The 56,573-nt window shown below is 40.8% G+C and carries 60 protein-coding genes and 1 other RNA gene (2 of these 61 only partly in view); 28 read left to right on the top strand and 33 right to left on the bottom strand.

Annotated features, from left to right (window positions below; genetic code table 11):
* Positions 1–213, bottom strand: the beginning of a protein-coding gene (locus tag PSPO_RS13295) for a GNAT family N-acetyltransferase (protein ID WP_010561550.1). Its footprint begins 369 nt before the window's first position; 213 of the gene's 582 nt are visible here — the first part of the coding sequence; its start codon is at positions 211–213; the stop codon falls past the left edge of the window.
* Positions 214–318: 105 nt separating this feature from the next.
* On the opposite strand from PSPO_RS13295, the gene pdxR reads away from it, so the two are divergent.
* On the top strand, positions 319–1,782 hold the full coding sequence (gene pdxR, locus PSPO_RS13290; RefSeq protein WP_010561551.1) for a MocR-like pyridoxine biosynthesis transcription factor PdxR: 1,464 nt from the start codon (positions 319–321) through the stop codon (positions 1,780–1,782).
* Here the strand turns inward: pdxR and PSPO_RS13285 are convergent.
* A complete protein-coding gene (locus tag PSPO_RS13285) occupies positions 1,759–2,154 on the bottom strand; it encodes a hypothetical protein (protein WP_010561552.1) in 396 nt (131 codons plus the stop codon). The genes pdxR and PSPO_RS13285 overlap by 24 nt on opposite strands.
* A gap of 71 nt (positions 2,155–2,225) precedes the next feature.
* Here PSPO_RS13285 and PSPO_RS13280 point away from each other — a divergent pair, with 71 nt between their 5' ends.
* The gene (locus PSPO_RS13280) at positions 2,226–3,263 is read left to right on the top strand and encodes a flavin-containing monooxygenase (protein ID WP_010561553.1); all 1,038 of its coding nucleotides are present in this window, start codon (positions 2,226–2,228) and stop codon (positions 3,261–3,263) included.
* On the opposite strand, the gene PSPO_RS13275 is transcribed toward PSPO_RS13280, so the two are convergent.
* Both PSPO_RS13275 and PSPO_RS13270 read right to left on the bottom strand, forming a co-directional pair.
* Positions 3,243–3,992, bottom strand: coding sequence for a helix-turn-helix domain-containing protein (locus PSPO_RS13275; RefSeq protein ID WP_010561554.1), 750 nt, complete (start codon positions 3,990–3,992; stop codon positions 3,243–3,245). The genes PSPO_RS13280 and PSPO_RS13275 overlap by 21 nt on opposite strands.
* Positions 3,989–5,344, bottom strand: coding sequence for an MBL fold metallo-hydrolase RNA specificity domain-containing protein (locus tag PSPO_RS13270; RefSeq protein ID WP_010561555.1), 1,356 nt, complete (start codon positions 5,342–5,344; stop codon positions 3,989–3,991). The genes PSPO_RS13275 and PSPO_RS13270 overlap by 4 nt, the downstream gene beginning before the upstream one ends.
* A 165-nt stretch (positions 5,345–5,509) precedes the next feature.
* Here PSPO_RS13270 and PSPO_RS13265 point away from each other — a divergent pair, with 165 nt between their 5' ends.
* The 3 genes from PSPO_RS13265 to PSPO_RS13255 all read left to right on the top strand — a co-directional run bounded on the left by PSPO_RS13265 (position 5,510) and on the right by PSPO_RS13255 (position 11,297).
* Positions 5,510–5,743 carry a hypothetical protein gene (locus PSPO_RS13265; protein ID WP_010561556.1) on the top strand — a complete coding sequence of 78 codons (234 nt, stop codon included), beginning with the start codon at positions 5,510–5,512 and terminating at the stop codon, positions 5,741–5,743.
* 410 nt (positions 5,744–6,153) lie between these two features.
* Positions 6,154–9,321, top strand: a complete 3,168-nt coding sequence (locus PSPO_RS13260; RefSeq protein WP_010561557.1) for a TonB-dependent receptor domain-containing protein — start codon at positions 6,154–6,156, stop codon at positions 9,319–9,321.
* 62 nt (positions 9,322–9,383) lie between these two features.
* Positions 9,384–11,297, top strand: coding sequence for an alpha/beta hydrolase family protein (locus PSPO_RS13255; RefSeq protein WP_010561558.1), 1,914 nt, complete (start codon positions 9,384–9,386; stop codon positions 11,295–11,297).
* Between the two features lie 85 nt (positions 11,298–11,382).
* Here PSPO_RS13255 and PSPO_RS13250 read toward each other — a convergent pair whose 3' ends face one another.
* Positions 11,383–11,850 carry a hypothetical protein gene (locus PSPO_RS13250; RefSeq protein ID WP_010561559.1) on the bottom strand — a complete coding sequence of 156 codons (468 nt, stop codon included), beginning with the start codon at positions 11,848–11,850 and terminating at the stop codon, positions 11,383–11,385.
* Positions 11,851–12,117: 267 nt separating this feature from the next.
* Positions 12,118–12,762 carry a DUF2959 domain-containing protein gene (locus PSPO_RS13245; protein ID WP_010561560.1) on the bottom strand — a complete coding sequence of 215 codons (645 nt, stop codon included), beginning with the start codon at positions 12,760–12,762 and terminating at the stop codon, positions 12,118–12,120.
* 76 nt (positions 12,763–12,838) lie between these two features.
* Between PSPO_RS13245 and PSPO_RS13240 the strand changes: the two genes are divergently transcribed.
* Positions 12,839–13,732 (top strand): virulence factor BrkB family protein, encoded by an 894-nt coding sequence (locus tag PSPO_RS13240; protein ID WP_051320887.1) that lies wholly within the window; start codon positions 12,839–12,841, stop codon positions 13,730–13,732.
* A 1-nt stretch (position 13,733) separates the two neighbouring features.
* Entirely contained in the window at positions 13,734–14,171 is a 438-nt protein-coding gene (gene dtd / locus PSPO_RS13235; protein WP_010561562.1) for a D-aminoacyl-tRNA deacylase, read from the top strand.
* On the opposite strand, the gene PSPO_RS13230 is transcribed toward dtd, so the two are convergent.
* Complete coding sequence (locus PSPO_RS13230; RefSeq protein ID WP_010561563.1) at positions 14,160–14,825, bottom strand: polyamine aminopropyltransferase; 666 nt, start codon at positions 14,823–14,825, stop codon at positions 14,160–14,162. The genes dtd and PSPO_RS13230 overlap by 12 nt on opposite strands.
* 125 nt (positions 14,826–14,950) lie before the next feature.
* On the opposite strand from PSPO_RS13230, the gene PSPO_RS13225 reads away from it, so the two are divergent.
* A complete protein-coding gene (locus PSPO_RS13225; RefSeq protein ID WP_010561564.1) occupies positions 14,951–15,850 on the top strand; it encodes a bifunctional GNAT family N-acetyltransferase/hotdog fold thioesterase in 900 nt (299 codons plus the stop codon).
* 31 nt (positions 15,851–15,881) lie between these two features.
* Here PSPO_RS13225 and mgtE read toward each other — a convergent pair whose 3' ends face one another.
* The 12 genes from mgtE to PSPO_RS13165 all read right to left on the bottom strand — a co-directional run bounded on the left by mgtE (position 15,882) and on the right by PSPO_RS13165 (position 25,178).
* Positions 15,882–17,243 carry a magnesium transporter gene (gene mgtE / locus PSPO_RS13220; RefSeq protein WP_010561565.1) on the bottom strand — a complete coding sequence of 454 codons (1,362 nt, stop codon included), beginning with the start codon at positions 17,241–17,243 and terminating at the stop codon, positions 15,882–15,884.
* Between the two features lie 123 nt (positions 17,244–17,366).
* On the bottom strand, positions 17,367–17,639 hold the full coding sequence (locus PSPO_RS13215) for an HPr family phosphocarrier protein (protein WP_010561566.1): 273 nt from the start codon (positions 17,637–17,639) through the stop codon (positions 17,367–17,369).
* A gap of 15 nt (positions 17,640–17,654) precedes the next feature.
* Positions 17,655–18,503, bottom strand: a complete 849-nt coding sequence (rapZ, locus tag PSPO_RS13210) for an RNase adapter RapZ (protein WP_010561567.1) — start codon at positions 18,501–18,503, stop codon at positions 17,655–17,657.
* A 15-nt stretch (positions 18,504–18,518) separates the two neighbouring features.
* Complete coding sequence (gene ptsN, locus PSPO_RS13205) at positions 18,519–18,974, bottom strand: PTS IIA-like nitrogen regulatory protein PtsN (protein WP_010561568.1); 456 nt, start codon at positions 18,972–18,974, stop codon at positions 18,519–18,521.
* A 1-nt stretch (position 18,975) separates the two neighbouring features.
* Complete coding sequence (gene hpf, locus PSPO_RS13200) at positions 18,976–19,263, bottom strand: ribosome hibernation promoting factor (RefSeq protein WP_010561569.1); 288 nt, start codon at positions 19,261–19,263, stop codon at positions 18,976–18,978.
* Positions 19,264–19,285: 22 nt separating this feature from the next.
* Entirely contained in the window at positions 19,286–20,782 is a 1,497-nt protein-coding gene (locus PSPO_RS13195) for an RNA polymerase factor sigma-54 (RefSeq protein WP_010561570.1), read from the bottom strand.
* 78 nt (positions 20,783–20,860) lie between these two features.
* Positions 20,861–21,586: an LPS export ABC transporter ATP-binding protein gene (gene lptB / locus PSPO_RS13190; RefSeq protein ID WP_010561571.1), complete on the bottom strand. Its 726-nt coding sequence runs from the start codon at positions 21,584–21,586 to the stop codon at positions 20,861–20,863.
* Positions 21,583–22,101 (bottom strand): lipopolysaccharide transport periplasmic protein LptA, encoded by a 519-nt coding sequence (gene lptA / locus PSPO_RS13185; protein WP_158523448.1) that lies wholly within the window; start codon positions 22,099–22,101, stop codon positions 21,583–21,585. The genes lptB and lptA overlap by 4 nt, the downstream gene beginning before the upstream one ends.
* A 1-nt stretch (position 22,102) precedes the next feature.
* Positions 22,103–22,654: an LPS export ABC transporter periplasmic protein LptC gene (gene lptC, locus PSPO_RS13180; protein ID WP_010561573.1), complete on the bottom strand. Its 552-nt coding sequence runs from the start codon at positions 22,652–22,654 to the stop codon at positions 22,103–22,105.
* A complete protein-coding gene (kdsC, locus tag PSPO_RS13175) occupies positions 22,654–23,226 on the bottom strand; it encodes a 3-deoxy-manno-octulosonate-8-phosphatase KdsC (protein WP_010561574.1) in 573 nt (190 codons plus the stop codon). Before kdsC ends, lptC begins: the two co-directional genes overlap by 1 nt.
* A complete protein-coding gene (locus PSPO_RS13170) occupies positions 23,223–24,185 on the bottom strand; it encodes a KpsF/GutQ family sugar-phosphate isomerase (RefSeq protein ID WP_010561575.1) in 963 nt (320 codons plus the stop codon). Before PSPO_RS13170 ends, kdsC begins: the two co-directional genes overlap by 4 nt.
* A 9-nt stretch (positions 24,186–24,194) precedes the next feature.
* A complete protein-coding gene (locus PSPO_RS13165) occupies positions 24,195–25,178 on the bottom strand; it encodes a calcium/sodium antiporter (RefSeq protein ID WP_010561576.1) in 984 nt (327 codons plus the stop codon).
* 162 nt (positions 25,179–25,340) lie between these two features.
* Here PSPO_RS13165 and mlaF point away from each other — a divergent pair, with 162 nt between their 5' ends.
* Genes mlaF through murA form a run of 7 tightly spaced genes read left to right on the top strand, consistent with a single transcriptional unit; the run spans position 25,341 to position 29,945 of the window.
* On the top strand, positions 25,341–26,150 hold the full coding sequence (gene mlaF, locus PSPO_RS13160; RefSeq protein ID WP_010561577.1) for a phospholipid ABC transporter ATP-binding protein MlaF: 810 nt from the start codon (positions 25,341–25,343) through the stop codon (positions 26,148–26,150).
* Positions 26,143–26,922 (top strand): lipid asymmetry maintenance ABC transporter permease subunit MlaE, encoded by a 780-nt coding sequence (mlaE, locus tag PSPO_RS13155; protein WP_010561578.1) that lies wholly within the window; start codon positions 26,143–26,145, stop codon positions 26,920–26,922. Before mlaF ends, mlaE begins: the two co-directional genes overlap by 8 nt.
* A gap of 10 nt (positions 26,923–26,932) precedes the next feature.
* Positions 26,933–27,448 (top strand): outer membrane lipid asymmetry maintenance protein MlaD, encoded by a 516-nt coding sequence (gene mlaD / locus PSPO_RS13150; RefSeq protein WP_010561579.1) that lies wholly within the window; start codon positions 26,933–26,935, stop codon positions 27,446–27,448.
* Positions 27,449–27,468: 20 nt separating this feature from the next.
* The gene (locus PSPO_RS13145; protein ID WP_021032995.1) at positions 27,469–28,128 is read left to right on the top strand and encodes an MlaC/ttg2D family ABC transporter substrate-binding protein; all 660 of its coding nucleotides are present in this window, start codon (positions 27,469–27,471) and stop codon (positions 28,126–28,128) included.
* A 3-nt stretch (positions 28,129–28,131) separates the two neighbouring features.
* Entirely contained in the window at positions 28,132–28,416 is a 285-nt protein-coding gene (locus tag PSPO_RS13140) for an STAS domain-containing protein (RefSeq protein ID WP_010561581.1), read from the top strand.
* Positions 28,417–28,421: 5 nt separating this feature from the next.
* Positions 28,422–28,676: a BolA family protein gene (locus tag PSPO_RS13135; RefSeq protein WP_010561582.1), complete on the top strand. Its 255-nt coding sequence runs from the start codon at positions 28,422–28,424 to the stop codon at positions 28,674–28,676.
* Between the two features lie 9 nt (positions 28,677–28,685).
* Complete coding sequence (gene murA, locus PSPO_RS13130; protein ID WP_010561583.1) at positions 28,686–29,945, top strand: UDP-N-acetylglucosamine 1-carboxyvinyltransferase; 1,260 nt, start codon at positions 28,686–28,688, stop codon at positions 29,943–29,945.
* Positions 29,946–30,281: 336 nt separating this feature from the next.
* Here the strand turns inward: murA and PSPO_RS13125 are convergent, their stop codons facing one another.
* The 3 genes from PSPO_RS13125 to PSPO_RS13115 all read right to left on the bottom strand — a co-directional run bounded on the left by PSPO_RS13125 (position 30,282) and on the right by PSPO_RS13115 (position 33,456).
* On the bottom strand, positions 30,282–31,358 hold the full coding sequence (locus tag PSPO_RS13125; RefSeq protein ID WP_010561584.1) for a trypsin-like peptidase domain-containing protein: 1,077 nt from the start codon (positions 31,356–31,358) through the stop codon (positions 30,282–30,284).
* Between the two features lie 156 nt (positions 31,359–31,514).
* A complete protein-coding gene (locus PSPO_RS13120; RefSeq protein WP_010561585.1) occupies positions 31,515–32,879 on the bottom strand; it encodes a DegQ family serine endoprotease in 1,365 nt (454 codons plus the stop codon).
* A gap of 118 nt (positions 32,880–32,997) precedes the next feature.
* Complete coding sequence (locus PSPO_RS13115; protein ID WP_010561586.1) at positions 32,998–33,456, bottom strand: ZapG family protein; 459 nt, start codon at positions 33,454–33,456, stop codon at positions 32,998–33,000.
* Positions 33,457–33,562: 106 nt separating this feature from the next.
* Here PSPO_RS13115 and zapE point away from each other — a divergent pair, with 106 nt between their 5' ends.
* Entirely contained in the window at positions 33,563–34,657 is a 1,095-nt protein-coding gene (zapE, locus tag PSPO_RS13110; RefSeq protein ID WP_010561587.1) for a cell division protein ZapE, read from the top strand.
* Positions 34,658–34,703: 46 nt separating this feature from the next.
* Here zapE and PSPO_RS13105 read toward each other — a convergent pair whose 3' ends face one another.
* Entirely contained in the window at positions 34,704–35,261 is a 558-nt protein-coding gene (locus PSPO_RS13105; RefSeq protein WP_010561588.1) for a hypothetical protein, read from the bottom strand.
* Positions 35,262–35,772: 511 nt separating this feature from the next.
* Here PSPO_RS13105 and PSPO_RS13100 point away from each other — a divergent pair.
* The 9 genes from PSPO_RS13100 to PSPO_RS13060 all read left to right on the top strand — a co-directional run bounded on the left by PSPO_RS13100 (position 35,773) and on the right by PSPO_RS13060 (position 44,300).
* Entirely contained in the window at positions 35,773–36,315 is a 543-nt protein-coding gene (locus PSPO_RS13100; protein WP_010561589.1) for an SEL1-like repeat protein, read from the top strand.
* A 727-nt stretch (positions 36,316–37,042) separates the two neighbouring features.
* Complete coding sequence (gene rplM, locus PSPO_RS13095) at positions 37,043–37,471, top strand: 50S ribosomal protein L13 (protein ID WP_010561590.1); 429 nt, start codon at positions 37,043–37,045, stop codon at positions 37,469–37,471.
* A 12-nt stretch (positions 37,472–37,483) separates the two neighbouring features.
* Positions 37,484–37,873, top strand: a complete 390-nt coding sequence (rpsI, locus tag PSPO_RS13090) for a 30S ribosomal protein S9 (protein ID WP_010561591.1) — start codon at positions 37,484–37,486, stop codon at positions 37,871–37,873.
* A gap of 224 nt (positions 37,874–38,097) precedes the next feature.
* Positions 38,098–40,173, top strand: a complete 2,076-nt coding sequence (locus PSPO_RS13085; protein ID WP_010561592.1) for a TonB-dependent receptor plug domain-containing protein — start codon at positions 38,098–38,100, stop codon at positions 40,171–40,173.
* 414 nt (positions 40,174–40,587) lie between these two features.
* Complete coding sequence (gene petA / locus PSPO_RS13080) at positions 40,588–41,178, top strand: ubiquinol-cytochrome c reductase iron-sulfur subunit (protein WP_010561593.1); 591 nt, start codon at positions 40,588–40,590, stop codon at positions 41,176–41,178.
* The gene (locus PSPO_RS13075) at positions 41,178–42,443 is read left to right on the top strand and encodes a cytochrome b (protein WP_010561594.1); all 1,266 of its coding nucleotides are present in this window, start codon (positions 41,178–41,180) and stop codon (positions 42,441–42,443) included. The genes petA and PSPO_RS13075 overlap by 1 nt, the downstream gene beginning before the upstream one ends.
* Positions 42,440–43,177, top strand: a complete 738-nt coding sequence (locus PSPO_RS13070; RefSeq protein ID WP_040641442.1) for a cytochrome c1 — start codon at positions 42,440–42,442, stop codon at positions 43,175–43,177. The genes PSPO_RS13075 and PSPO_RS13070 overlap by 4 nt, the downstream gene beginning before the upstream one ends.
* Before the next feature lie 77 nt (positions 43,178–43,254).
* Positions 43,255–43,878: a stringent starvation protein SspA gene (gene sspA, locus PSPO_RS13065; RefSeq protein ID WP_010561596.1), complete on the top strand. Its 624-nt coding sequence runs from the start codon at positions 43,255–43,257 to the stop codon at positions 43,876–43,878.
* The gene (locus PSPO_RS13060) at positions 43,878–44,300 is read left to right on the top strand and encodes a ClpXP protease specificity-enhancing factor (RefSeq protein ID WP_010561597.1); all 423 of its coding nucleotides are present in this window, start codon (positions 43,878–43,880) and stop codon (positions 44,298–44,300) included. The genes sspA and PSPO_RS13060 overlap by 1 nt, the downstream gene beginning before the upstream one ends.
* Before the next feature lie 62 nt (positions 44,301–44,362).
* Here PSPO_RS13060 and PSPO_RS13055 read toward each other — a convergent pair whose 3' ends face one another.
* Genes PSPO_RS13055 through PSPO_RS13025 form a run of 7 tightly spaced genes read right to left on the bottom strand, consistent with a single transcriptional unit; the run spans position 44,363 to position 50,492 of the window.
* The gene (locus PSPO_RS13055) at positions 44,363–45,625 is read right to left on the bottom strand and encodes a TRAP transporter large permease (protein ID WP_010561598.1); all 1,263 of its coding nucleotides are present in this window, start codon (positions 45,623–45,625) and stop codon (positions 44,363–44,365) included.
* On the bottom strand, positions 45,612–46,076 hold the full coding sequence (locus PSPO_RS13050) for a TRAP transporter small permease (RefSeq protein WP_010561599.1): 465 nt from the start codon (positions 46,074–46,076) through the stop codon (positions 45,612–45,614). The genes PSPO_RS13055 and PSPO_RS13050 overlap by 14 nt, the downstream gene beginning before the upstream one ends.
* Entirely contained in the window at positions 46,066–47,031 is a 966-nt protein-coding gene (gene dctP, locus PSPO_RS13045) for a TRAP transporter substrate-binding protein DctP (protein WP_010561600.1), read from the bottom strand. The genes PSPO_RS13050 and dctP overlap by 11 nt, the downstream gene beginning before the upstream one ends.
* Before the next feature lie 44 nt (positions 47,032–47,075).
* Entirely contained in the window at positions 47,076–47,639 is a 564-nt protein-coding gene (dolP, locus tag PSPO_RS13040) for a division/outer membrane stress-associated lipid-binding lipoprotein (RefSeq protein WP_010561601.1), read from the bottom strand.
* The gene (locus PSPO_RS13035; protein ID WP_010561602.1) at positions 47,639–48,226 is read right to left on the bottom strand and encodes an SIS domain-containing protein; all 588 of its coding nucleotides are present in this window, start codon (positions 48,224–48,226) and stop codon (positions 47,639–47,641) included. The genes dolP and PSPO_RS13035 overlap by 1 nt, the downstream gene beginning before the upstream one ends.
* Position 48,227: 1 nt before the next feature.
* Positions 48,228–48,599 (bottom strand): YraN family protein, encoded by a 372-nt coding sequence (locus PSPO_RS13030; protein WP_010561603.1) that lies wholly within the window; start codon positions 48,597–48,599, stop codon positions 48,228–48,230.
* Between the two features lie 15 nt (positions 48,600–48,614).
* Positions 48,615–50,492: a penicillin-binding protein activator gene (locus tag PSPO_RS13025; protein WP_040641443.1), complete on the bottom strand. Its 1,878-nt coding sequence runs from the start codon at positions 50,490–50,492 to the stop codon at positions 48,615–48,617.
* A gap of 63 nt (positions 50,493–50,555) precedes the next feature.
* Here PSPO_RS13025 and rsmI point away from each other — a divergent pair, with 63 nt between their 5' ends.
* The 3 genes from rsmI to rnpB all read left to right on the top strand — a co-directional run bounded on the left by rsmI (position 50,556) and on the right by rnpB (position 53,450).
* Positions 50,556–51,437 (top strand): 16S rRNA (cytidine(1402)-2'-O)-methyltransferase, encoded by an 882-nt coding sequence (rsmI, locus tag PSPO_RS13020; protein WP_010561605.1) that lies wholly within the window; start codon positions 50,556–50,558, stop codon positions 51,435–51,437.
* 77 nt (positions 51,438–51,514) lie between these two features.
* On the top strand, positions 51,515–53,014 hold the full coding sequence (locus PSPO_RS13015; protein ID WP_010561606.1) for an OmpA family protein: 1,500 nt from the start codon (positions 51,515–51,517) through the stop codon (positions 53,012–53,014).
* A 72-nt stretch (positions 53,015–53,086) separates the two neighbouring features.
* Positions 53,087–53,450, top strand: an RNA gene (gene rnpB, locus PSPO_RS13010) — RNase P RNA component class A.
* Positions 53,451–53,508: 58 nt separating this feature from the next.
* On the opposite strand, the gene PSPO_RS13005 is transcribed toward rnpB, so the two are convergent.
* The 3 genes in view from PSPO_RS13005 to PSPO_RS12995 are tightly spaced (each overlapping or abutting the next) and all read right to left on the bottom strand, a layout consistent with a single transcriptional unit that may run on beyond the window.
* A complete protein-coding gene (locus tag PSPO_RS13005; RefSeq protein WP_010561607.1) occupies positions 53,509–53,931 on the bottom strand; it encodes a group I truncated hemoglobin in 423 nt (140 codons plus the stop codon).
* Positions 53,931–54,752, bottom strand: coding sequence for a DUF3034 family protein (locus PSPO_RS13000; protein ID WP_010561608.1), 822 nt, complete (start codon positions 54,750–54,752; stop codon positions 53,931–53,933). The genes PSPO_RS13005 and PSPO_RS13000 overlap by 1 nt, the downstream gene beginning before the upstream one ends.
* Positions 54,736–56,573, bottom strand: the 3' portion of a protein-coding gene (locus PSPO_RS12995; protein ID WP_010561609.1) for a bifunctional diguanylate cyclase/phosphodiesterase. Its footprint extends 493 nt past the window's final position; the window shows 1,838 of its 2,331 coding nt (coding positions 494–2,331); its start codon lies beyond the right edge, outside the window; the stop codon is at positions 54,736–54,738. The genes PSPO_RS13000 and PSPO_RS12995 overlap by 17 nt, the downstream gene beginning before the upstream one ends.

Genomic DNA, 56,573 nt, shown 5'->3' with positions numbered 1-56,573 from the left:
AATCACTAACGGCAACTGCTTATCAGCATGGTACTGTGCTGTTTCATTAAACCAATGCTCAAGCGTATCTTTGTCTTTGCAGTAATTGCTAAGTACATATTGCCAAATCTTCGGGTTTTTCCCTGCTTGTAATAAATCATCTAAATGGTGGTGTTGCAGCTTTTGTAAAATGACTTTGTTAGTTTCAAATTGTGTTTGTGTTAATTGTTGCATGGTAGCCTCATTCCAAATTTTTCATGCTTTATGAGGTGTATTAAAAAAGAAATCTGGTATAACGTTAACAACCAGTTTTTAATATTTATATAGACCAGAAATTAAATGCGCTTACTGACCATTTCATTTAATCCACATGAAAAGAAATACCTCGCCATTGCTGCGAGTATTCGAGAGGCCATTTTATCGGGTCAGTTAAAACCACAAGACCGATTGCCGGCAAGCAGAGATTTAGCAAATCAGCTCAATGTGAATCGTCATACTATTATGGCGGCTTGCGATGAGTTAGTGGCGCAGGGGTATTTAGAAAGTTTACCGCGGATTGGTTATCAAGTGGTTTCGGTCTTACCGGTAGAAGGCTGTATACCAAACGAATTGACCGAAACTCAGCAATTTAATTTGGCTCACTTATTTAAATCGCCAAAAACGAGTCTTTCTAACGCTGATTTAAATGTGCGCTTTAATTTTGCTGGTGGATTACCAGATATAACGCAATTTTCAATGAAGGTATTTAAAAGCCATTTAAATACTGCGTTAAAACAGTTAGACCTGGGCAGCTTGCATTATCAGGGCACGCTCGGGAATGAAACATTACGTGAACAAATAAAAAAATACTTAGTAAGAGCCCGCGGTCTTTCATCTGGCGAAATATTAATAACCAATGGATCGCAAGAAGCATTGTTTATTGTCGCGCAAGCGGTGTTACAGGGCGGTGACAATGTGGCGGTTGAGAAACTGAGTTATCCGCCTGCATGTGCTGCGCTCAGCTCAAATGGTGCAAACTTGATTACCATTGAACAAGATGAGTTTGGTATAAAGCCTGACAGCTTAAAGCGCGTATTAGCGCATACTAAAATAAAGCTTTTGTATTTAACGCCGCTACACCAGTACCCAACAACAGTGACCTTATCGCCACAACGTCGCAGCCAAATATACCAATTAGCTCAGCAGCATGATTTTTTAATTTTAGAAGATGATTATGATCATGAGTTTCATTATCGCTGTTCACCGTTAGTACCAATGGCGGCAAATGACCCTGACGGTCGAGTCATTTATATCTCAACTTTTTCAAAAATTATGTTTGCAGGCGCGCGACTAGGTTATGTTTCGGCTCACCCTCAAGTTATTGAGTATTTGGCTAATAGTAAAAAAATCATCAACCACAAAACCGAATGTGTGTTACAGCAAGCAGTAGCTAATTGGATGAGCGAAGGGGACTTTGAAAGACATCTTCGCAAAATGACACAATTGTATTTAGCGCGCAGAGATCACCTTGTGGTGTTGCTAGAAGATTACAAACAAGCGGGTTACCCGATCACTTTTGCTGTTCCCGATGGCGGCATGGCTATTTGGCTTGGCTGTAAGCGTGATTTAACAGGTTTTACTGAGTTGGCACAGGCGCATGGAATATATATTCAATGTCAGCATGACTTTAACCCACAAGTAACCAATTGTGACGAGCAAGGTTTTCAGTATCTGCGTTTAGGGTTTGCCAGTATGCAAGAGCAAACCCGTTTAGAGGCGGTTAATGCGTTATTGGCGTTATTATTCCCCGCTTTGCGTACTTAGCCAATTGAGCGCTTGCGCTTTATTGTTGAAACACTGATGTGTTAGTCCTGCTGTAGGGTAAACATAGTCACACACTTGTTGTGTCATCGACCTTGTTACACAATGTTCAAGATTTACTGCGACAGCTTTGGCATTGGAGGCTTTTAAAAACTCAATGTGTGCATTTTGTGCGTCTGGCGTTGGCAGTGCCTCGCCATGAATGTTAAGTAATACATCAAAATCAGTAATTTGCTGGTTACGCACCATATCAATTAATTGCTCATGTAAATGCATAAAAAACTCAGCATTCCATGGCCCGGTTGTGTTTATTTCTAGCGTTTTTCCTTGCCAATTAAGGCTGACATCGCCATGCATTTTAAATTTTTCAAACATATAGCGTTTAAATTCAATTTTTAGTTTTGCTGTACCTTTATTCTAGCTGAGAGTTTTCAGTTGGAGTAGTTATGAAACAAGCTATTATTGTTGGTGCAGGTCATGCTGGTTTAGCAACCGCCTATTTATTGAGGCAAAAGGGCTATCACAAAGTGGTTATTTTAGAAGCATCAAATGCTGTAGGCAGTGCGTGGCGAAATCGTTATGAAGGGTTAACTTTGTTTACTTCTCGGCGCTATAGTCAGTTGCCAGGGTTGAATATTTCTGGCAACGCAAGCGAGTACCCGTCAAAACAGGAATTTGTTGAATATCTTGAACAATATGCTGCTGCATTGTCATTAGATATTAGATTTGGCCGTAAAGTAGTTGATGTGCGAAATGACACCGATGGCTTCACAGTAAACTGCAGTAATGGTGAAACCTACCACAGCAAAATGCTGTTTGTATGTACTGGTGCATTTCAAATTCCTCATAAGCATCAGCTGGATAGTAACTCTTTTTATCACGGTAAAGTGTTTACGCCAGAATCTATTGGTGATCGACACTTAACATGTGAAAACGAAAACTGGTTAGTGATTGGTGATGGTGCCAGTGGCCGGCAACTGGCAAAAATGTTGGTTAAAAAGAATCAAGTCTTTTTATCTATGGGTAAGGCGCGTTCATTTTTGCCACAACGTTTATTGGGTAAGGATATTTTCTTTTGGCTAGATAAGCTTGGCCTGATTCGTTTGGAAAAGCAGCATTGGTTAGCGAAAAAAATGCGAAAGAAAGACCCGTTTCCTGCAACTGGTAGTCGTAATCATCAGTTAGCTAAGGCTGGAATAACACTTTGTAAGCGCTTTAATTTGAATAAGTTAAATAGCGAAAAGCCAATAACACTTAAAGGGCAAGTGATAGATAAGGTGATAATTGCCACAGGCTATAACAATGATTTTTATTGGCTTGAAAGCTGTTTAGCACAGCAAGCTAGCAATAAAGATTTTTTTGATAAAGTATCCGACATATCGGGATTATATATCCTGTCTCAACCTTGGCTGAGCTCGCGTGGTTCGGGCTTGATTATGGGCATAGAGCACGATTTTAAATTATTAGATTTGCTCGAATGTTAGCGTTCCTTTTAATTGCTTTGGCTGTATGCCAAATAACTTTTTACATTCGCGGCTTAAATGTGCGGCATCACTAAACCCTACTTGATGGGCTGCTTTTGTTAAATCAAAGCCATTTGCGAGTAATGGTATTAAGTGTTTGAATCGTAAGTAACGTTGGTAACTTTTAAATGGCATGCCAATTTGCTCACTAAATAAATGTGATAACCGACTTTGCGATAAATTAACTATTTTTGCTAATTGTGAAAGATTTAGCTGGGCGCTGTCACACTGTTGTAAGTGATTAAGTATTTTTGCAATACGCGGATCCGTGGGGGGCTTTGCTTGGGCATGGTGGCATAAAATACTATTTAAAAATTCAGTCAGCGCATAATCAAAGCTGCCTGTTTTATCTATAAAATATTGCCAAAGGTATTGCGATTTTGCCTGTTCAAAGCAGGTGTAAACATTGTTTTCATTTTTTTGGCAGTTAATAAGGTGCGTTAGTTTTTTGCCGAGTACACTAAAGTTATCAATCAATATGGTGATCACCGGTTGATCACTTTTTAAAGTATGGTTTACTTTACTTGCAATTATTAAACAGGTTGTGGAAAGCGTTTTTTGGTCAACAGTAATACTGGCTTGTGGCGACAATAAGTTAATTTGAATAAATTGATGGCTATGTTCATTTGCCATCAATTTATCATTAAATGCGATATAAATACCTTGGTAGGCTAAAAATTGGGTTTTCAAAGTGCCACTTGTTCCAAATACTCAGCCACTTTGGCGTCGATGCCAAGCTGCTCCTTAATGTGGCAGCGCATTGCGTCACATGCACTGACTTCACCATGGTTAATATAAATTTGCTTTGGAAATGCTTCGCCTTGCTGCAACCAATTTAGAATATCTTGATAATCACCATGGGCCGAAAGTGAATCTAGGTTTAGAACGTTTGCTTTTACATCAATATATTCGCCATGAATTTTTATTCTTTCGGCGCCATTAATAAGCGCTTCACCGCGTGTGCCTGCTGCTTGAAAGCCTAAAAATGCGACTGTGTGTTTATCATCTGGCAATAAACTTTTTAAGTGATGTAATACCCGTCCACCGCTAGCCATGCCGCTTGCTGATACAATAATACAGGGTAGATTGCGGCTATTGAGCATTTCCGACTCTTCTTGCGTTTTAACAAACTCTGTCATGTCATCAATGGCTTGGCATTGTTCTTTGGTTAGTTTGTGGTGCTTGTGGGCTTTTTCATAAAGATCGGTGACCTTTATTGCCATCGGGCTATTGAGATAAACCGGTACATTCGGAATTCGCTGCTCTCTTTTTAGCTCAGCGATTAAATGTAAAATTAACTGTGCGCGGCCAACGGCAAAAGAGGGCATAAGAAATATACCGCCACGCTTAAACGTATCATTTATGGCACCGGCGAGAATTTGCTTGGTGTCGGTTGCAGTATGACGTCTGTCACCATACGTTGCCTCTACAACTAGTAAGTCACAGGGTGAAATCGGCTCTGGCGAGTACATAATTGGGTCGTCTTGCCTACCAACATCTCCGCTGAAAACTAACGTTTTACTGTTTGCGTTTAATTCAATACTTGAAGAGCCGAGAATGTGCCCATTTGGTTTTAAGTTAATTGTTATATTTGGCAAAATTTCGACATTGTGTTGAAAATCGAGCGGCACAAAAAGGGATAGCGACTTTTTAGCATCACTTAATGTATACAGTGGTTCAGCTGGAGAGTGCTTAGAGAAGCGCTTTTTATTTGCATATTTTGCGTCTTCTTCTTGTAAAAAGCCTGCGTCAGGCAGTAATACTTCACACAGTTTAAGTGTTTCGTGAGAGCAAAAAATAGGGCCTCTAAATCCTTGCTTGTATAAAAGCGGAATATAACCCGAATGGTCGATATGCGCGTGGGTTAATAAAACGGCATCTAACTTAGTTACATCAAACGGAAGAGCTTGCCAGTTGCGAGTACGATAGTTTTTTATGCCTTGGTAAAGGCCGCAATCAATTAAGATCTTTAGGTTATCTACTTCCAGTAGGTGTTTTGAACCTGTAACTGTACTTGCTGCCCCGATAAATGTTAATTTCATGGCAAGCTCCATATTTAGTGTAATTAGCTCTATTTTAGTCAATCTTACTAATAATGAATTGTTAGCAAGATACGAAATTAAGCTAACACACTGAAAGTTATATTAATATATATTTGGCACAGAGTTTGATTTAAATTAAATAAATTGGAAATTTGAGAGGTTTATATGGCAGAACAAGGATCAGCAGGCAATGTAATCGCTGCTATTTGTAACGTGTTTTTCCCAGGTCTTGGGCAGTTGGTACAAGGGCGCATTGGCGCGGCACTGATATTTGCGATTGTTGTATTTGGTGGCTACGCTTTATGGTTTTTTGTCGTTCCAGCAATCATTGGCGGTATTTTCCACTTATGGGCAATAATCGATGCGGCTAAGTTTCGTAAAGTTGAAATATATCGTTGATGTTAATTAAAGTTTAAATTTTTGCATTTTAGTAAGGTGACGTTTTAGTTACCTTGCTAAAATTACGTTTATCCAGCTCAAAACTAACGATCTTAACCTTTAACACGCCCATCCCCTCCTCTTGTAACATCAACAACTTCAGATGCAGTGTAAATGATTGTAAACAATTAAATTGTGTGTAAATTAAATTTTACTATCGATATTTTTGTAGTTTGTTGTTTTTTCTGTGTTTTTCTGTGTTTTTCTTTTTGGCTTAGCTTAGATGTAAATAATGTTATTTGTCGAATAGTACTCATGTTTTGTAATTTTTATGTTAAAACTGTGTTGTTCGGATTACATTTTTAAACAAAGAGAAACATTTGTGTAATTTGTGACAATTAACATTTAGAAAACTTCAGGGAAATCTCATTTTGAAAAAATTAAACTTATTAGCACTTAGCGTTAAGTCTGCGCTATTTGCAGGTGCAATAACCAGCTTTGCAGGTGTTGCCGCAGAAGAAGAAAAAAATAATGCGGAAGACGAGGAAATTGAAAAGGTTGTAGTGACTGGCTCTCGAATTCGTAAAGCTGAATTTTCGAACGCATCACCAATTCAAGTCATTAGCGGCGACCTTTCTCGAGAGATGGGCTTATTCGAAGCTGGTGAAATGCTTCAATCAACCAACCAAGCAGCTGGTGTTCAGATTGATAACACGTTTGGTGGTTATGTATTAGATAACGGACCAGGAGCGGCGACAATTGGTTTCCGTGGTTTAGGTGCTGAGCGTACACTTGTTGTCATTAATGGTCGTCGTATGGCTCCTGCAGGGGTTGGAGGCGCGCCTACTTCACCAGATCTCAATTTGATTCCAGGCGTAATGATTGATCGTGTAGAGAATTTATTTGATGGCGCTTCAACGGTTTATGGTTCTGACGCAGTAGCTGGCGTAGCGAACGTAGTATTAAAGTCAGATATTGAAGGTTTTGAAGTTCAAGGTTCTTATCAAGCGCCGCAAAGTGGTGGCGGTGAACAATCAAATCTTTCTGTTATGTGGGGTGACACTTACGACAATGGTTTCATTACTGTTGGTCTAGAATACGCTGATTCAAAAGCACAATCATACTCAGAAACTGCTTTTGCAAAAGGTTGTGAAGAGCGTATTTTTGAATCTGAAGAAGGTGATATCATTACACGATTTAGCGGTATTGGTCCTACAGCTGGTGGTGAAGATACCTGTGATATTTTTCCGCTAACAAACCGTGTTTTCGTTCCAGCTTTCTGGGGTAGTCTATATGTAACTCCTGGATATACTAACACAGGCATTCCAAATTTAAGTGAAACGACAGTTCCTTCACAATATGCTGGTTTATTCCCTGAGTGGGTTTTAGCAGACTTCAATGGCGATGGTATTATTGACGACCTTGACGGCGCTATTGTAGACGGTAATGGAGATGGTTTGCGTGATGTTGACTTCCAAGATCCATTATATGCATTCCAGCAGTCTGATTATTATAAGAGTGGTGATTACCGCAGCCGCAATGAACGTCTTTCATTCATGGTAAATGGTGAGCATAACTTTGCCGATGACAATGATACAACTTTTTATTACGAAGGTTTGTATGCGCAACGTAACTCTCCAGTATTCAGTCCTGGTGCTCAGTTATTTGAAACTGTTCCGGCTTCAAACCCATATAATCCATGTGGTGTAAATGGTGAGGTAGATTGTTTTGGTGTACTAGGCTTTGGTGATGCTGGTCCATTAGATGTTGATCCTATTATTAATATTCGTGGTGACCGTGATCGTTTTGAAGTTGATGTTGCCCAATACCGATTAGTAACAGGTGTTACAGGTAATTTACCAGGCCTAGAGTCGATTAACTTAAATAATTGGTATTATGATGCGTATGTTTCTTACAGTGCATCAAAAGGTACTGATGTCCGTAATGGTTTTAACGAACAACGACTACTACATTCATTGAACACGTCTGTTCTAAATGCTGATGGTACTGTAACGTGTGGTGATGGCACTGATGGCTGTGTTCCAGTTAACCTGTTTGCGGATAATATTTATCAACCAGGTGGTGGTACGTTGACAGACGCAGAATACAATTATCTGTTCGATCAACGTAAAATTGAAACGAAAGTTAATCAATTAGTTGTTAATGGATTCTTAGGTGGCGATCTGTATACTTTGCCTTGGAACAATGAAACAGTATCAGGTATTTTTGGTGCTGAATATCGTCGTGACGAGATTGAATCAGATCCTAACGCAGTAGCTGCACAAGGCTTGCTATGGGGTTATTTCTCAGACCAAGGTGCGGATGGCTCTCGTAGTCTTCGTGAAGTATTTACTGAAATTGACCTACCACTTGTTAAAGGTGTAACAGGTGTTGAAGAGTTTACATTGACTGTATCTGGTCGTATTTCTGACGAAAGCTACTATGACCCAGAAAGTACATACTCTGTAAAAGCTGTTTATCGTCCGGTTGAATGGATTACGCTTCGTGGTACTCAAGGTACATCATTCCGCGCACCTAACTTACGTGAGCGTTTCTTAAACGGTACTTCAGGCTTCTTGACTGTGAGTGACCCGTGTGTTGTTCCAAGTGATGCTCGTATCTCAGATCCAATCAACCCAGATGCAATTCCAACATATGATGCAGCTAATGACCCGCGTGATGATGTAACTCTAGCTCGTTGTGTTTCTGATGGTTTAGATCCAACTTCATTAGGTTTGGATCCTACCTTCACTGAATCAACAAGTACTGAAGTTATCAGCGGCGGTACAACAGAGTTGAGCCCTGAAACGTCACTAGCTAAGACATATGGCTTTGTTATTGAGCAGCCATTTATTGAAGACGTAGATATAACGCTTTCTGTAACTCGATTCGATATTGAAGTAACTAATAGTATTGCTGAACCATCAGCTTTCTATAGCATTAACCAATGTTATGGTGCAGATGGTAATGCAGCTTTCTGTAGCCGTATTAGTCGTGATGAAGGCGGTCAAATTAGTCTAGTTGACCAATCATTCATCAACGTAGGTTTATTAACGTCTCAAGGTTATGACTATAATATTTACTATAATCAAGATTTTGTTATTTCAGAACAAAACTTGGGTGTAACAGTTGACCTTCAAGCAACCAAGATGACTGAAGCCCTGTACGATGTGTTAGGTGTTGTCGATGATAATGTGGGTGAACCAGATTATCCTGAATGGCGTGGTACAGCTCGTCTAATGCTTTCTTATGACGACTTCCGCTTTAACTGGATGGCTCGTTACATCTCAGGCGGTAAAGAAGACGATTTAGGAGAGTTTGAGGAAGATACAACCGGTTGTACAGGCTTGTTTAATAGCGCTGGTGAGCGCCTTAAATGTCGCCCTGTAGGCTTTACTGAAGACTATTGGAAGCATGATGTATCAGTTTCATGGTCTTCTGATGAATATCTAATCTCTGCGGGTGTTCGTAATGTATTTAATGAAGCTCCACCTAAAGTTGATCCAAGTGGTTCATTCTCTAATACTAACGTACCTCTAGGTGTTGGTTATGACATGTATGGCCGCATGCCTTATATCAACTTCTCAGTTAACTTCTAATTGAGCGTTGTAACTTAGCAAATGGCCTCTGATGAGGCCATTTTTAATTGAGGTCTATGATAATGACAAAAATAATATTGGCCCTTGGAGTGCTTGCTGCAAGCTTGGCTTATCCAACTAATTCATTAGCTAGTGAATTAGCTAACTCATCGAATGTTACGCTTGAGGCATTTACAATGATGCCAATGATACGAAGTGTTTCTGTATCTCCAGATGGTAAAAAAGTAGCGATTCTCAGAGCGACAACTAAAAATGGCGATTATGTAATTGAAATAAGAGATCCATTTAATTTAAAGAAAGAGCCAGTAGTTTTAGGGGCCAGCAAGATGATGGTATCGAGTGTTGGCTTTCTTAATAATGAAAAAATAGGCGTTAGCTTTCGCCAAATACTAGAAGATGGAAACTCTAAACGTTGGGTTAATGAATTTGCAATTACGGACGCTGATGGTAAAGGCAAGTGGGTTATTCCCTCAAATAACAAACGTTTAGGTTTCTTTCAAATATTTGATCTGTTACCTAAAGAAGATAACACTGTTCTGGCATTGACTGATGTAAACGATAATCGTATCCCTGATGTAGTTAGATATAATCTTGATAACGGTAGTTTCAAAACAGTTATGCGAGGTAACACTGAAATAACTGGTGGGTTTGTTGCTGATGCGGACGGTGATATTCGTGCAGCTAGAGGATTTGATAGGGCTACAAACTCCATAGAGTTGTTTGCGCGTAGGAAAGGGAGCACTAATTGGAAAAAGATAAAAACAATTTCTCCAAAAAGTCGTGAAAGCTATGATTTTTTAGGTTTTTCAAAGGAATCACCTAACGACATGTATATCAGCGCAAATTTAGGGCAAGATAAAACCGGTATTTATACATTTAATATTGAAACTGGAGAAATATCGGAACGCTTATTTGGGCTGAAATCTGTTGATGCTGGCAGTATTATACAAAATAAATGGGGTTCTTTGCTCGGTTATTCATACACAACAAACTGGCCTAAGCGATATTTTACAGATCCTAATGAAGATGCTTTATACCAAAGCTTAGAGGGTTTATTTCCGAGGAAGTTTGTCAATATTACTAGTCGTTCTAATAGTGATGATGTGTTAGTCGTTCAGACAAGTTCTAATAAAGATCCTGGTACTTTTTACATAATTACTAATAAACAAAAGTTAGATAAAATTGGCGGGCGTTTACCTTTACTTACTGAGGATAAATTAGCCGACGTAAAATACATTAGCTATAGCGCTCGTGATGGTAGAAAAATACGCGCTTATGTGACAACGCCAAATACAAAAGGACCTCATCCTGCAATTGTGCTACCGCATGGTGGTCCGTGGGTACGTGACACGATCATCTTTGATGAATGGGCGCAGCTTTTAGCGGCGAATGGTTATGTTGTAATTCAGCCTAACTACCGTGGTTCTACGGGTTATGGCTTGGAACATTGGGTTGCAGGGGATAATAATTGGGGTCTTAAGATGCAAGATGACCTTGATGACGCCGCAATGTATTTGGTCGAAAAAGGCTATACCACAATAGATAAATTGGCAATGTTTGGTTGGAGCTATGGTGGTTATGCTGCATTTGCTGCATCAATGCGAGAAAAGAATATTTATCAATGTACTGTAGCCGGTGCTGGTGTGAGTGATTTAAGTAGAATCAATGCTACACTGAATGAAGATGAGTTCCTTAGCGAACTTCAACAGCCAACTATCACTGGTATTTCTCCTATAGATAAAGTTGAGAAAGTGAATATTCCAATTATGGTGATCCACGGTGATATTGATGAGAGAGTACCTGTTGTTCATAGTCGAAAATTTGTGACTGAACTAGAGAAGTTAAACAAAGTTCATAAGTATGTTGAACTAGAAGATGCCGACCATTTTTATGATACTTTGTTTCATGATCATAAAAACGAGTTCTATAGCAACTTAATTAACTGGTTAGATAATGATTGCGGATTAAAGAACTAAGCAAAGCTATGTGTTGAGCGTGGCTGTCAATAATCAGTTACACAAGTTAAGTGCACTTTTAAATGAAGTGCACTTTCAGCTAGCATTAATTTTGTTGTAAATTACTTTTGTGAGTAATTTTACCGCTCTCATCTGAAATGAAGAGATGCGTTGCTTTGGGTAACAAAATATCATTTTCTAGTCGGAGACTTCTTGAGTACAGCATAGTTACTCGATCACTATTTATTACACCTTCTTGATATTCACAAGATTTATAATCTTTTTTCCGAGAACCTAACTTTACGTAACCAGTACAGAAAACAATAACTGGGGCTGGTGTGTCTTTGGTATTTTTAAGTAAGTTACTTAAAACATAGGGGTTTGAACCGTCCCAAACTAATATGTAGTTTTGTTGTCCTTTAAATTTTTCATAACTAATTTCTTTATGTTCAAATGTTTTACCAAGGTCCTGTGGTAATGTTGAACCAATATCTAATCGCTCAGCAAACGTGGGTGCAGAGAATAAGATTGCACCTATCAACAGGTTTGTAATTATTTTTAAATGCTTTGCCATAACTAATGTCCTTTTATGAATTTTTGTACAATAAGTTCGTGAGCAATCAATACAAATATTTAACATCACGGTATTCGCTATAAAATAATATATGGAAGTGGTTAAAGGGAATATTATATGAGAAATGGCGTAAAAAGCTGATGAATGGTAATAATTGAGAGTAACAGCGGTTTCTTATGTAGGCATCTAAGTTTTATTATGTAAATATAGCTTTAAATTGGGAAAAGGTTGAGCAAGCAAACTCGCACAACCTGAACTAAATAATCTTTACTTATTCATCTGCGCTATAAACTTATTTGAATCTGCAATGGATTTATTCATTTCGCTCATAAGTGTTTTAATATCACGTTTTAATGTAGAAAACTCGCCTTTAATTGCGGCAATTGCTTGCGCATTAAGGTTATGTTTTAAGTATAAAACGTTGTCGTTTAACGCGGTTAAAACGGGTTCCATTTTGCTTTCAGAGCGACGCATTGAACGTAATAGTTGTTCAAACTGGCGCTTAGTCGCGGAAAGTTTCTTTTGACTATCGCGTTTTAGTTTAGCGTTTGAATACTGCTCTAATTCTTCTTCCCACTCATCAAACAGTGCTTCGGCTACGTCTTCAACGGCATTAATTTTACTCGATACATCTTCAGCTGACTTTTTACTCGCCAAATAATCATCATTAAGTTGGTCGTAAACTTTTTGTAACTCACCACCATCAAAATTAATTAATGTTGTTAAGCGCTCATAGGCTGATTGGAATTCTTCTTGAGAATCTTGTTGCGACTCTTTTGCTTCTTCTACACGGTCAATCAGAATGTCGCGCTTGTGAACACCTACGCTTTCCATTGCAGAGTAATAAGCTGTTTGACAGCCAGAAAGGGTTAATAAGCTTGTAGTTGCGACAGCGAGCAGTAATTTTTTCATAGTGTGTTCAATTCTCTTTATGCTTTCCATTATCTTGTTATTATATGGCAATATTTTTTTATTAGTAGCGCTTACGATGCAGAATAAAGTCGATTACTCCCAGATGTTTCAGCAATTTGGTAAAGCAATACGCTACGCCGCCTTTTGGTTTAAGGGGTATGGCAAACGTTGCTTAGATGACCAAATTACCGTCAATGCTGGTTATTTAGCCTATGTAACCTTGTTGTCATTAGTTCCAATGCTTGCTGTAGTATTTGCTATTTTTTCTGCGTTTCCTGTGTTTCAGGACTTTAGAGCGGTTATCGAAAATTTTATTTTTAATAACTTCGTGCCAACCTCTTCAGAAACCATTAAAGAGCACATAGGTGCATTTACGGGTAATGCGAGCCAAATGACGGCAATGGGTATTGGTTTTTTAATCGTTGTAGCGCTGTTTTTGATTCGTAATGTAGATGCAACGCTCAATCGTATTTGGCGTACGCAGAAGAAGCGTCCGGTTGTGATTTCGTTTGCGGTTTATTGGATGGTATTAACGCTTGGCCCGGTTTTATTGGGTGCAAGCTTAGGTATGACATCGTACCTTGTCAGCTTGGCAGCGTATGCCGATGAGGGGATCCCAGGTTTTAGCGGCTTTTTACTTGGATTGCTACCTTACGTGATTTCTACCGCGGGCTTTATGTTGATTTATACTGTTGTACCTAATATCCGAGTGCCTATTAAAGCCTCTTTACCAGGCGCGATGTTTGCCGCACTGTTATTTGAGCTCAGTAAAAAAGGGTTTGCAGCTTATGTAAGTAACTTCCCATCTTATGAAGTGATTTATGGGGCACTTGCGACCATTCCTATTTTGTTTGTTTGGGTGTATCTGTCATGGATTGTCGTGTTATTAGGTGCCGAATTCACAGTATCACTGCAACAGAGCTTCGGTGAGAGAAAGAAGCCGTTAATTGTTGAGCAAGAGGAAGAATAATATGCAAGGGTTAATTCAACGGGTGAGTGAAGCCAAAGTGGTCGTTGATGGGAAGGTTGTTGGTGAAATTGGTCACGGTATTTTACTGCTGTTAGGAGTAGAAAAAGGAGATGACCAGCAAAAAGCCGATAAGCTATTACACAAAGTATCTGGCTACCGCATTTTTTCCGATAGTGAAGGGAAAATGAATTTGAGCCTAAAAGATATCGGCGGTGATTTGTTAGTTGTTTCGCAATTTACACTAGCAGCCGATACTAAAAAAGGAATGCGTCCTAGCTTTTCGTCTGCAGCTATTCCAGCGCTCGGTGAAGAGTTATACGAATATTTTGTAAGCCAAGCTAAGCAAAGCTTAACAACCGTGCAAACAGGCCAATTTGGTGCCGATATGAAAGTGCACCTAGTGAACGATGGACCCGTGACGTTTCGTTTAGAAGTGTAAGTGCACTATTTTGTTGTTGTAGTCCTTAATCGCGTAAATTGTCACATCCGCTTTAAATACGCTCGTCAGTACAGTGCGCAACGAATTTAACTGTTGCGCGCTTTCACATATAAAATTAATAAATAAGTGCCGATTAGCGTCATCAACAAACAGCGACTTCACTCGTTGATAAAACTCGTGTTGAAACAGAAAAATAGGGCAGTCTTGCTTACTAAATAAATCAAGCACAATCCAATTATACGAGTTGGAAAAGTGATAAGTTGTAATATCGCCGGCAATGAGATTGGATTGTGGCAGTGACGCAAAATACTGCGTATATAACTCGATAATATCTTGGCTTTTTTCAATAGTAGTAATGTTGCAATGCGGGTAACTTGCATTGAGATAATTGCGAATTGCACCGCCACCTAATCCTACTTCTAATATATTGCTGGGCTCAGGTAAGGTTTGCCATAAGCTGGCTAATTGTTGCAAATGTGGCAGTAAAAACTGCTGAGGTTGTGTTAAATCGCTAACTGACTGTAATGTGTTGTCTATTAATAGCCACCTAACATCTTCAAGCTGCCTAACAGTGCATGTGCCTATTGGCGTTTTTCTTAAGCAAACTAGGGTGCCAAGCATGTTTGCGTTATTTACAAAATCAATAGATACCACATTAAGCCCTTGTAAACGCGTTCAATATTAAGCTTAGGCTAATACCAAAGTGTTTACCATCGAGTGATTTTATATTGTGCATTTTTAGGTTAATCTGTTGCCAATTAAAATTATAAGGAGTCGCTATGTTACAAGTTACGACACCCCAAAGTAGTCAAGATTGGCAGGATTATTATCAACTTAGATGGCAGGTGCTACGCGCCCCTTGGCAACAGCCTCGGGGTTCTGAACAAGACGAGTTCGAGCAAGAAGCAGAACATCGTTTTATTAAAAATGAACAAGGCCAAGTGCTAGGCGTTGCACGTTTGCATTGGAATACTGGTGAACAAGCGCAAGTGCGTTATATGGCGGTGAATAAAGATCATCGCGGTCATCACCTTGGCAGTCGTTTATTGCATGAACTAGAAAAGCTTGCATGGCAGCAAGGCGCTAAAGAATTACTCTTGTTTGCTCGTGATAGAGCGGTCGATTTTTATAAGCGCCACGGTTATGTGGTTGTTGAAAAAGCGCACTTGATGTACGGCGATATTCAACATTGGAAAATGGTTAAAGTATGCCCGTCATGTCCTGGCTGGTTCCGTCGCCCTGAATGGACTAAGGTGCTGCAAAATACGTGGCGTGAGGATATTCCAATCAGCGATGCTATGGGCATTAAGGTTGAGAGTTATACTGATTGGCAATTTACTACGAGCGCTGAATTTAGTGCTAATCAAAACCTTCACGGTACAATGTTTGCCGGTTCTATTTATAGTCTTGCTACTTTAACAGGTTGGGGAGCAACTTATTTACATTTGAAAGAGATCGGAAGCGACGCTGCAATTGTGCTATCTGATGCAAGCATTAAATATCTCAAACCGCTAAAACAAGATCCTATCGGCAATGTTGATTTACACAAGTGCTCAGGTGATCTTTCTAGCTTAGAGCAAGGTGAAAAAGCAGTTTACACAGTGCCAGTGCAAATTTTTGACGGTGAGCAACTGGTTGCTGAATTTGTCGGTGAGTATACCTTGTTGCCAAAGAAGTAGAACTAGGGTGATATAAGCGTAATAGCTTATATCACGGTAACAGGAAGTAGGTTGCAGTCCCAAGGAAGGCAAAAATACCTACTACATCTGTAACTGTTGTTAGAATTACCCCGCCAGCAAGTGCTGGGTCGATATCTAATTTCTTTAAAATAAGTGGAATTGTTACCCCGGCACAACCGGCGGCAAATAAATTCATAAACATCGCAAAGGCAATCACTAAACCGAGCGTGAAGTCCCATTGCCAAAGCGCTACTACCGAAGCTATTAACACCGCCCAAATCACACCATTGAGCATACCAATTGCAATTTCTTTACCAATTAACCAACGCTGGTTGGCATCGTTAATGTGGCCAACAGCCATACCGCGAATAACTAAGGTGAGTGTTTGGCTACCGGCAATGCCACCCATTGAAGGCACAATGCCGTTAAGTACAGCTAAAATCGGTAATATACCTAAGGTCGATTCAAAAAAACCTGCCACAAATGCAGCGAGGATTGCAGTAATTAAGTTTACGCCAAGCCACACCGAGCGGCGTTTGGTACTTTTTACAACGGGAGCGAAGGTATCTTCTTCGTCATCAAGACCCGCCATACTCATCATACTGTGTTCGGCTTCTTCACGAATTACATCAACAATGTCATCGATGGTAATACGGCCAAGTAATTGGCTGTCTTCGTCGACAACAGGGGCTGAAATCCAGTTATGACGTTCGAATAATTGCGCAACTTCTGACTCACCCATACTAACAGGGATTGCTTCAGATTCATTATCCATCACTTCACGTACAGTGAGTAACGGACTTTTTGTCAATAATGTCGCAAGCTGAATATCACCCAAAAACTTATTTTCTTTATCGACAACGTAAAGTTCATCGGTGCCTTCAGGCAATTCGCCTTTTAAGCGTAAATAACGTAAAACTACGTCGAGCGTGACATCAGGGCGAATCGTGATGGTATCGGTACTCATTAGAGCACCCGCGGTTTCTTCCTCGTAAGATAAAACAAATGTCGCGCGCTCTTGATCTGTTTTATCCATTGAGCCCAATACTTCTTGGTATACGGTATCGGGTAAGCTACGTAACACTTCTGCAAGGTCATCATCATCCATTTCTTCCGTTGCAGCGGCAATTAGCGCAGGATCCATTTGCGCGATAATGCCGTTACGCACATCTTCAGAAAGTTCTTCTAAGGTTTCACCTTGCAGATCAGGGTCAACCAATTGCCATAAAACAGTACGGCTTTTATGCGGTGAAGACTCCAACAATAAAGCAATATCACACGGTGGCATATGCGCTAACATGCGTCGAACATGCACAAACATGCCGCTACTTAGGGCTTTTGTAACCTCATGTAGTTGTGTTTGTGAGTAGTCTTGTTCTAGTGCTTCTGGCATGTTCACCCTATTATTTATTGAAGGTTGGAGTGAATGATTGCAACTCTTTGATTTATTAGAGTTAACTTACGTCTAACTTATTGTAGCATTATTGCAGAAAAATGTTTTAACTAAGTTAGCTGTTTATTCGTCTTCGTTAAACTTAGCTTGAATTAAATCGCCTATGGCAAGTAACGCTTGATCTTGGTCAGGACCCTCACAACGCACTAATACCTCTTTACCTTGCGAGCTTTCTAACAGCATTAAACCCAATACACTATCAGCTTCAGCCGTTTTACCGCCTTGGGATAAACTAATTTTCGCATCAAATGCCATTGCGAGCTTTGCTAGTTGGGTTGCAGCGCGAGCATGTAGCCCTAACTTGTTTTCGATTAAAAATCGTTTTTCAACTGACATAATAGTCGCTTATGCTTATTTGTTTACTTGCTCACGATGGTGGGCTTTTACGTTTTTATGGTGTTTGGCGAAGCTATCAGCCAGTGTTTGCGCTAAATAAACTGAACGATGCTGGCCGCCAGTACAGCCAATTGCAACGGTTAAATAGCTACGGTTATTACGCTCTAAATGCGGTAACCAAGTTTCAATAAAGGTTTGCACTTGCCATGCAAATTTATGAACTACAGGCTGGCTAGAAAGGAAGTCGATCACTGGTTGGTCTAACCCTGTTAATGGCTTAAGAGCAGGCTCCCAATGCGGGTTTGGTAAAAATCGGGCGTCAAAAACATAGTCAGCATGTTTTGGAATACCGTGTTTATAACCGAATGACTCAAACGTGATAATTAACTGATTTGATTTTTTACCGAGTACTTTCTCTCGTATGCTATCGGCAAGTTGGTGAACACTTAAGCCTGTTGTATCAATAAAGATATCCGCTTGTGAGGCGATAGGATCGAGCAGCTTTTTCTCAGCTTCAATGGCTTCTTCAAGGGAGATATTATTCAGTGATAACGGATGCAAGCGGCGCGTCTCTGAAAAGCGCTTAATTAGCGTGCTGTCATCGCTATCAAGGTAAAATAAGGTTGGTGTTGCAAAACCAGGTAAATAGTCGAGTACTTCTTCTATTTCCTCTGGCTCTTTAGTCATATTACGAGCATCAACACTCACTGCAATTTTGTCGTATTTATCTGAAACTGAGCGGATCAACGAAGGCAATAAATTAACAGGAATATTGTCAACAACATAATACCCGAGATCTTCCAATACTCTGAGTGCGACTGTTTTTCCTGAACCAGAACGACCACTGACTAAAATAAGTTGCACTTACATCTCCCTTAGTTAACTCGCCTCACTACTAATGATTTGATATAGCTGATGATTATTTTCAGCGTGACGTAGTTGACGGCAAAACTGCTTATCTTTTAGTTTATCAGCGATGGTGGCTAAAGTCTGCAAATGTTGCTGGCACTTTTGTTCTGGTATGAGCAGTACGATAAAAATATCAACGTCTTTATCGTCGATGGCATCAAACGGAATAGGTGACTGATTTACAATTAAAAAGCCAATGGTATTTTGTAGGCCATCAATGCGGCCATGAGGAATGGCGAGGCCTTTACCAATACCCGTGCTACCTAGTTTTTCGCGTTGCAGCAAGGCTTCAAGAAACTCTTGAGAAGTAATATCAGGGGCTTGCTGATGGGCAAGGTCGCTAATAAATTCAAACAGTCTTTTTTTGCTATTAAAAAGGACCGCGGTTTTAGCGCAGTCCTCAGCAATAATATCGGTTAATTTCATTTTAGTGGCGAGAAAGTTTCTCTTTGTGCTTAATTACTTGGCGGTCTAGTTTGTCGACCAGGCCATCGATTGCTGCATACATATCTTGATGCTCGGTAGAGGCAAACAATTCGCCACCGTTAACATGCATAGTAGCTTCTGCTTTTTGTGATAGTTTTTCAATATCTAGAATAACGTGCACGTTATTTATATGATCAAAATGCCTCTCTAGTTTTGCAAATTTGTTAGTGACATAGTCTCTTAAAGAATCAGTAATTTCTACGTGACGACCTGTTAAGTTTAATTGCATAAGCATTTTCCTTCTATTTGGTCTAGATCAGGCTCTTGCGCTGATTAGACGGTGGTATGGATAGCGACTCACGGTATTTTGCGATAGTGCGTCGCGCCACTTTAATTCCTTGTTCTGCTAGTAAGTCGGTAATCTTGCTATCACTTAATGGTTTAGCTGGATTTTCCGCCGCAACTAGCTTTTTGATCAGTGCTCGAATCGCGGTAGATGAACACTCACCCCCATTTTCCGTGCTAACGTGGCTTGAAAAAAAGTATTTAAGCTCATAAATGCCACGTGGTGTATGCATGTATTTTTGCGTTGTTACACGCGAGATAGTCGACTCATGCATCTCGACCATTTCGGCAACGTCGTTTAAAACCATAGGTTTCATTGCTTCGTCACCATATTCAAAGAATGCCTGTTGTTGTTCAACAATGCAATTGGCTACTTTTAATAAAGTATCATTGCGACTTTCTAAGCTTTTAATAAACCATTTTGCTTCTTGTAAATGGTTGCGAATAAACTGGCTGTCAGTGCTTGATTTCATCGAGCGAGTAAGCGCAGCATATTGTTCATTCACGCGGATCTTTGGCATGCTATCGTTGTTTAAATCAACGCGCCAGCGTCCTTTAATTTTCTTTACTGAAACATCGGGAACCACATATTCAGGTTCTTCTTTTATGATGCTTTCAGCTGGTTTTGGATTAAGGCTATGTATTAATGTTAAGACTTCTTTTAACTCAGGCTCCTTGAGTTTAGCCTTCTTCATTATTGTACGATAATCACGTAATCCTAAAAGTTCCATATGGTTTGAGATTACGCTCTTTGTTTCGTTTAGCCAAGGGGTATTTTTGTCGTACTGATTGAGCTGGATCAATAAACATTCTTGTAACGAACGAGCAGCAATACCAACAGGGTCAAAGAGTTGAACGCGTTTAAGTACAGCTTCAACTTCGTCTAGTTCAATTTGTTCTTGGTCGTCAGATTGCTGTACCGCTTCTAAAATTTCTTCGCTACTTTGTGTTAAATAACCTGAATCGTCTACCGCCTCAACAATGGTGGTTGCGATCATCTCGTCGGTGTCGCTGAACGGCGTTAAGCGTAATTGCCACATTAAGTAATCTTGCAATGATTCGCTGGTTGAGCCTTGATACACAGTATCGTTGTCAGGAGCTGGGGCGTTACTGACAGAAACAGGTGCGGCGCTGATATAATCATCCCACGACACATCCATAGCTAAATCGTCAGAAATATTCTCGTTGCTAAGTGCGTCGCTTGATTCTATTTCACTTTGGCTTGGCGCTGCTTCAACATCATCGCCATTTATTGATTCGTCTTTGTTTGACTCAGTGTTTTCGTTGTTTTGTTTATCGTCACTGTAGTCAATGTCTTCTTCAAGTAAAGGATTGGCATCAAGCGCTTCTTGAATTTCTTGCTGCAAATCTAACGTACTCAGCTGCAACAAGCGAATAGCCTGTTGCAATTGTGGAGTCATTGTTAGTTGCTGCCCAAGGCGAAGCTGTAAAGATTGCTTCATGTAGTTATTCTAATCCTTCTTTCGATTTCAAGCCGCTAGTTAACAATTCAATTCCAAATTTAAGGCCTATAACTATTACTATAGTCTGAATTGTTCACCTAGGTATACATCGCGTACTTTTTGGTTGTTTAAAACGTCTTCAGCTGTGCCAGATGCGATTAATTCGCCGTGAGAAACAATGTAGGCTTTTTCACATACATCTAAGGTTTCACGCACGTTGTGGTCTGTTATTAACACGCCAATGCCGCGATTTTTCAAATGCTCAATTATTTTCTTTATATCTATCACTGAAATAGGATCAACACCAGCAAAAGGTTCATCTAACAGGATAAATTTGGGGTTTGCGGCTAATGCGCGCGCAATTTCCACACGACGACGTTCACCGCCCGACAATGCCATACCCTGTGAATCTCGGATATGGCCAATGTTAAATTCTTCTAATAAATCATCGAGCGCTTCTTCACGTTGCACACGATTAAGTTCTTTGCGTGTCTCTAGAATCGCCATGATGTTTTGATACACAGTAAGCTTTCTAAAAATCGACGATTCTTGCGGTAAATAACCAATACCTAAACGGGCGCGACTATGCATTGGTTGCAATGTAATGTCATTATCGTCAATACGAATAACGCCATTGTCGCTCGGTACTAAACCAACAATCATGTAAAACGTCGTTGTTTTACCGGCACCGTTAGGACCAAGCAAACCAACGATACTACCAGCTTTCACTTCTAAGCCAACATTTTTTACCACTTGGCGTGATTTGTAACTTTTAGCCAGCTTTTCGGCAATTAATGTGCTCATTGTCCGCCTTGTTCATTTTGCGTATTGATGATGGTTTTTACTTGGTTAGTTGAGTTTTCAGCTTTTTTAGACGTCACTGTTTCAGCAGCGCGATCATAGATGATGGTATCTGCTGACATCATGTCGCCATTTTGTTGAAATTTAGCGCCACCAGACATTGTAAATAATGATTTAGCCACGTCATAAGTGACTTTTTTAGCACTTGCGACAATGATTGATCCATCTTCTTGTTCAGCACTAAATTTTACCGGATCACCACTGGCAATAAGTAATTGCTGGTTATCTCCTAACTCTGCTCGTTTATGTGCTTCAAGGTAATCGGCGGTGATGGTCATATTGCCATGCTTAATTTGTACATTATGGCGAAAAATACCGACATTTTCTTTTAAGCGAGCAGCTTGCTCATCGGCGTCAATCTCAAGTGGATGCTTAAGTTTGATCTGCTCAGCGATAGCGTGTCCACTTGTGATACACAAAGTGACAGCTAGTCCAGCGATTGACAGTAATTTCGTCATGTTATTGGTCATAATAAGTGGTCTTTGTATGGTTTATTAACTTAATAACTTGCTCTTCTAAATTAGCATTGAGGCCTTGTCCTTTAATTTCAAGTCCCGGACCTGTCATTTTTACTTCGGATTGAGAAGTCATTAGTTTGCTATTAATTAAATATTCTACGCTTGCCGCTTCAATTGTATTGAGCATGATATTGGGCGTTAGACTTTTGGCAATAACGTTTTGTTCCAAAATGAGCTTTTCGTTATTGTAGAGCGTGGCTTCATCGGCTGTGAGCTGCCACACACCTTGTTCTGAAAAAATAGTAAATTGTGGTTTTTCAAAGTGGGTAAACCCCAAATCTTGATACATCGACATTTTTCGCGCCATCACTTTATGGCTGACAGTACCAGATTCATTAAAGTTGGTTTGTTTTAAGTCGGTTGCAATGTAATCAGGAATACTGGCAACGTTTTCAACAATCGGTTTTGGTTCTTTGGGAGTAAAGAAGTAAGGCAACCAAAGCCAAACCATGGCAATGGTGAAAAGTATAGTAAGTGCAATACGCGCCGACATTAGCTGCTACTGCCTGCGTGGCTGAGTGTTTTGTCTTGGCTCAGCATAATTAAATCGGTCAGTTCTCTTACAGCGCCAAAACCGCCTAGCATGGTAGTTTTATAATCAGCGATGCGTTTTACCAGAGGGTGAGCATCATTGGTTGCTACGGCAAAGCCAACTAATTCCATTACGGGTAAATCAGGGCTATCGTCGCCAATATAAGCAATGTTTTCGTTATCAAGTGATAGCGTGTGCTTTAAGTTATTAAAAGCGACTATTTTATCTTCTTGCCCTTGATAGATATGCTGAACAGTAAGGCTTTTCATGCGGTTTTCCACAATCTTTGAGTTGCGCCCAGTAATTACCGCAACCTGTATGCCACTATTGATAAGCGACTTAATACCAAAACCATCTTTAGTGTGAAATGCTTTAAGTTCTTCGCCATCATTACCAAGGTAAATGCGACCATCAGAAAATACGCCATCGATATCGCAAATTAACAGTTTAATTTTGCTTGCTTTTGCAAATACGTCAGCACTAGTTTGTGCATATAATTCGTTAAAAAGCTGTTGTGATGCAGTTAAACTCATAAAACACCTGCCTTAAGTAAATCCTGCATATTAAGTGCGCCAATTGGCTGTTGTTGCTGGTCAACTACAAGCAAACCGTTTATTTTCTTTTGTTCCATTATGTTTAAGGCTTCAGCAGCAAGCATCGATTCATTTGCTGTTGTGCACTGTTTAGTCATCACTTCTGAAATAGCTGTAGCGTGAATATCAATGCGTTGTTCTAAAATCCGGCGCAGGTCACCATCGGTAAAAATACCTGAAAGTAATCCGTTATTGTCGACAACTGCTGTCATACCAAGCCCTTTGGTTGTCATTTCTAACAGAGCGTTTTTAACCGTTGTGTTTTCAGCGACCACAGGTAATGCTTCGCCTTGATGCATAATGTCTTTAAGCATTAACAATAGGCGCTTACCTAAACTGCCGCCAGGGTGTGATAAAGCAAAATCATCGGCGGTAAAGCCTTTTTCTTCAAGTAATGCGACAGCAATCGCATCGCCCATCGCCAGTGTTGCAGTAGTACTTGCTGTAGGTGCTAGCCCTAAAGGGCAGGCTTCTTCTGAAATTGCGATACAAATATGCACATTAGATTGTTGTGCAAGAGTTGAGTGTTGCTTGCCACTCATGCCCACGATTTTTGCACCAATGCGCTTGATTACGGGGATCAGGTTAATCACTTCTGCGGTTTCACCTGAATTAGAGATCATCAATAGCACATCATCTTGTGTGATCATGCCTAAGTCGCCGTGACTTGCTTCGCCTGGATGAACAAAAAAAGCGGGTGTGCCAGTACTTGCTAACGTGGCAGCTATTTTATTACCGATATGACCCGATTTTCCCATACCAATGACAATTACACGGCCTTTGCAGTCATACATTAACTGACACGCATTGCTAAAGTCATCGTTGATATATTGAGCGAGTTGCTCAATGGCTTTTTTTTCGATTTCTAAAACGCGTTTACCGCGAGCAATAAAGTTCATGACTTAGCCTTAAGCGCTTACCGTTGAGAAAATAAGGTATTGATATCCAAAAAAGGCAGCTAACAACAAACCGCCTTCAACACGATTAATACGGCGTGAACCGCGAATACTCAAACTCATTGCAATAAGGGCTGCTGTTGCACCTAACATAATTAAGATATCGCGGCTCGATACTGCAGGATCAACGCTTGATGGATTAATAATGCCCGCAAGCGACAATACCGCTAACAGGTTAAAGATATTTGAGCCAATAATGTTGCCTAGCGCTAAGTCGTCTTCATTTTTAAGTACGCCAGCAACACACGCCGCAAGTTCAGGTAAGCTGGTACCAATTGCAATAATAGTTAAGCCAATCACCAAATCGCTAATACCAAATAGTTTGGCAATGTCGGTTGCTGATTCAATAATAAAATGTGAACTGATAGGTAAAATCGCCATGCCGATAACTAACCACATAAGCGCAATCGGTGTGCGCACATTGTCAGGCACTTCGTCACAGGCTTCGTCAACGAAGGGATCGTGTTCGGCATTGGCTGCTTTGCTTTGTTTTACCGAGATAATGGTCACTGCAGCAATAAAAATGAAGAAACTCACCATCAGCGCAATGCCTTCACCGAATGCTAAATAGTTATCCGATAAAATGTACCAAGCACTAAGGGATACTAGCATTACGACTGGCATTTCACGTTTTAGCGTGCTTGATGACACACTCAGCGGGCGCAACAGTGCAGTAATACCAAGTACTAGCAGAATATTAGTAATATTTGAACCAACCGCGTTACCGACAGCAGTGTCTGTTTGTTTTGCAAGCGCCGCTTGCGCCGATACCATCATCTCTGGTGCCGATGAGCCCATCGCGACAATTGTTAAACCAATAATTAATGTTGGAATACCATAGTTCTTTGCCAGTGCAGCCGCACCAAAAACAAAGCGATCCGCACTCCAAACTAAGCCGACAAATCCTGCAATTAAAATAGCAATTGATAACAACATTATTGAATAAAAACCAAAATTTAGATAACACCAAATAATATCAAATCTGGATTTAAAACACAGCTTTTGTAAGTGTTATTACAAATATTTACTTTTTCATAGGTTTCACAACATTTTTAAAACGCTTAGAATACAGTGCGCAATTAATTCTAGGAGAGCGACTTGTCGCAAAGTTTAGTTGAAATAAAGGACGTTACCTTTTCTCGTGGCGATAGAGTGATTTATCAAAACATGAGCTTTAGCGTTCCTACAGGAAAAATCACCGCGATAATGGGACCAAGTGGTATTGGTAAAACAACCATGTTGCGTTTGATTGGTGGTCAGCTGAAACCCGATTCAGGCGACATTTTGTTTTCAGGTGAAAGCATTCCCAAAATGTCACGCAGTGAGTTATACCAAGCGCGTGAACGTATGAGCATGTTATTTCAAAGCGGCGCGCTATTTACCGATATGAGTGTGTTTGACAATATTGCTTTCCCACTTCGAGAACATACTAAACTGTCAGAAGACGTTATCCGTATCATCGTATTAATGAAATTAGAAGCGGTTGGGTTACGCGGCGCGCGTGATTTAATGCCGTCAGAACTTTCAGGTGGCATGGCTAGGCGTGCGGCACTGGCACGGGCAATTGCACTCGACCCCGAATTAATCATGTACGATGAACCTTTTGCGGGCCAAGATCCAATCTCAATGGGCGTGTTAGTTAAGTTAATCAAATCATTAAACCAAACACTTAATATCACTTCTTTGGTGGTAACGCACGATGTGACAGAGGTGATGAGTATTGCGGATCATGTCGTGATTTTAGCGGATAAAGGAGTGATTGGTGAAGGTTCACCTGAACAGGTTGCTCAGTCAAAATCGCCGCTAGTTCAACAGTTTTTACAAGGGCTTTCCGATGGTCCTGTACCATTCCACTTTGATGCTGCGCCATACGAACAAGATTTATTAATGGGAAGCGAACGTGGTTAATACTATTCAAACAATCGGCCGCAATACACTAGACACACTAGCAGGCATAGGCCGTGCGCTAATTATGTTGTTGGGCGCTATTTTTAGTGTGCCAAATTTCAAAAAGGGCACACCATTATTGATAAAGCAACTTTATATGGTTGGCTTTTTATCACTGATTATTATTTTAGTTTCAGGCCTTTTTATCGGCATGGTATTGGCGTTGCAAGGCTACACAGTATTGGTTGATTACGGTGCTGAAGACAGTCTTGGTCCATTGGTTGCGCTGAGCTTATTGCGTGAGTTAGGCCCAGTAGTTACGGCATTGTTATTTGCTGGTCGCGCAGGCAGTGCATTAACTGCCGAAATTGGTTTAATGAAGGCAACAGAACAGTTAACTAGTTTAGAAATGATGGCTGTAGATCCCCTAAAGCGTGTGATTGCGCCACGTTTTTGGGCTGGCATGATTAGTATGCCGTTACTTGCGATGATTTTCTCGGCGGTAGCGATTCTTGGTGCACATATTGTTGGTGTTGATTGGCTTGGTGTGGATTCAGGTAGTTTCTGGTCAATTATGCAGGCACAAGTATCGTTTGAAAAAGACATTTTAAATGGCGCAATTAAAGCTGTGGTATTTGCTTTTGTTGTGACTTGGATTGCACTTTATAAAGGCTACGATTGTGTACCAACTTCTGAAGGTATTAGTAAAGCAACAACAGAAACCGTAGTGCAGTCATCACTGGCAGTTTTGGGATTAGATTTTGTGCTAACAGCAATTATGTTTGGCGCGTAAAGGGTAAAAAATGAATTCGAAGAAAATTGAAATATTAGTAGGCTTTTTCGTTAGTTTAGGTATAGCAGCAATTGTGATGCTGGCACTTAAGGTAGCCAATGCAGGCATGAGTGGAAACGGCGATACTTACAGCCTTTTTGCAAAATTCGAGAATATAGGTTCGCTTAAAGTGCGCTCACCAATTAAGGTAGGTGGTGTTGTAGTGGGTCGCGTTGAAGCAATTAATTTAGATCCTACGGACTATGTGCCTGTTGTTCACATGAAAATTGCGACAGAATACAGCAATTTTACCGAGACTACGTCGGTCAATATATTAACTTCAGGCATTCTTGGTGAGCAGTATTTAGGTATAAACCCTGGTGTGATTGCGCACAAAGATATGAATGGCGAGGATGAACTAAGTGAAATGTTTGGCCTCGAAGAAGTAAAGGTTTTAAAAGATGGTGACTTTATTACTGATACGAAATCAGCTCTGGTATTGGAAGAGCTTATTGGTCAGTTTTTGTTTAACCAAAGTAACGATTAATTAGGATTTTAATAGTTAAGATGATGAAATATTTATTTGCGATTTTACTGGTATTGGCATCGAGTGTATCAGTTGCTAAAGAAGTGGACGAAAGCAACCCGTATTTAATGGTAAGAACGGTTGCAGAGAACACCTTTGCTCGTATCACTCAAGATAAAGCGATTATTGAACAAGATAAAAACCATTTGAAAGTAGTGGTTGAGCAAGAACTACTTCCTTATATCGATTATCGCTATGCGGCGCAGCGTGTGCTCGGTAGCTATATTTCTAAAGTGCGTAATATTAAAGATAAAGAAGAGCAAAAGGCGGAAATTGAAAACCTTAAACGCTTTATTGATGTATTTCGCGAATACTTAATTACGTCTTATGCGGGTATTTTTACCCAGTATCGTGGCCAAGAAGTAGAATTTGCACCAGCTCAAGACTTTTCAGACGATAAATTAGTGCTTGTTAAAACCAAAATTGTTGAATCAGGTAAGCCAGATATCAACATCGACTTTAAAGTACGCAAAACTAAATCAGGCGAATGGAAAGGCTTCGATATGTTACCTGAAGGCATTAGCTTATTAGATGCAAAGCAATCAGAGTTTCACGGTATTCTTCGTACAGAAGGCCTTGGTTACGTAATTGATATGCTAGATAAAAAGAGCAAGTTGCCAGTGCAATTTGCTGGTGAATAAGTAATGTCTTTACTTACGTTAAAAGCGGTTGATGACACAACTTATGTATTGAGTGGCGAGCTTAATCGCTACTCAGTACCGAGTGTTAAACTACCCAAAGTTCCAACTCAATCAACCCTAACGCTCGACTTGGGCGAGGTTGCGAAAGTTGACACTGCAGGCCTTGCTTGGCTCATCTATAATTTCTCACAATTGCAACGGAACAATATAAGCCTTAAACTTGTCCACTTACCTGAGCAACTCAAAAAGCTAATGCAATTGGGTCACGTAGAGAATTTATTTGAGTAGAGTTAATGGATCCTAAACAAGTCGAAGATATTTTATCGCAAGCATTATCGCTTGATTTTATTAAAGTAAAAGCCGAAGGCAGTCATTATGAATTGATTGTAGTAGGTGAGTGTTTTGCTGGCGCGTCGCGCGTTAAGCAGCAGCAAATGGTTTATGCACCATTAATGGAAAAGATTTCTGACGGCACAATGCATGCCGTATCAATAAAAGCCTACACGCCAGAGCAATGGGAACGTGATCGCAAATTGATGATGCTATAGGTGGCATAAATGGATCAATTTGTTATTCAAGGCGGCAGCACTATTGCCGGAGAAGTGACTATTTCAGGCGCTAAAAACGCCGCACTTCCAATTTTATTTGCAGCAATCCTCGCTAACGGCAAAAGCCGTTTTACCAATGTACCGCGTTTGCGCGACATTAATACTACTGAAGCACTACTATCAACTTTAGGCGCTAAAGTTGAGTGGCAGCAAGATGATTTAATCGTTGATGGCGCGACTATAGATAAAGTGCTTGCGCCATATGAGCTTGTAAAGCAGATGCGCGCATCTGTGTTAGCTTTAGGGCCATTGTTAGCACGTTTTGGTGAGGCACAGGTGTCGCTACCTGGTGGTTGTGCTATTGGTGCTCGTCCAGTTGACCTTCATATTTCAGGCCTTGAAAAAATGGGCGCGGAGATCACGGTAGAAGGCGGTTACATTAATGCCAAAGTAAATGGTCGCTTGAAAGGCGCACATATCTTTATGGATGTTGTGAGTGTAGGTGCGACCGAAAACTTACTAATGGCGGCAACCTTAGCTGACGGTGTTACTGTATTAGAAAACGCAGCACGCGAACCGGAAATCACCGACTTAGCTAAGTATCTAAGTGCTATGGGTGCGAAGATTTCAGGTGCAGGTTCGGATCGTATTGAAGTAACTGGTGTAGAGTCGCTAAAAGGTTGTCAGCATCGCATTTTGCCAGATCGCATCGAAACGGGTACTTACCTAGTTGCAGCGGCAATGGCGAAAGGCGAAGTGCTATGTCATGGCACTGACCACTTTAGTTTAGAACCGGTTATTGAAAAGCTACGTGATGCTAACGCACACATTGAGCTTGCGGATAACAGTATTTACCTTGATATGCGAGGCCGCATGCCAAAAGCGGTTAATATTAAAACCTCTCCGCACCCGGGCTTTCCAACCGATATGCAAGCTCAATTTACAGCGTTAAATGTGGTTGCTGAAGGCAGTGCAACGATTACCGAAACGATTTTCGAAAACCGTTTTATGCATGTGCCTGAACTAAAGCGTATGGGAGCGAATATTCGCTTAGAAGGTAATACCGCAATTTGTGAGCACACTGAGCAATTTAGTGGCGCACAGGTAATGGCTACAGACCTTCGTGCTTCTGCGAGTTTGATACTGACAGGTGCGATTGCACAAGGTGAAACCGTGGTAGACCGCATTTACCATGTTGATCGAGGCTATCAGCGCATTGAAGATAAACTGGGTGGTTTAGGCGTTAAAATTAAGCGTCGCAAAGCTTAGGGTCTGTTGATCTTTGCTGTTCTATTTTTGTTCTGTTTGAGCGTGCTTTTATCGCGGCGCTCGATGTGTGGCCTAGTAATCTAAGCGAATATCGAGCAACAATGAGAAAAGTGCGCTCAAAAGAACCGTTCGGCAGCGCTTGGTTGGGTTTTCTACTGTGTTATCGGCTGGCTCACATAGAATAACTATGCCACGCAGCCTCTGCCTTGTATAAAACCCAATCAAACTGCTGCAAAAACGAACTTGAAAGGTCAACAGACCCTAGTTAATAACCTAAATTATTGAAGAATCAAAAAAGGCCGCATATGCGGCCTTTTTGTTTATATAGCTACTATTTTAGAACTGTAACTCACCAACAGTGACTGGCACTTCAATAACTTTACCTTCACGAATAATTGTAAAGTTTAATACGCTACCTGGAGGTGTGTTCGTTACTAATTCCAATGTTGTATTGGTATTCACTACTTTTTTACCGTCGATTTTTGTCACGATATCGTTGAGTTCAAAGCCTGCTTGCCATGCAGGGCCCAGCGGGTCAAGGCGAGCAATGCGCATGCCATACACCGGGGTGTGATTGTTTCTCACAAAACGACCTGAACTGTCGACAGGGTCGGCGTCAAAGCCAATATAGCCACGAATAACACGGCCATACTTGATGATTTTGTCCATCACTTCTTTGGCAAGCGAATAGGGAACCGCAAAGAAAATACCTTGCACTTCTAAATTGCGTGCATGCTTAAACTTAGCTGAGGTAATGCCCACTAGCGTACCGTTGGTATTAATCACTGCACCACCCGAATTACCGGTATTAACCGCGGCATCCATTTGTAAAAAACGGGTATGGCGGGTTTGCGCAATATTAGTTTTGTCAGTGGCACTAATAATGCCTTGCGTAATTGTTTGACCTAAGTTTAATGGATTACCAATTGCTAAAATAACGTCGCCCACTTGTGGAATAAAGTCGTTATTGGTTGGGATTTCCGGTAGATGTTCAGCGGTTATTTTTAATAATGCCAAATCCGTAGGTACGTCAAAACCAATAAGCTGTACATCAGTAAATTGTCGGCCATCGTTTAGTACAACTAAAATTTGGTCCGCGTTATTAATAACGTGATAGTTAGTGAGAATATAGCCTTTTTTGGACATGATAATGCCAGAGCCAAGCTCTCTTACCGGAGTTGATGGACGCAGGCTGCGAGGGCGATTACTAACTGATTCTGAATATATGTTCACAACAGCAGGCGATGCGGCTTTTACCGCGTTAGCAAAGCTTAAATGACTGGCATTAAGTGGCGCTTTATTTGTTGAAAGCTGTTCACGCAATAACTCTGGTGAAAATACCAATAGGTAGATAAAGGCAAAACCAAGTCCTAATAAAATAGGGGTAAGCAAAAACTGAAGCTTCTTTAACACGCTGCGCCGTTAATTATTATTTTCAAAGGGTGTTTATTGTGGCAAGAATATGACTATTCGGCAAGTTGCAGGTTTTTACACTAATCCATAAAAAAACGCCCAAATTACTTTGGGCGTTTGGATTAGCAAGGTGTATGATTTTTTGAACCGCAGAGATTACTGAATTTGTACGTTAAAAATACGAGAACCACGTTGAACTCGTAGGAAAATATAACCTTGTACATCTTCAACTGCCTTGGTTAAGTCGCGCACAGAATCTACACGGGTGCGGTTAACCATTAAGATTACATCGCCTTCCTCTAACCCTACGCGTGCAGCTGGAGCACGGTTAGAATCAATCGATTTAATCAACACACCTTCTTTACCATCGCTCGTTTCGCCGGCTTCTAGCGTTGCACCCGTTAAATTGCGATGTAGTTTATCTGCCGAGGTTGCAACATCTGATATCCCGCCTAGTTTAACCTTAACGGTTTTGCTCTTGCCGTCACGAATAATTCCTAACTTAACCGTTTTACCTTCGCCAGCGGTTGCGATTTTACTGCGTAGCTCTAAGAAACTATGGATTTTCTTACCATCGATACTGGTGATTACGTCATTCACCTTTAAACCTGCTTTTTCAGCAGGGCTATCTTCATCAACCGCGTTTACGAAAGCGCCCTGTTTGGTTTCTAGGTCAAATGCTTCCGCTACGCCTGCATTCACATCACCACCGCGAATACCTAAGCTACCGCGACGAACTTCACCGAACTCTAAAATTTGGTCTACAAGACTTTTCATCATGTTTGATGGAATCGCAAAACCAATACCAACGTTACCGCCAGAAGCGCCTAAAATTGCAGTGTTAATACCGATTAGTTGACCGTTTAAATTTACCAGTGCACCGCCAGAGTTACCTTGGTTAATTGCCGCATCGGTTTGAATAAAGTCTTCGTAACCTTCAATGTTTAAGCCCGAGCGACCAAGCGCACTTACTATGCCTGAAGTTACTGTATGGCTTAGCCCAAATGGGTTACCAATCGCCACTGAAAAATCACCGACACGTAGTTCGTCTGAATCAGCCAGTTTTACTTCAGTTAAATCATCGCCTTCTACTTCAAGTAATGCGATATCAGACTGAGGATCGCTACCAACTAACTTGGCTTCAAATTCGCGGCCATCTTGTAAGGTTACAATAATTTTTTCAGCGTCTTGAATAACATGGTTGTTGGTAACGATATGACCGTCTTTTGCGTCGATAATTACGCCAGAGCCTAAGCCACTAAACGGGCGTTTTTCGGCGCGGGGTTGGCGCTGCGGGTTACCAAAAAAGAAATCAAACGGGTCAACGCGTTGGCGTACTTGTTTTGAACCAGAGACGCGAATACTTACAACACCGGGGGTCACACGTTCTAGCATAGGCGCTAGCGTTGGCAGTTGTTGTCCGTTAACCGAAACAGGTAATTTTGCATGGCTAATTGCCGGTGAAACTAAAATAGTTGCAGATAGTATTGCTGCACTTAAAACGGTAAATTTAGTTTTCATAGTCAAAATAACGCTCCTTAAATCAAAAGGGTAGCTGATTTGCTTTTTGTTGTTAGCGGCAAACCAGCCAGTTACTTATAATGACTATGGGGTCAAAAAAAAGTTCATCAAGATGCGATTAAGCACTTTCTGTTTGCTTGTTTTCTGAGCTGTTACCTCTAAAAATGCCCGATTCGCCAGTGACAAAGTCGGCTGGTGCTGCTTGTAATTCAGCGTTTCGTGCTAATAACTCAGAGCGAGTTTTGTCGTTATTACGTGTCTCAGACAAAATCTCGTTAGCTTCTTGTGAGAAGAAAGGTACGACTTCAACGTTTTTTTCAGCAACTAATAACTTGTTAGTTTCTTCCATATGCTTAACTAGCTGTACGTAGCTGTCTTGCATTTTATTAACAAGTTTATTGGTGTGAGCAACATGGTCGGCCACATCTTGTTTAAATTGCTCAAGGTCACCTTGTGCTTTTTCTACTTCTTTTTCGAGCTCATCATGTTCGTATTGACGTTTGGTAATTAGGCTTCCGATAAAAAAGCTAGCAACGGCAGTGACTACTAATAGGGTGATCCAAATGGCTGTACTCATACTATAAAGCCTTATAATTTTTTAAAATAGATAGTTTAAATATACGCTTTGATTGCGCTCGTGTTAATATTTTACATCAAAATTTCAGTAACGCTTTGTATTTATCATGACCCCTTGGCAAAAATATCAACAAGATTTAACTCGCGATGACTTCCACCACGATGCTGCGCAGGAAAATGCAGTGCGTCATTTGCAACGTTTGTACGACGATTTAACTGCACAGCCACCGGCTAAAAAAGGCTTTTTTGCCAGCCTTTTTTCAAAACAAGAAGTAAAGCCGATCAAAGGCTTGTATTTTTGGGGCGGGGTTGGGCGTGGTAAGACTTATTTGGTTGATACGTTTTTTGATTCGCTGCCGTTTGAGCGCAAAATGCGAGTGCACTTTCACCGTTTTATGCACCGTGTACATGATGAATTAAAGCAGCTAAAAGACGTAAAAGATCCGCTTGAAAAAGTTGCTGATAAATTTAAAAGCGAAGCGGATATCATCTGCTTTGATGAGTTTTTTGTGCAAGATATTACCGACGCTATGCTATTGGGCGGTTTAATGCAAGAGCTGTTTAAGCGCGGCATAGTACTCGTTGCTACATCCAATATTGTGCCTGATGAGCTCTATCGCAATGGTTTACAGCGTGCTCGCTTTTTGCCAGCAATTGATTTAGTTAATGCGAATACTGAGGTGGTTAATGTTGATTCGGGCATTGATTACCGTTTGCGTACACTTGAGCAAGCAGAAATCTATCACAGCCCTTTAGATGCACAAGCAGATAAAAATTTATTTGAGTATTTCGATAAATTATCACCTGAAGCCGGTTGCTTAGATAAGGTGATTGAAATTGAGGGACGTAACCTTACGACGCGCAAAGAAGCTGACAGCATAGTGATGTTCGAATTTAGCGAGTTATGTGAAACTGCGCGTAGCCAAGTAGATTACATGGAACTCAGTCGTATTTATCATACTGTGTTGCTATCAAATGTAATTCATATGGGGTCGGAACATGCTAATGACGACGCAGCGCGCCGTTTTATTGCTTTAGTTGATGAGTTCTATGAGCGTAATGTAACTTTAATCATTTCAGCGATTGCACCATTAGAAGAGCTTTATACTGGTGGTATTTTAGACTTTGAATTTAAGCGCTGTATCAGCCGCTTACAAGAAATGCAAAGCTTAGAGTATTTAGGGCGCGAGCACTTAGCTTAATCTATAAAAAGAAGCGAGATATGACGATCTCGCTTCTCAATACTATTTATTCTTGATTCAACTTTACGCTTTTTATTTTTACCCAGGCGTTACCGCCTTTCTCATCGGTTAGATTTGGCACAAAATAAAGTGCAGAAACATTGGCTTTTATAATGCCTTTATCCTTTGACCAGCTTGGCGTCCATTCTGGGCGGTTGAAATCATCTAAGGTCAGAGTGTGCGTTTGCCATTGATTAGCGCTTGGCAAAAGCGTTTGATAGTGTGCATAGCTTTTATCACCTTTTCCACCATAATCCTTCTGCGATAACTTAACCACAAGCGGTTTGTCGCTTTGGTAGGTTAGTTCAATATTCGCAATGTCGTTTAATGATTTATTCGGCAGATCGTAAATTAACTCTACCCACGAATTATTCTGTGCATCAACGCGGGGTACTCGGTTGAAAGCAATCCCCACATACTCTTCTTTAACTAAGGGCTTTTCATAACTTGCAGTACTGCCGTGCGGGTCTACTGCATAGCGCCATTGGCTTGCATCGAGGGTTTGCCCAGCGTAAAGCGCAGAGCTTGAAAATAGTATTGCTGTATGCAGTGATTTTAAATACATGATCTTTTTCTTATGGTGATTATTTTATGTGTGTAGCAATACAGGGGAGGTTGCTGGGTGAGTGTTTGATTGTACGGTAGTTTATTTTGTTGTGGAAGTGGGAGGTTAGTCTTACTTTGTTGTGTCGTTCTGAACTTGTTTCATAGCAATGGACTAAAGAATCACGTCTGGGCAATTGAGTTTACTGAAACCATGTCTGCCGCGCTGGCGACGGCAGCCAAAGGGAAGCTAACGCCGGCCTCCCCTTGGAACCCCTCGGCGCCCCGAAATCAAACCTATCTTCAAATAAGTTTTAATTGTGAACATAAACGCCATCAAGCAACATCCCTGTCGCGCATTATTCACTTAAAACCTCATTTTCAGGTTTGATTTAAGGGGCTAAAAACCCCGGTGAATAATGATTGTCTATAATGCAGCCAATCAGTTTAACTAACTGGTTGATTAATATTTGAATATTTTAAATAAGTAGTTAAAATTTTGCGGTTAAAAACTAGAAAGGGATTTAAATTCAATGAATCGTTATTTATTCGCTAGTATCTGTTTATTGATTTTGTCAGGGTGCAAGTCTAACAACTCAGCAAGTATTCAAACGGAATCACAGTTATCACTTGAGTTGATGGAAATAAACGGCATTCAAAGTTACCAGAAGGGTGATTATGAAAATGCTTTAAGATTATTAAATAAGCCTGCGGCTTGGGGATATAAAGGTTCACAATACACTCTAGCTTTTATGTTTCTCAAGGGGCAGCATGTTCCGCAATCAACACTTATTGGAATGGGGTGGTTAGGTGTAGCAACTGAAGTTGAGACTGAAGAATGGTCAGAGCAATATCGACAGTTTTACGAAGCGGCTCCCGTTCAAATGAAAAGTGAAATTGATTCTATTGTTAATGAATATATTCGACGATACGGTATGAAAGCGCAAAATATTACTTGTAAAAAGGGCCCCACGATTCATACAAGAGCGGTAAGACATGTTTGTACCAAGTCTGATGCAATAAGTACAGTTTATGACATAGATTTAAACGAAGAAGATGTAACGATTAAACAATAATTCTGATGGGGATATTATCCTAGAACCCTTTAATCAAGCCTGAAAAAGGGATTTAAATGAATAATGTGAGACAGGGAGCGAAGCGGTCGAGCAAGCCATGCTTAGGCTTGGGTGAATAGTGTCTTGAAACGAACAAGTTTCGGCTAGTAATTCCGTTTTAACCAACCTTAAAAGTAGGTTTTAATTAACAATACGAGACAGGAAGCGGAGCGTGTCGAGTAAGTCATACTGAGATAGGGATATCGATTTATGACGTTTATCTTTAAATTAAAAGCTACTTTGAGGATCGAGTTTGATTGTACGGTCGCCTTTCTTTTGGTTACTTTATCTTTGGCGAAGCACTAATTTGTCGGGAGCAAATTAGAATGCCGTAGGCAGTCTTTAGATGTAAAGAGGGACCTTGCAATAAAGAAAAGTGACATGAGCCCCATGGATGGGGTTTATAAATATACAAAGAAGTAAATGCTGAGGTTTTGTTCAATCTTTCAAAATCCTACCAAACCCCATGCTAGTAGCCAAAAACCTTTATTTTCCTCAAATTATTAGTAGAAAAACTATCCAGCTCTTGCTATACTCCGCGTCCGCCACTTACCGTTCTACCTCGGTTAGTTTAGCCACAGCTGAGGGTTTTAAGTCTTGAGCTCGAAGGGGTTGAAGCAAGTGTAATAGAGCAGCAGAAATTTTTCTGCTTGTGGTTTTTAAATTGTAAACATTGGATTTTTAATAAATGAAAACGTTTGTTGCTAAGCCAGAATCTGTAAAACGTGACTGGTACGTAGTTGACGCTGAAGGCAAAACTTTAGGTCGTATCGCTACTGAAATCGCTCGCCGTCTACGCGGTAAGCATAAAGCTGAATATACTCCTCACGTAGATACTGGTGATTACATCATCGTTATTAACGCTGAGAAAGTTACTGTAACAGGTAACAAGACGACTGATAAAATGTACTATGCTCACACTGGTTTCCCAGGTGGTCTTAAGTCTATCACTTTCGATAAGCTTCAAGCTAAAAAGCCTGAAATGATCATCGAAAAAGCAGTTAAAGGTATGTTACCAAAAGGCCCTCTAGGTCGTGAAATGTACCGTAAACTAAAAGTATACGCAGGTTCAGAGCACGCACACGTTGCTCAACAGCCTCAAGTACTGGACATTTAAGGAGCATAACTCATGGCAAATCAATACTACGGTACAGGTCGTCGTAAAAGTTCAAGTGCTCGCGTATTCTTACGCCCAGGTACTGGCAACATCGTAATCAATCAACGTTCTATCGAAGAATACTTCGGTCGCGAAACTTCTCGCATGGTTGTTCGTCAGCCACTAGAGCTAGTTGAAATGACTGAAAAGTTTGACCTTTACATCACTGTTGAAGGTGGTGGTTCTACTGGTCAAGCGGGTGCTATCCGTCACGGTATTACTCGTGCGCTTATGGAGTTTGACGAGTCTCTTCGTTCTTCACTTCGTAAAGCTGGCTTCGTTACTCGCGACGCTCGTAAAGTTGAGCGTAAGAAAGTGGGTCTTAAGAAAGCACGTAAGAACACTCAATTCTCAAAACGTTAATTTTTTACGTTTACAAGAATTACAAAACCCGGGTTTATACTCGGGTTTTTTATTGCCTAAAATTCGTGTTTGTCAGAAAGTCACTATTTTTAAAAATTACTATTTAACGGTTTTGTTACGGCACCCTACATTTCTCAACATTTTCCCACAGTCACTTACAGAGAGTATGGGTATTATTTCCCGCGTTAACTTCTTACTCAACTAATCCGTATCAAGGAAGTGATATGACTTCATTTAAACCGATCTCTTTAGTCGCGCTGGCTGTGACGAGTGTATTTGCAACTAATGCTTTGGCTGAACAAGTTAAAGGCGAACAAATTGAACGCATTCAAGTAGTATCGAAGCGTTCAAGTGTACTTACTGAAATTACCGAAGATGCTGAAAAGCTGATCAATATGCCGGGTGCTTTGGGTGATCCTTTGCTTGCTGTATATGCATTGCCTGGTGTCGTAGCAGCCGGAGGCTCAATGGGTGAACCCGCTGTACGTGGCTCATCGCCAGATGATAACTATTTTGAAGTCGACTTTATGCCTGCAGGCTATATTTTCCATGACTTTGGCAGCTCGATTTTTAATAAGTATTTGGTGCAGGACTTTCGCCTTTATTCTGCGGGCTATGGCACTAGCTTTAGTGATGCAACTGGGGCGGTGTTTGACGTCACACTGCGTAACCCAAAAAATCAGGATATTAAAACCACGCTTGATTTTACTATGTTTAAAGCGGGGGTTTTTGTTGAAGGTGCAATCACCGACGATATTTCATTTTATCTGTCTGGGCGAAAAAGTACGCTTCCGTTGTTTTTCTCAGAAGGTGAGGAAATTGAAGACGAAGATGGCGAAAACACAGGCATTACAATAAACGATGCTCCCGATGACTATGATTACCAAAGCAAATTTGTTTTGGATATTAATAACAACAATGTGTTAAGTGTGTTGTTTACTGGCGCAGAAGACAGTGCCGCAGCAAGTTTTAGTGAACGCGCGGATTTATCACTTAAGAATCCTGACTTTCAAGGCGATGCAGATTTTGCGCGTTCCTTCGATAGCCAAAATGTTATTTGGGATCATTATGGTAAAGGTTATCAAGCAAAAGTGGGGGTTGGCTCGTTAACACATTCGGGTCGATTAGATTATGGGCGCAGCAAGTTAACACCCAAGGGATATTTTGAAGAAGAAAAAGAAGAGCTACTTACCTACAAAGGGCGTGTAAGTATAAATGTGGTAGGTGATGACTTACTTACATTTGATGCCGCTTATTTTGATAAAACGATAAGCTATGAATATGATACTTTTCTCTATGTCTGTACAGAATTAGATCCAGATTGCGAGCTTGCCAAAGGAGAGCGCATAGCAGGTAAACGAGAAGTCGATATTGGTAGTTACTTTATTGGCGCAAATTATCAATACACGATAACCGACTCGTTAATTGCCGACATTGGCGTACAACATCAAAAAAATGATTACAGCGATGAGTCGTTTACTCACCCGCGTTTAGGATTAACCTATCACATTAATCAAGATCAATCAGTGTGGGTTAAATATGGCAGTTACAATCGCCTGCAAGATATTGGTACGATTTTAGAAGACACAGGTAACCCCAACTTAAAGTCGCAAACAGCAAATCAGTCGGTTGTTGGTTATCAGCAGTTTTTGGCGGATGACTGGAGTTGGTCAATTGAAACCTATTACAAAACCATGGACGATTTACCTTTAGCACTGACTGCAAACGATGTGGATCAGCATTTACGTTATAGCAACGATGTAACGGGTAGAGCTTATGGTGTTGATTTACTTATTAATAAAAACAAAACCGACCGTTGGTACGGCTGGATGAGTTTAAGTTACGGTAAAAGTGAACGTACGGATGAACGCCGTAATATCACTCGAGACTACTATGCTGACACACCGCTAGTGTTTAATATGGTGTTTAATTACCAAATTAGCGAACGCTGGAATGGTGGCTTTAACTTCACAGCACGCAGTGGTCAATCTTACACACCTATTGTAGGTGTGCGTGAAAACCCTGAATTTGAGGGGAATTTTTTACCGGAATATGGCGAACCATTCTCTGAGCGTTTTGATGCTTATCACCGTTTAGATTTGCGCTTTGAACGCAAAACGGATTTCTTTGGGCTAGATGCGTTGCTGATTTTAGAAGTAATGAATTTATACGCTAAAGACAATACGGCGTATATTGACCTTGATTACGCAAAGGTGCAGTCAACCGATGACTTGATTTTGAAAGAAGAGAGCGATGACTTTGAAATGCGCCCGTCAGTTGGTTTTAGTTTCACATTTTAGTCACAAATTAGTCTAAAGCGAGGAATTTCCTCGCTTATTTCATTGGTTAATCCTCCCGCAGGTTGCTATACTCTGGCATGCATCAAATGTGGCTCGAAAAGCATAATTTAGCGACTAATTACTTTGAATTTCACGCATACTTCTACGGAGTTTTGATCTCTATCAGGACACGCTCACTCAATTTTGGGTAGGCTCTGTAAAAGCACAGAATTTTCACAGTTTTAGGCTGTGTGTTCGTGATTTCAAATAAATCGAACTAAAATACAATTTAATTGTGCTTGAAGACCGGTATAACCTTGTTTTAATCAAGGCTTTTATTTATGATCGCACCTATTTTGTAAAGTCAAAATTTAAACTGCTGTAACTGATGTTCTCAATATGGCAAGTGTTGAGAATCATAGTGGAGATGAGTGGATGAGCAATGCGCCAGTAGACAATAGCCGCCGTCGCTTTCTAACTATCGCAACTTCTGTTGTTGGTGGTGTGGGAGCTGTAGGGGCTGCTGTTCCTTTTATCGCGTCGTGGAACCCAAGTGAGAGAGCAAAATCTGCAGGCGCGCCTGTAGAAGTTGATATCTCAAAGCTTGAGCCAGGACAATTAATTCGTGTTGAGTGGCGAGGTAAGCCTGTTTGGGTTATTAATCGTACACCAAAAATGCTTGAGCAGATGAAAGCTCACGAAGGTCAACTTCGTGATCCTAATTCTGAAGAGCCACAACAACCAGAGTTCGCACAAAATGCGTACCGTTCGCAAAAAGAGAATATCTTTGTTGCTGTTGGTATTTGTACTCACTTGGGTTGTTCACCAACTTTCCTTAACGGTGGTTTTGGTGAAAAGGTTGAAGGTACTGAAGATGGTTTCTTCTGTCCTTGTCATGGTTCTAAGTTTGATATGGCTGGCCGTGTTTTCCAAGCTGTACCAGCACCATTAAACCTAGAAATCCCTCCTTACACATTTATCGATGACACCACTATTTTAGTTGGTGGAGAAGAAGGGGCTGCGTAATGTTTGCGAATATTATCGATTGGATTGATCAGCGTATTCCGATGACTCGCGTTTGGAATATGCACATTGCACAATATCCTGCGCCAAAAAACTTTAACTTCTGGTACTTCTTTGGTTCATTAGCCATGTTAGTACTTGTTAACCAAATCGTAACGGGTATTTGGTTAACAATGAACTATGTTCCTTCAGCAGAAGGCGCGTTTGCTTCAGTTGAATACATCATGCGTGATGTAGAATACGGCTGGTTACTGCGTTATTTACATTCAACGGGTGCTTCTGCATTCTTCGTTGTTGTATACCTGCACATGTTCCGTGGCATGATCTACGGTTCTTACCAAAAACCACGTGAACTACTGTGGTTATTCGGTATGTTTATCTTCTTAGCGCTAATGGCTGAAGCATTTATGGGTTACTTACTACCTTGGGGACAAATGTCTTTCTGGGGTGCTCAGGTAATTATCTCGCTATTTGGTGCTATTCCAGTGATTGGTGAAGACCTTACTCAGTGGATCCGTGGTGACTACGTAATCTCTGGTGCAACGCTTAACCGCTTCTTCGCACTACACGTAATTGCATTACCACTGGTACTTGTTATCTTAATTTTCTTACACATTATTGCACTTCACGAAGTGGGTTCAAACAACCCAGACGGTGTTGAAATTAAACGTAAGAAAGGCACTGTTGCTGAAGAAGATAAAGCTAAATTCAAGTTCCATGAATACTACACAGATAAGAAAGATATCGTTGACGCGATTCCGTTCCACCCTTACTACACAGTAAAAGATATTGTGGGTGTAACAGGTTTCTTAATCTTGTTCTGCTGGGTTGTTTTCTTTGCGCCAGAGATGGGTGGTTTCTTCCTAGAAGCGCCAAACTTTGAAGCTGCAAACCCGTTGAAGACGCCTGAGCATATTTTCCCTGTTTGGTACTTCACACCATTCTACGCAATCCTACGTGCTATCCCTGATAAGCTACTAGGTGTAATCGCGATGGGTGCATCAATTGTTGTGCTTGCGTTACTACCTTGGATTGACCGTGGTAAAGTGAAATCAATTCGTTACCGTTGTGGCTTCCACAAGTTAAACATTGCTCAGTTTGTTGTTACTTTCATCATCCTAGGTTGGGTTGGTGCGACACCACAAACAGACTTTAAAACTGTGTTATCACAAATTACGACTGTAACTTACTTTATGTTCTTCGTATTACTGTTCTTCTACAGTAAAAACGAAAAGACTAAGCCAGTGCCAGAGAGGTTAACGAAATGATGAAAAAGCTAATTATTGGTTTATTCGCTTTGTTGCCTTCACTAACAATGGCAGCAGGCCCGTCGGTTCCACTTTTAGAAGCGAATCATGATTTAACGGACAAAGCATCGTTACAACGTGGTGCTAAAACGTTCATGAACTACTGCTTAGGTTGCCACCAAATGCAGTACCAGCGTTATGAACGTACATTCCGTGATATCGGTATTCCTACTAAAGTGGGCGAAGAGCAACTTATTTTTGATGGTTCAAAAGTAGGTAGCCACATTCTTAACGCAATCGAGCAAGACGATGCTGCAAAATGGTTTGGTGCTGCGCCACCAGATCTAACATTAGTAGCACGTGTTCGTGGTGCAGATTGGATTTACACTTACCTGAAGTCTTTCTATGTTGATGAAAGTCGTCCATTTGGTGTAAACAACACTGTATTCCCATCGGTTGGTATGCCACACGTATTGCAAGAGTTGCAAGGTGTACCTACTGCGCGTTTCGAAGAGGTTGAAGAACACGGCGTTAAAGTTAAGAAAGTTGTTGAAATTACGACTGATGGTTCAGGCGAAATGAGCGATGACGAGTACGACCAAGCGGTACGTGACTTAACTAACTTCTTAGCGTATGTTGGTGAACCAACACGTTTACAGTCAGAAGCGATTGGTTATAAGGTATTAGGTTTCCTAGTAATCCTGTTTATCCTAGCGTTCTTACTGAAGAAAGAATACTGGAGAGATGTGCATTAATTTGCACACTTTTTAGCACAAAATTTGTAATAGGGGCTTAAGCCCCTATTGCTGTTTTTAATATACTGGAGGAAAGCATGGCTGTAGCTGCCAATAAGCGCCCTGTGATGACACTGTTTTCTGGTGAAAACTGTATGTATAGCCACCAAGTGCGTATCGTACTTGCAGAGAAAGGCGTAAGTGTTGATATTCACCTAGCAGAAAAGGACAATTTGCCAGAAGCGTTACATGAAATTAACCCTTACGGCACTGTACCAACATTGATCGATCGTGAGCTTGGTTTATACGAAGCAAACATCATCATGGAATACCTTGACGAGCGTTTTCCTCACCCACCACTAATGCCTGTATACCCAGTTATGCGTGGTCGCAGCCGTTTAATGATGCACCGCATCGAAAACGACTGGTATAGCCTTGCTAAGAAAATTGAAGCAGGTGTTGATGTTGACGCGTCACGTCGTGAGTTAACTGAAGGTTTATTAGCGATTGCACCTATTTTTGGTGAAGCGCCTTACTTTATGAGCGAAGAGTTCAGCTTAATTGATTGTTACCTAGCACCACTACTATGGCGCTTACCTGAGTTCGGCATTGAACTTACAGGTCAAGGTAGCAAAGAGCTTAAAGACTACATGATGCGTTTATTTGAGCGTGAGTCGTTCCAAGCATCATTAACTGAAGCTGAGCGCGAGATTCGACTTTAATGACTTCTAATCGCCCTTATTTACTGAGAGCTTTCTTTGATTGGATTGTAGACAATCAATGTACACCGCATTTAGTGGTGAATGCTGAATTTCCAAATGTTACTGTGCCAATGCAGTTTGTGCAAGACGGACAAATTGTGTTGAACATCAACCCAAGTGCGGTTGCACAGTTTCATATGGATAATCATGAAGTAAGCTTTAATGCACGTTTTGGTGGTCAGCCAATGCGTGTGGTGGTACCAATTGGCGCCGTACTTGCTATTTACGCAAGAGAAAATGGCGAAGGTACAGTGTTTACCCCTGAAGACTTTTCAGAATATGAAGAACCAGCAGAGGTTGAATCACAAGAAACACCATCTGAGGGTGATGGTAATGATGAACCACCGAAAAAGCGTGGTTCTCATTTAAAAGTGGTTAAGTAATCGCAAAAACCGGCAATAGCCGGTTTTTTTATAACCTGCGATTTTTACAACCTACGATATTGCTATCTTGTAACAATCTCTGGAAACATCACTAATAAACCAAGCATCAGCAACATAATCAAAAAATACGGTAAGCAGGCTTTTGCCAGCTGAGCCAAAGAGGCATTGGTGAGTGACTTTAAAACAAACAAGTTAAAGCCAATTGGCGGCGTGATTTGCGATATTTCTACCACCACAACCAAGTAAATACCAAACCAAATGAGATCGATGCCAGCTAGCTCTACAATAGGTAAGAGTATGGCTGCGGTCAGCACAATAATCGAAATACCATCTAAAAATAACCCTAATAAGATAAACGCTAAGGTTAAATAGATTAGCAGTTGATAGTTACTAAGTTCTAGGCTGGCTATCCAAGTGGCAAGCGTTGCGGGTAATTGCAAAAAGCCCATTGCGATGGTAACAAAACTCGCACCGAGTAAAATCAGTAATATCATAGCTGTGGTCATCGCCGCATCTACTAAGCTTTGCTTAACCAGCTCTAGCGTCAGTCGTTTTTTTGCTTTAATTAAAATAAAACTACCCAGGATACCTAACACTGCCGACTCACTAGGTGTTGCAAAGCCGAAGTAGATGGCTGCAATAACAAATGTGATTAACAAGATAATTGGAAGTAACGTTAATGGATTACCTGAGCTTGCAAGGAGTTGGCTTTTATCTACCGGTTTTAAGTAGCCGCGAATCGCAATATAGGTGGAAAACAGCGCTAATAAAATTAACCCGGGCAGAATGCCGGCAATGAATAGGTCTGCAATGGAAATATCCGCAGCAACGCCATATACAATCAAAATAATCGATGGTGGAATTAGCAGTCCAAGAGTAGCAGAGCCAGCGAGCGAGCCATAAATATCTTGCTCGTTATAACCGCGTTTTTTTAGCTCTGGAATAGTCATACGGCCAATGGTTGCGGCTGTCGCGGCAGAAGAGCCTGAGAGCGCAGCAAAAATACCAGAACCAAACACGTTAATGTGCAAGTGTCCGCCCGGTAACTTTGCCAGTATAGGGCTTAAACCATTAAATAAGTCATCGGCTACTTTGGCTTTATATAACAGTTCGCCCATCCAAATAAATAGCGGTAAAGCGATTAATGACCACGGTGTTAAATGCGCAAATGCAGTGCCTGCAAATATCAGGTCGATAGCCGAATTGTTATTAATAATAAGTGCTACCAAAGCAACGCCAATTAAACTAAAACCAATCCATACGCCTGTTAGCAGTAAAAGGGCAAAAATAACCGCCAAAATAGCGCTAAGGCTAACTATGTCCACGTAATACCTCCAATCCCTTAAATGCAATGGTAATAGTTGTTACGCAGCTGGCATAGGCCATAATAGCTTGAATGGGCCATTCTAAAATAGCAATCTCACCGCTCGATACTTCATGAAAATGATAAGAGTCGAGCGTTAGCTGAATACATGCATAGCTAATAAAGGTGCAAATTAAGGTCGCTGTTAAATAGCTAACCACTTGGGCGAAATGGCTGAGATTGGGGTTGTCGAATTCAAACACCAGAGCCACACGAATATGTTTCTCTTGTTCAAAGCTATAGCCTAGCGCCAAGAAAAAGCTGCTGATTAGCAAATATCCGCATATCTCATTGAGTGACGGAATGTACAAATTAAACAAACGTAATACGATTTGGCTGAGCACTAACAAAAAAATCGCAACGATGAGTAAAATGCTCACTTTCATGTTCAACGCATTTAATTTATTGAGCATTTTGTTGCTCCTTAAATTTTTGCAGTACGTGCAACTCGCTTTGCGTTGCATTGAGTGCCCATTCTTGCTCCATGTTAGCGCCAACAATTTTTAAACTCTGCGATAAACTATCGCTCACAGGCGAAATAATCATGCCGTTATCCGCTAATAGCTTAGTCATCTGTGTGGTTTGCTGCTCAGCTTGTTGCCACGCGCGCTGCTGATACTTGTTCACGATTTGTTTCAGTTTCTGTTTTTGCGTTGGGGTTAAAGATTGATACAAGGCATGGTTCATTAACACCATATTTTTTGGGATCCATGCATTGATTGGTGTGTAATAGCGACTAAATTGCCATGCTCTGCTCGAAACTCCCGTCGCTGGCGAGGTGATCATTGCTTCAATCATGCCGGTGGCAAATGCCTGTGCAATCTCAGCGCTTGAAACGGCGGTTGGGATCATTTTAAGGTGGTTTGCTAATTTTGCTGTCATTGCGCTATAGCTTCTAACCTTAAGGCCACTTAGGTCGTTTGCAGTTTTGATTGCTTTACTAGTAAATAAACCCTGTGGCGGCCAAGGGTTGGTAAATAACAGATGTAATCCGTGCTCGGCAAATTGGCTACGTAATTCAACGGCTTGTTGGTTAGCTAGTTGTTGAGCGCTGCTAAAATTTGTGGCTAAAAACGGTAAGTTGTCGAGTTGATAGATAGCGGCGTGATTGCTCAAACGAGCGATAAATATTTCACCAAGTTGTATTTGGTTTGTGCGCAGTGCGCGGTAAATTTCATTGTGCTTATAAAGGCTTTCACCGCTATGAAAAACAATGTTAAGCCCTAACTCTCGATTTACTTCATCAGCAAATGCCTTGGTGATTTGGGTAACATAAACACGTTCGCTATAGGGTGTAGCAAAATGCTGCTTGGCGTGTAGAGTGAATACTGCAAATAGCAGTAACAGTAAAATTAAATAATGGCGCATGTTTTTATTCTTATTTTTATAATAAAAAAGGCGCTAACTGCGCCTTAAAGGTATTCGAATACTTTTATTACTTTTTCGACTCCCGAAACATGACGGGCAACGTCGGCTGCTAAATTAGCTTCTTGTTCGGTAACGAGTCCCATTAAAAAGACTTCCCCGTTTTCGGTAATTACCTTGATATCATTAGCACTGACACTTTCTTCTGATACCAACATGGTTTTTACCTTTGAAGTTAGCCAAGTATCGTGTGTTTTAGTGCTAACACCTGTGATATTACCTATGCGAATTTGATTATGGATTTTTTCAACGCCACGTATTGGTTTTACAATCGCTTCGGCTTTAGCGCGCATTTCTGTAGTTGGTGTTTGGCCAATCAGTAATACGCGGCCATTTAAGCTCACCACAATAATATTGCTAAATTTTGCTAACTGCTCGTCGTCTTTTAAGGCCAGCGTGGCTTTGATCTCAAGGTTGTTATCATCAATCTGTGTGCCAAGCGTGCGGCGATCGGTTGCTGATGTTACTGCGCCTGCAGTACCAGCGACTATGGCAGCGCTACACCCCTGTAAAAGAACAATAGATGCAACAACAGCTAATTTAAATTTCATTAACTATCATCCTGTGGAAAAAGGGTTAAATCGATAAGCTCACTTAAGCAATGGATATTAAACAAGTGAGATTCGATAATTCGGCTTGGTCTTTTTGAGGGCACGCGTATTTCAACATCGTTTGGCCCTAATAGTCCTGCCAGCTCGCCGCCATCATCACCACTTAATACAATTACTTGCATATCTTTGGTTAGAGCAGCTTCAACGGCGCTGATCACTTCTTTCTCGTTACCGGTTACCGTGATCACCACAAGCAAGTCACCGCTTTGTCCGTAGGCACGTACTTGGCGTGAAAAGCTTTCGTTGGCATCGGTTGTGGCATAGCTCGACAGATGTGTTAATTCGTTGCTTAATGCAATCGCTGGCAAGCACGGGCGCTCAGTTTCATAAAAATTAACCAGCAAATTGGCAAAATGCGCTGCTAACATATGATTATTGCTGCCACCGCAACACAGTACTTTATTGCCATTAATTAGGCTTTGCACTATGGTAAATGCCGCAGCTTCTAAAGCGCTAGGTAATGCTTCACCAGCGGCAATTTGAGCTTGAATGCTTTCTGTGTATATTTCTTTAACGAGTTCTTGCATACTAAAATGCGCTTTTAATCCAAGTAAATTGTTCTGAGTTCTGCCCGCTTATTGCGACATAGTCGACTCTATATGGACAATCCTCTAGCCTATTTTGTTTCAAATAATAAAACAAGGTGCGTGTTAGTTTTTGCTGTTTAGCGTGCGATAACGCGTTAATTGCACCGCCAAACGCCTCTGACTTACGGTATTTAACTTCAACAAACACTAAAGTGTTACCGTCTTTCATTATCAAGTCGAGTTCACCGTAACGGCAATTATAATTACGTGTTACCGGTGTTAAACCTTGTTTCTTTAAATATTGCTCAGCTTGCAGTTCGAAAAAGTTTCCCTTTTCTTTACTGTTTTTAAATAACTTAGAGGTCCATCCCATGCTATTCCTTTTGCCTTACAAAGCCGCGTCCTGCGTTTCTTGTTGGTGATTTTTAATAAACAACGGCGTTGGTTTTTGCGACTTAATATCGAGCGTTACGATTTGTTTTTCTCGATATTGTGCCCACTTTAATGCGCGTTCAATGTCGCCATCTTGATTTACTGTTAGATCACCTGTTAGGCCTGTTAATGTTTTGCCTGGTACCATTTGTAGTTGGCGCAATTGCGGAATTAACTTAACCGCATCAAAACCCATGGCAAACAACTGTTGCTCTAAAGTTGTATGCTCAGGCCAGATTTGATCAAATTCACTGCGTAAAGACTGTTGTTCGCCTGTTAATGGCAGCATCCACGGAATTTCTGAAAAATACAAACCGGCTAAGTCTTTTTTGTCGGTTTTATCAGATTTAATATCGTGGCTACGCGAGCTGGCAAAAATAGGAATGCGCTTAGCAAACGTTGAAATATTCACATCAAAAGACGGTTTCAGCAGTCGCGTTTGCGCGGCATCGGCAATAATATAAATCGCATCAATGTCACGGCGAGAGCGCGTTTCTTCATGCAGCTTGCCTCTGAACATTAGACTGATTTCTCTAATACGCTGCTTACTCTTATCGACTTCAAGTAGCTCTTGCACCAGCTTTTGCATATCACGCTTGTTTGCATAAAAACCTACTTCCGGCTCATTATCAGAAAACTCCAACCACTGGTTGGTGAAATGGTTGGCTAATCGTTTACCTAAACGGTTGCCTGGTGCAATGACAAGTGGCTTGTTAAACTCTTTATTTACAAAGTGATAAACTGCTTGGGTTACTTCATGCTCAGGATTAAGTGCAAAGGCAAAGTGATCAATCGACTCAAGTGCCTGTGGTGTGGTGTTAAGATACATTGTAGGATAAGCATCGAGCGTGCCCGCTTGTTGTAACTTATCAATATTTTCTTTTAAAAGTGGGCCAATAACAAAATCAGGCGCGAGTTCATTTAGTTGCTCTGCAATTTGTTCTGCGCTCAATGCTGAATTAATAAAGTGCAATTCTCGGTCAGGGTGTTTTTCTGATGCCGCTAAAATGCCCGCCTTTAATGATTGCGATAATGCTTTTTGCTTACTTTGATTGCTTGGCAAAATAATTGCGATGCGGTTCACATTAATTGGTTGCACATCGATAATCTGCTGCATGTTATCAGGTAGAGCAAAGCTTGCCGGGTGATTTGAATAGGCATAATTCCACTTATTTAGCGCGGCTTGTAATGAGGTCGCATCGCCAATATAAAGCTGGGTATAAAGTGCCAAGCTAACCCATCCTCGTTGAATACTGCTACCTGAGTTAAGTGCTTCAAGCTGTTTAATTGAAAGTTGGTTTAAAACCTGCCAAAGTGCTTTATTTACTTTGTCGGCCTTAAAATCGTGTTTATTTGCGGTTTCTGACGCGCGAATTAAATACGGTGCCGCCTGATGAGGTAAGGCTTGAGCTGAGTATATATTGCCGTAAATTTCTTGGTGTAGAAAAAAATGCATTGGGGATGTGAGTTTGGCATTGAGCGACTCAAGCGTTTTTAATGCCGTGTGATAATCTTTTTGCTGGGTGTAAGCCAAGGCAATATAAAGCTGATTACGCACACTATCTGGGCCACCCGATTCGATTAGTTGTTCGCAAATGGTAATAACAAGCTGCCAGTTTTGCTCTTCAATTGCACGGTCGCGTGCAGTATAAAGTAACTGAATCTTATCAAAATCTCGTTTAGATAAGGCTTTTTGATATAAATCTTGTGCGCTGAGATCTACCTCAACAGCGGGTTTGGCTTTTACCGTTTCAACAACCGGTGTTTTTTCGGTTGTACTACACGCTGATAACAAGGAAAATATAGCTGTTAACCCTAATAGTTTTAGTCGCACGCTGATCTCAGTATTTTTCTATCCAATTAGGTCATATATTACAAACTGTTGTAGGAGAGCTCAATGGCAAATAGCCAGAAACCAACCGATTTAGGAACATCAAATCACCAAAGCGCTAAAGGGCAGTTATTTGTAGTAGCAACACCCATTGGTAATTTAGAGGATATTACGCAACGAGCACTCAGTGTTTTATCAAGCGTTGACATTATTGCAGCAGAAGACACGCGCCATACCAACAAGCTATTAAGCCACTTTTCAATTAAAGCAAAAGTGATTGCGGTACATGATCATAATGAAAAGCAAAAAGCGAGCGAGCTACTAGATTGGTTGGAGCAAGGATTAAATGTGGCGCTTGTATCGGATGCAGGCACGCCGCTGATTAGCGATCCTGGTTATGCCGTGGTTAATTTATGTCGTGAAAAAGGCGCAACAGTAAGCCCAATTCCAGGAGCATGTGCTGCAATTGCTGCGGTTTCATGTGCTGGCCTAGCGACAGATCGCTTTCAATTTATTGGTTTTACACCAGCTAAAAGCAAAGCGCGCCAAGAGTTCTTTATTGATGCGTACAATTCAGGCATGACAAGCATTATGTACGAAAGTACACACCGTATTATGGCCAGCTTAGATGACTTAAAACTCGCGCTTGGTGATGAGCAAAAAGTGGTGTTGGCAAAAGAGTTAACGAAGAGCTTTGAAACTTTCTTTAGTGGTACTGTGGTGGAATTAATCGATTTCTTAACGGAAGACACTGCACGTCAGAAAGGTGAAATTGTGTTAATGTTGCCTGGAAAACAAGCGGATAAAAATGCAATACCACCTGAAGCAATAAAACTGATTCAATTGCTACAAGCAGAAATGCCACTGAAAAAGGCTTGTGGTATTGCCGCAGACTATTTAGATTTAAAGAAAAACGCGCTGTATAAAGCAATGCTCGAACTGGAGTAAAAAAACACATATTCACATGTAAAGCGCATTAACTGTGCGCTTTTAAATATTAAACAGCAATAGATTAAGGAAGATAGATGTTTAAAAAAGCACTCGCATATTCATGTGCACTCTTACCATTGGTTGCAATGGCCAGCTCAGATGGCTTCGTCGTGGCAAAAAATGAGAGCGCCGAAACCCTTAGCAGTGCGCAATACGCGTATATACCTACTGTAATAATGATGGACAATGAAGGTAAACAATCCGTTGAAATTACAGGTCAATATAAGTCTTATGTTCAAGAACAAATAAGTCAGCCTAGCATCAGTTACTCGCATTACCTTGAAGAATTAGCAAATAACCTAATTGCAGACGGTTTTACAATTGCCACAAAATGCCTTACAGATTGCAGTACAAAATCTTACCGGAAAACCGTTGAAAACAGCTTTCGCTATAAAAATATTTACCAAATAGGTTATACAGGTGTCAGAAAAAATCGCTTTGGTTACCTTTCGGCGATAAAAGGAGAGGAGGGCAGTCGCCAAGCGATACAAGTGTTTGTACAAAATGATTATCGAGATGCATTAATGTATGCCTATGAACAGATTGTTGAAACGAAAATGCCAGATATTGGTGTATCTGTGGATAATAACTTTAAAATCAAACCATTCGATTTTTCGAGTTTAAAGGCACCAGAAGATGATGCTAGAGGCAGTGCTGACCATCCAATGATAGAGCGCTTCCCTGGCAGTTATATTGTTCATTCAGCGGTTAATGATTTTGAGTCATACCCTTTAATAATTGGCCCGTATAAAAAGTCGATACCGACTAAAAAAGTAAATGGTAAAGTTACTACGATTAACTACCGTATTAACAAGAAGGTTGGCCCCTACGCCGTGCATCAGAATTACATTAATGCATTACAAAAAGCAGGGTTTAACTTAATTTATGAGTGCAGTGCAGTAGATTGCGGTAACTATATTCTCCGCGATAACCTTCAAAACACAATTCATGCCAAGAATCACCGCTCAGACATTTATAATATAACCCGCAAGAGTCATTATTATTTATTCAGTGCTGAGAAAGTGACACCTCAAGGTAAGATCTACGCAACCATTTATAATCTGCAGTACAGTGGTAAATACGATGTAGAAATGGTGGTTGATATTATTGAAGAACGTGCAATGAGCCAAGTTGCACTTAATATTGATAGCGATACCCTAAGCAAGCAAATTCAAGCGACAGGCAGTGTGTCTTTGTATGGCATCGAATTTGATTTTGATAAGCACACACTAAAAGCTAGTTCAGATAAGCAACTAGCAGAAATTGCAGACTTTTTGAAAAACTCGAAGCAAGTATCTTTATATGTGGTGGGACACACAGATAACAAAGGGCAATATGGTTACAATCATGATTTGTCTAAACGCCGTGCTGCAGAGGTGGTTAATACGCTGGTATCAAACTACAAAATTGATAAGCAGCGTTTGACGCCTGTAGGTGTAGGCCCAGTTGCACCAAAAGCAGCAAACGATACCGAGTCGAATATGCAGCAAAATAGACGTGTTGAACTAGTTTTAAAATCGCCGCAGTTTCTTTGATTTAAGATGAATGGTTTTGCGGGGGCGCTAATAAAACTAGCCGCAGACGTTAAAATCCGTATAATGGCGCCCTGAGTCAGCCAGATAATCGCTGCTTTATCGTTGTATCTTCGGATATACGGGTAAAGGGGAGGAAAGTCCGGGCTCCACAGGGCAGGGTGCCAGCTAACGGCTGGGAGGCGCGAGCCTACGACAAGTGCAGCAGAGAGAAGACCGCCAACTTCGGTTGGTAAGGGTGAAAGGGTGCGGTAAGAGCGCACCGGGCCACTGGTAACAGTTGGTTGCAAGGTAAACTCCACCCGGAGCAAGACCAAATAGGGTTCCTTATGGTGTGGCCCACATCGGAACCGGGTAGGTTGCTTGAGCTTAAGAGTGATTTTAAGCCTAGACGAATGATTATCCACGACAGAACCCGGCTTATAGGCTGACTCAACAAATACAATAAAAAAGCCCAAGCGTTTTAGCTTGGGCTTTTTTATGTGTGGAATTAACCACTAGCGCTTAATAATTTCAGCGCGGTGTGGTGTGAGCTTTGCAAGTACTTGGTTTTGAACTGGGTAGCTTATGTTGTTGTCTTCCATTGCTTTTACCAATAGCTCGACAATGCGGTTAAAGTCGGCTTCATTAATATTCATGCCGGTGTGAATGTCGACCATATTATCGCCTTTATATTCACAAGGTCCGCCTATGACATCACATAAGTGCGTAATAAACCCAGCACGGAAGTGGCTTACGCTGGCTTTTGCAAAGTAATGAAATATTTGTTCATCATTAGCGATGTGTTGAATAAAACTATCAACAATATTTTCCAGCCCTTGTTCGCCTTTTAATTGGCTATAGAGTGTTTGATTTGCGTTATTGGCGGCACATGCTGTTAGTAGGACTGCAGTAAGAAAAAGTGTTAAGAGCTTAGCCATTAATAATACCCCGTGAGAGAAAGATACCAGCCACGTTGCTTTTCGATACCCGCAATCGTGCCTAAATTGATATAGGCCGCGGTAACGCTAATGTGTTTGTTAGGAAACCAAGCGACAAACACATCATGCCAATCATCTTCTTTTAGCCCCAAGTTGTCAGGCTTTTGCCGATACTCAGTGCCAATGGCAAGGTGTTTATTGACTAAAATGGCCGCGGAGGCTTCAAACTGAATGTGGCTTTTTTGTTGTGGTCCGCCAAAGCCAAGTAACCCGATTTCATTTGCGCGTGTGTGTCTAACGGTGGCGTTCCATAACAGGTTATAGCCGGCGACCGCGCCTAAATATAGTTTGCTTGCGGCAAGGTAAAAGTCAGTAGCAGAATCATCTTTTGCACCTAGGGCAAAGGCGATATCTGCTGTCTCGAGTCGCTTGTGTTGTATACCAAGCGATATTTGAGGGTAGCGACTGTAAACAAGGTCGCCGTAGAGTTGCACTTTCGCGCCATAAATTGATTGCTCGAGTGTTGTTGTAAGCGGCAGAACATCAAAGCGCTGTGCTGTGTAAGAGATCTCAATACGGTCATACAAGTTACCTTGTACGCCACAAGTACTTAATTCAAAGTCATCAACATTTGCCTGTGTGCAATATCCCGAAATCGACATTTCATCTTCGCTTGCGTAGCCCGCGAGTTGCGCCCATGGCACTAAGCCGCCGCCAGCGGCCCCTTCAATTTGTGAAACGCCCGGCGTTGCCAGCAATTTACCATTGCCATAACAACTCGTGGTAATCAGCAATAATAAAAAACTAATGATTTTTGACATAGTGTGCATACCATTCGCTAAGCTGCTCCGCCTTTTGCGGTTTAGCTAAGTAGTAACCTTGAATATAGTCGCAGTTAAACTGTGTTAATAAATCTAAACTTGGTTGATTTTCAACCCCTTCGGCAACTACACGCAGCCCTAGTTTGTGGCCAAGCGTAATAGTTGATTCGACAATATCTTGATCTTGTGAAGACTCATTAAGTTTAAGGATAAAACACTTATCGATTTTTAATTCATCAACAGGTAAGTTTTTTAATTTGGCAAGTGATGATTGTCCGATACCGTAGTCATCAACTGAGATTTCAAAACCGAGTGATTTTAAATGGGTTAATTTGGCGATGACTAATGCTTCGTTTTCGGCAATGTCGCGCTCGGTTAGCTCTAAGATTATATTTGAAGGATCAACACAATAATACGTTGTTGTTTCTAATAAAAAATGCACAAATTGCTCATGCTGAATATCTTGCGCAGAAAGGTTGACCGATACATTAAAGTACAGCCCTTGCTGGTTCCAAATTTGTATTTGATGCGCGGCTTGGCGAATAACCCACTGGGTTAAGGTTACAATAAGGCCTGATTGTTCGGCGAGCGCAATGAACATTTCGGGATTTACAAATTCATTGTTTTTATCGACCCAACGAATAAGCGCTTCGGCTTTATCTACTTGTTTTGTTTTTAAGTTGAGCTTAGGTTGATAGGTTAAAAATAAATTTCCTGTATCTTGCTCTAAAGCGAGTTTTAACTCTTCAATTAAATTCAATTTGTATAGGTAAGCTTCATCGTCACCGTTTTGGTAAAATTGCAACGTGTTATTACTTTTAACTGCATTTGCTGCGGCCATTGAGGCGCGACGAATTAGCTTTTCGCCATCGTTACCGTGCTCGAGAGAGTTTGCAATGCCGTAATAAATTTGCAGTGATAAATCGATGCCATCTAAATAAAAAGGACGCTCTAATTCATTGCGTAGTTGAGAAATAAGGCCTTTAATTTGCTGTTCATCTGAAATGGTTATCGCAACAATAAACTCATCAGCGTTGGGGCGCGAAAGCAAGCAATGTTTAGGTGTTTGGCTTTGTTTATGAAAGTTGCCAAGCCTTAGCGCAATTTCTTTTAAAATAACATCACCATTGGTAATGCCAATAGTGTCGTTAAGTGCTTTAAAGCCTTTAACATTTAGGTTTATTAATACGATTTGCAGGTTTAGCTTAAGCAATGCATCAATATCATTGATTATTTTGTAGCGGTTGTATAAGCCAGTCAGTAAATCGCGCTCAGCTTGGTAGGTAATTTTTTCTTCACGTTGTTTAATCGCGCTGCTCATCAGGGAAAAGCCACCATAAAGCTTCTCTAGCTCTTTAGGAAAACGATTATTTAACTGAGGTACTAGAAAGTTACCATCACTAATGTTTTTAGTGATGTTCATTAATTTATCAAGTGGTTGTGTAATACGTTTCGATAAAATGCGCGATAAACTAATGGCAATAAATAAAATAAATAAAATAGCCAGTACCGTGGCGATAATAAGTCGGTTTATATCGCGATGTAACGGATCAAGTGACGCAGAGAGCACGGCAGAAATATTGTTAGCGGTTGTAATTTCTATTGGTTGATGAAAAAACGACGCAGACGATAACAGTAAGCTGGTACCTGTTAAATTCGCACCAAAAACATTTTCATTGGCTAGTACATCTTTTGTTAAGCTGGACTGAATAATGTGTTTATTGGCTAAAAATGTAATATCCAACGATAGTAATTCACTTAATTGGGATAAGGTATTTTGATCAATGCGAAAACCAATTATTGCATAGGCAATGGTGTGTG

Source organism: Pseudoalteromonas spongiae UST010723-006 (genome assembly GCF_000238255.3).
Taxonomy (GTDB): domain Bacteria; phylum Pseudomonadota; class Gammaproteobacteria; order Enterobacterales; family Alteromonadaceae; genus Pseudoalteromonas; species Pseudoalteromonas spongiae.
This window is presented reverse-complemented; position numbering and strand designations above follow the sequence as displayed.

Excerpts from the sequence above, each read along its gene's own strand:
- pdxR (WP_010561551.1), top strand. The coding sequence starts at position 319 with ATGCGCTTACTGACCATTTCATTTAATCCACATGAAAAGAAATACCTC.
- PSPO_RS13285 (WP_010561552.1), bottom strand. The coding sequence starts at position 2,154 with ATGTTTGAAAAATTTAAAATGCATGGCGATGTCAGCCTTAATTGGCAA.
- PSPO_RS13280 (WP_010561553.1), top strand. The coding sequence starts at position 2,226 with ATGAAACAAGCTATTATTGTTGGTGCAGGTCATGCTGGTTTAGCAACC.
- PSPO_RS13270 (WP_010561555.1), bottom strand. The coding sequence starts at position 5,344 with ATGAAATTAACATTTATCGGGGCAGCAAGTACAGTTACAGGTTCAAAA.
- PSPO_RS13265 (WP_010561556.1), top strand. The coding sequence starts at position 5,510 with ATGGCAGAACAAGGATCAGCAGGCAATGTAATCGCTGCTATTTGTAAC.
- PSPO_RS13255 (WP_010561558.1), top strand. The coding sequence starts at position 9,384 with ATGACAAAAATAATATTGGCCCTTGGAGTGCTTGCTGCAAGCTTGGCT.
- PSPO_RS13250 (WP_010561559.1), bottom strand. The coding sequence starts at position 11,850 with ATGGCAAAGCATTTAAAAATAATTACAAACCTGTTGATAGGTGCAATC.
- PSPO_RS13245 (WP_010561560.1), bottom strand. The coding sequence starts at position 12,762 with ATGAAAAAATTACTGCTCGCTGTCGCAACTACAAGCTTATTAACCCTT.
- PSPO_RS13240 (WP_051320887.1), top strand. The coding sequence starts at position 12,839 with ATGCAGAATAAAGTCGATTACTCCCAGATGTTTCAGCAATTTGGTAAA.
- dtd (WP_010561562.1), top strand. The coding sequence starts at position 13,734 with ATGCAAGGGTTAATTCAACGGGTGAGTGAAGCCAAAGTGGTCGTTGAT.
- PSPO_RS13225 (WP_010561564.1), top strand. The coding sequence starts at position 14,951 with ATGTTACAAGTTACGACACCCCAAAGTAGTCAAGATTGGCAGGATTAT.
- mgtE (WP_010561565.1), bottom strand. The coding sequence starts at position 17,243 with ATGCCAGAAGCACTAGAACAAGACTACTCACAAACACAACTACATGAG.
- PSPO_RS13215 (WP_010561566.1), bottom strand. The coding sequence starts at position 17,639 with ATGTCAGTTGAAAAACGATTTTTAATCGAAAACAAGTTAGGGCTACAT.
- ptsN (WP_010561568.1), bottom strand. The coding sequence starts at position 18,974 with ATGAAATTAACCGATATTATTGCTGAGGACTGCGCTAAAACCGCGGTC.
- hpf (WP_010561569.1), bottom strand. The coding sequence starts at position 19,263 with ATGCAATTAAACTTAACAGGTCGTCACGTAGAAATTACTGATTCTTTA.
- PSPO_RS13195 (WP_010561570.1), bottom strand. The coding sequence starts at position 20,782 with ATGAAGCAATCTTTACAGCTTCGCCTTGGGCAGCAACTAACAATGACT.
- lptB (WP_010561571.1), bottom strand. The coding sequence starts at position 21,586 with ATGAGCACATTAATTGCCGAAAAGCTGGCTAAAAGTTACAAATCACGC.
- lptA (WP_158523448.1), bottom strand. The coding sequence starts at position 22,101 with ATGACGAAATTACTGTCAATCGCTGGACTAGCTGTCACTTTGTGTATC.
- lptC (WP_010561573.1), bottom strand. The coding sequence starts at position 22,654 with ATGTCGGCGCGTATTGCACTTACTATACTTTTCACCATTGCCATGGTT.
- kdsC (WP_010561574.1), bottom strand. The coding sequence starts at position 23,226 with ATGAGTTTAACTGCATCACAACAGCTTTTTAACGAATTATATGCACAA.
- PSPO_RS13170 (WP_010561575.1), bottom strand. The coding sequence starts at position 24,185 with ATGAACTTTATTGCTCGCGGTAAACGCGTTTTAGAAATCGAAAAAAAA.
- PSPO_RS13165 (WP_010561576.1), bottom strand. The coding sequence starts at position 25,178 with ATGTTGTTATCAATTGCTATTTTAATTGCAGGATTTGTCGGCTTAGTT.
- mlaD (WP_010561579.1), top strand. The coding sequence starts at position 26,933 with ATGAATTCGAAGAAAATTGAAATATTAGTAGGCTTTTTCGTTAGTTTA.
- PSPO_RS13145 (WP_021032995.1), top strand. The coding sequence starts at position 27,469 with ATGATGAAATATTTATTTGCGATTTTACTGGTATTGGCATCGAGTGTA.
- PSPO_RS13140 (WP_010561581.1), top strand. The coding sequence starts at position 28,132 with ATGTCTTTACTTACGTTAAAAGCGGTTGATGACACAACTTATGTATTG.
- PSPO_RS13135 (WP_010561582.1), top strand. The coding sequence starts at position 28,422 with ATGGATCCTAAACAAGTCGAAGATATTTTATCGCAAGCATTATCGCTT.
- murA (WP_010561583.1), top strand. The coding sequence starts at position 28,686 with ATGGATCAATTTGTTATTCAAGGCGGCAGCACTATTGCCGGAGAAGTG.
- PSPO_RS13120 (WP_010561585.1), bottom strand. The coding sequence starts at position 32,879 with ATGAAAACTAAATTTACCGTTTTAAGTGCAGCAATACTATCTGCAACT.
- PSPO_RS13115 (WP_010561586.1), bottom strand. The coding sequence starts at position 33,456 with ATGAGTACAGCCATTTGGATCACCCTATTAGTAGTCACTGCCGTTGCT.
- zapE (WP_010561587.1), top strand. The coding sequence starts at position 33,563 with ATGACCCCTTGGCAAAAATATCAACAAGATTTAACTCGCGATGACTTC.
- PSPO_RS13105 (WP_010561588.1), bottom strand. The coding sequence starts at position 35,261 with ATGTATTTAAAATCACTGCATACAGCAATACTATTTTCAAGCTCTGCG.
- PSPO_RS13100 (WP_010561589.1), top strand. The coding sequence starts at position 35,773 with ATGAATCGTTATTTATTCGCTAGTATCTGTTTATTGATTTTGTCAGGG.
- rplM (WP_010561590.1), top strand. The coding sequence starts at position 37,043 with ATGAAAACGTTTGTTGCTAAGCCAGAATCTGTAAAACGTGACTGGTAC.
- rpsI (WP_010561591.1), top strand. The coding sequence starts at position 37,484 with ATGGCAAATCAATACTACGGTACAGGTCGTCGTAAAAGTTCAAGTGCT.
- PSPO_RS13085 (WP_010561592.1), top strand. The coding sequence starts at position 38,098 with ATGACTTCATTTAAACCGATCTCTTTAGTCGCGCTGGCTGTGACGAGT.
- petA (WP_010561593.1), top strand. The coding sequence starts at position 40,588 with ATGAGCAATGCGCCAGTAGACAATAGCCGCCGTCGCTTTCTAACTATC.
- PSPO_RS13075 (WP_010561594.1), top strand. The coding sequence starts at position 41,178 with ATGTTTGCGAATATTATCGATTGGATTGATCAGCGTATTCCGATGACT.
- PSPO_RS13070 (WP_040641442.1), top strand. The coding sequence starts at position 42,440 with ATGATGAAAAAGCTAATTATTGGTTTATTCGCTTTGTTGCCTTCACTA.
- sspA (WP_010561596.1), top strand. The coding sequence starts at position 43,255 with ATGGCTGTAGCTGCCAATAAGCGCCCTGTGATGACACTGTTTTCTGGT.
- PSPO_RS13060 (WP_010561597.1), top strand. The coding sequence starts at position 43,878 with ATGACTTCTAATCGCCCTTATTTACTGAGAGCTTTCTTTGATTGGATT.
- PSPO_RS13050 (WP_010561599.1), bottom strand. The coding sequence starts at position 46,076 with ATGCTCAATAAATTAAATGCGTTGAACATGAAAGTGAGCATTTTACTC.
- dctP (WP_010561600.1), bottom strand. The coding sequence starts at position 47,031 with ATGCGCCATTATTTAATTTTACTGTTACTGCTATTTGCAGTATTCACT.
- dolP (WP_010561601.1), bottom strand. The coding sequence starts at position 47,639 with ATGAAATTTAAATTAGCTGTTGTTGCATCTATTGTTCTTTTACAGGGG.
- PSPO_RS13035 (WP_010561602.1), bottom strand. The coding sequence starts at position 48,226 with ATGCAAGAACTCGTTAAAGAAATATACACAGAAAGCATTCAAGCTCAA.
- PSPO_RS13030 (WP_010561603.1), bottom strand. The coding sequence starts at position 48,599 with ATGGGATGGACCTCTAAGTTATTTAAAAACAGTAAAGAAAAGGGAAAC.
- rsmI (WP_010561605.1), top strand. The coding sequence starts at position 50,556 with ATGGCAAATAGCCAGAAACCAACCGATTTAGGAACATCAAATCACCAA.
- PSPO_RS13015 (WP_010561606.1), top strand. The coding sequence starts at position 51,515 with ATGTTTAAAAAAGCACTCGCATATTCATGTGCACTCTTACCATTGGTT.
- PSPO_RS13005 (WP_010561607.1), bottom strand. The coding sequence starts at position 53,931 with ATGGCTAAGCTCTTAACACTTTTTCTTACTGCAGTCCTACTAACAGCA.
- PSPO_RS13000 (WP_010561608.1), bottom strand. The coding sequence starts at position 54,752 with ATGTCAAAAATCATTAGTTTTTTATTATTGCTGATTACCACGAGTTGT.